The 57,035-nt window shown below is 69.2% G+C and carries 52 protein-coding genes (2 of these 52 cut by a window edge); 24 read left to right on the forward strand and 28 right to left on the reverse strand.

Translation table 11 applies throughout. The annotated features are described in order from the left end of the window. The 4 genes from A3CU_RS0116145 to A3CU_RS55625 form a co-directional block, all read right to left on the reverse strand. On the reverse strand, positions 1-319 hold the 5' portion of the coding sequence (locus A3CU_RS0116145) for an Rv2732c family membrane protein (protein ID WP_027943186.1). The gene continues 164 nt to the left of window position 1, outside the view; 319 of the gene's 483 nt are visible here — the first part of the coding sequence; its start codon is at positions 317-319; its stop codon lies off the left edge, out of view. A 96-nt stretch (positions 320-415) separates the two neighbouring features. Continuing rightward, complete coding sequence (miaB, locus tag A3CU_RS0116150; RefSeq protein ID WP_027943187.1) at positions 416-1,906, reverse strand: tRNA (N6-isopentenyl adenosine(37)-C2)-methylthiotransferase MiaB; 1,491 nt, start codon at positions 1,904-1,906, stop codon at positions 416-418. Positions 1,907-1,973: 67 nt separating this feature from the next. After that, positions 1,974-2,414 (reverse strand): type II toxin-antitoxin system VapC family toxin, encoded by a 441-nt coding sequence (locus A3CU_RS0116155; protein ID WP_027943188.1) that lies wholly within the window; start codon positions 2,412-2,414, stop codon positions 1,974-1,976. After that, positions 2,411-2,656: a FitA-like ribbon-helix-helix domain-containing protein gene (locus A3CU_RS55625; protein ID WP_027943189.1), complete on the reverse strand. Its 246-nt coding sequence runs from the start codon at positions 2,654-2,656 to the stop codon at positions 2,411-2,413. The genes A3CU_RS0116155 and A3CU_RS55625 overlap by 4 nt, the downstream gene beginning before the upstream one ends. A gap of 247 nt (positions 2,657-2,903) precedes the next feature. On the opposite strand from A3CU_RS55625, the gene A3CU_RS0116165 reads away from it, so the two are divergent. The 4 genes from A3CU_RS0116165 (at position 2,904) to A3CU_RS0116180 (ending at position 6,155) form a co-directional block, all read left to right on the forward strand. Further along, the gene (locus tag A3CU_RS0116165) at positions 2,904-3,632 is read left to right on the forward strand and encodes an amino acid ABC transporter ATP-binding protein (protein ID WP_211246437.1); all 729 of its coding nucleotides are present in this window, start codon (positions 2,904-2,906) and stop codon (positions 3,630-3,632) included. A 24-nt stretch (positions 3,633-3,656) separates the two neighbouring features. Beyond that, positions 3,657-4,568, forward strand: coding sequence for a glutamate ABC transporter substrate-binding protein (locus tag A3CU_RS0116170; protein ID WP_027943191.1), 912 nt, complete (start codon positions 3,657-3,659; stop codon positions 4,566-4,568). 79 nt (positions 4,569-4,647) lie between these two features. After that, positions 4,648-5,295: an amino acid ABC transporter permease gene (locus A3CU_RS0116175; protein ID WP_027943192.1), complete on the forward strand. Its 648-nt coding sequence runs from the start codon at positions 4,648-4,650 to the stop codon at positions 5,293-5,295. Next, on the forward strand, positions 5,292-6,155 hold the full coding sequence (locus tag A3CU_RS0116180; RefSeq protein WP_027943193.1) for an amino acid ABC transporter permease: 864 nt from the start codon (positions 5,292-5,294) through the stop codon (positions 6,153-6,155). Before A3CU_RS0116175 ends, A3CU_RS0116180 begins: the two co-directional genes overlap by 4 nt. Before the next feature lie 131 nt (positions 6,156-6,286). Here the strand turns inward: A3CU_RS0116180 and A3CU_RS0116185 are convergent, their stop codons facing one another. From A3CU_RS0116185 to A3CU_RS0116200, 4 genes are all read right to left on the reverse strand, one after another. Continuing rightward, positions 6,287-7,036 carry a succinate dehydrogenase/fumarate reductase iron-sulfur subunit gene (locus A3CU_RS0116185; RefSeq protein WP_027943194.1) on the reverse strand — a complete coding sequence of 250 codons (750 nt, stop codon included), beginning with the start codon at positions 7,034-7,036 and terminating at the stop codon, positions 6,287-6,289. A gap of 109 nt (positions 7,037-7,145) precedes the next feature. Next, on the reverse strand, positions 7,146-9,056 hold the full coding sequence (locus A3CU_RS0116190; protein ID WP_027943195.1) for a fumarate reductase/succinate dehydrogenase flavoprotein subunit: 1,911 nt from the start codon (positions 9,054-9,056) through the stop codon (positions 7,146-7,148). Positions 9,057-9,081: 25 nt separating this feature from the next. Next, positions 9,082-9,918 (reverse strand): hypothetical protein, encoded by an 837-nt coding sequence (locus A3CU_RS0116195; RefSeq protein WP_027943196.1) that lies wholly within the window; start codon positions 9,916-9,918, stop codon positions 9,082-9,084. Beyond that, the gene (locus A3CU_RS0116200; protein ID WP_027943197.1) at positions 9,915-10,202 is read right to left on the reverse strand and encodes a hypothetical protein; all 288 of its coding nucleotides are present in this window, start codon (positions 10,200-10,202) and stop codon (positions 9,915-9,917) included. The genes A3CU_RS0116195 and A3CU_RS0116200 overlap by 4 nt, the downstream gene beginning before the upstream one ends. A gap of 267 nt (positions 10,203-10,469) precedes the next feature. Between A3CU_RS0116200 and A3CU_RS0116210 the strand changes: the two genes are divergently transcribed. Then, positions 10,470-11,087: a bifunctional 4-hydroxy-2-oxoglutarate aldolase/2-dehydro-3-deoxy-phosphogluconate aldolase gene (locus tag A3CU_RS0116210; protein WP_425388252.1), complete on the forward strand. Its 618-nt coding sequence runs from the start codon at positions 10,470-10,472 to the stop codon at positions 11,085-11,087. Between the two features lie 115 nt (positions 11,088-11,202). Beyond that, a complete protein-coding gene (locus A3CU_RS0116215) occupies positions 11,203-12,651 on the forward strand; it encodes a lipase maturation factor family protein (protein WP_027943199.1) in 1,449 nt (482 codons plus the stop codon). 24 nt (positions 12,652-12,675) lie between these two features. Here A3CU_RS0116215 and A3CU_RS0116220 read toward each other — a convergent pair whose 3' ends face one another. The 3 genes from A3CU_RS0116220 to A3CU_RS0116230 form a co-directional block, all read right to left on the reverse strand. Then, a complete protein-coding gene (locus tag A3CU_RS0116220; RefSeq protein ID WP_027943200.1) occupies positions 12,676-13,215 on the reverse strand; it encodes a regulatory protein RecX in 540 nt (179 codons plus the stop codon). 282 nt (positions 13,216-13,497) lie between these two features. Next, entirely contained in the window at positions 13,498-14,538 is a 1,041-nt protein-coding gene (gene recA, locus A3CU_RS0116225; RefSeq protein WP_027943201.1) for a recombinase RecA, read from the reverse strand. Between the two features lie 195 nt (positions 14,539-14,733). Next, complete coding sequence (locus tag A3CU_RS0116230) at positions 14,734-14,928, reverse strand: DUF3046 domain-containing protein (RefSeq protein ID WP_027943202.1); 195 nt, start codon at positions 14,926-14,928, stop codon at positions 14,734-14,736. Between the two features lie 89 nt (positions 14,929-15,017). On the opposite strand from A3CU_RS0116230, the gene A3CU_RS55130 reads away from it, so the two are divergent. The 3 genes from A3CU_RS55130 to def all read left to right on the forward strand — a co-directional run bounded on the left by A3CU_RS55130 (position 15,018) and on the right by def (position 20,539). Then, on the forward strand, positions 15,018-15,140 hold the full coding sequence (locus A3CU_RS55130; RefSeq protein WP_281174120.1) for a hypothetical protein: 123 nt from the start codon (positions 15,018-15,020) through the stop codon (positions 15,138-15,140). 138 nt (positions 15,141-15,278) lie between these two features. Further along, complete coding sequence (locus A3CU_RS0116240) at positions 15,279-19,970, forward strand: ATP-dependent helicase (RefSeq protein WP_245617126.1); 4,692 nt, start codon at positions 15,279-15,281, stop codon at positions 19,968-19,970. 68 nt (positions 19,971-20,038) lie between these two features. Then, a complete protein-coding gene (gene def / locus A3CU_RS0116245; RefSeq protein WP_027943204.1) occupies positions 20,039-20,539 on the forward strand; it encodes a peptide deformylase in 501 nt (166 codons plus the stop codon). Between the two features lie 132 nt (positions 20,540-20,671). Here the strand turns inward: def and A3CU_RS0116250 are convergent, their stop codons facing one another. From A3CU_RS0116250 to A3CU_RS45015, 3 genes are read right to left on the reverse strand one after another with little or no spacing between them, the layout of a single operon-like run. Then, positions 20,672-21,349, reverse strand: coding sequence for a VOC family protein (locus tag A3CU_RS0116250; RefSeq protein ID WP_027943205.1), 678 nt, complete (start codon positions 21,347-21,349; stop codon positions 20,672-20,674). A gap of 60 nt (positions 21,350-21,409) precedes the next feature. After that, positions 21,410-22,174 carry a maleylpyruvate isomerase N-terminal domain-containing protein gene (locus A3CU_RS0116255; protein WP_027943206.1) on the reverse strand — a complete coding sequence of 255 codons (765 nt, stop codon included), beginning with the start codon at positions 22,172-22,174 and terminating at the stop codon, positions 21,410-21,412. 34 nt (positions 22,175-22,208) lie between these two features. Continuing rightward, positions 22,209-22,718, reverse strand: a complete 510-nt coding sequence (locus A3CU_RS45015; RefSeq protein ID WP_169739639.1) for an SAV_6107 family HEPN domain-containing protein — start codon at positions 22,716-22,718, stop codon at positions 22,209-22,211. Positions 22,719-23,155: 437 nt separating this feature from the next. On the opposite strand from A3CU_RS45015, the gene A3CU_RS0116265 reads away from it, so the two are divergent. Then, complete coding sequence (locus tag A3CU_RS0116265; RefSeq protein ID WP_027943207.1) at positions 23,156-23,656, forward strand: YbaK/EbsC family protein; 501 nt, start codon at positions 23,156-23,158, stop codon at positions 23,654-23,656. Beyond that, positions 23,653-24,237 carry a GNAT family N-acetyltransferase gene (locus A3CU_RS0116270; protein WP_027943208.1) on the forward strand — a complete coding sequence of 195 codons (585 nt, stop codon included), beginning with the start codon at positions 23,653-23,655 and terminating at the stop codon, positions 24,235-24,237. The genes A3CU_RS0116265 and A3CU_RS0116270 overlap by 4 nt, the downstream gene beginning before the upstream one ends. Here A3CU_RS0116270 and A3CU_RS0116275 read toward each other — a convergent pair. The 5 genes from A3CU_RS0116275 to A3CU_RS0116295 all read right to left on the reverse strand — a co-directional run bounded on the left by A3CU_RS0116275 (position 24,211) and on the right by A3CU_RS0116295 (position 30,123). Beyond that, entirely contained in the window at positions 24,211-25,140 is a 930-nt protein-coding gene (locus A3CU_RS0116275; protein ID WP_027943209.1) for a DMT family transporter, read from the reverse strand. The genes A3CU_RS0116270 and A3CU_RS0116275 overlap by 27 nt on opposite strands. 331 nt (positions 25,141-25,471) lie before the next feature. Beyond that, on the reverse strand, positions 25,472-27,145 hold the full coding sequence (locus A3CU_RS0116280; RefSeq protein ID WP_043841311.1) for a DUF885 domain-containing protein: 1,674 nt from the start codon (positions 27,143-27,145) through the stop codon (positions 25,472-25,474). Positions 27,146-27,175: 30 nt separating this feature from the next. Beyond that, positions 27,176-28,060 carry a methylenetetrahydrofolate reductase gene (locus tag A3CU_RS0116285; RefSeq protein ID WP_027943211.1) on the reverse strand — a complete coding sequence of 295 codons (885 nt, stop codon included), beginning with the start codon at positions 28,058-28,060 and terminating at the stop codon, positions 27,176-27,178. 193 nt (positions 28,061-28,253) lie between these two features. Then, positions 28,254-28,943 (reverse strand): PAS and ANTAR domain-containing protein, encoded by a 690-nt coding sequence (locus tag A3CU_RS0116290; RefSeq protein ID WP_245617119.1) that lies wholly within the window; start codon positions 28,941-28,943, stop codon positions 28,254-28,256. A 178-nt stretch (positions 28,944-29,121) separates the two neighbouring features. Next, entirely contained in the window at positions 29,122-30,123 is a 1,002-nt protein-coding gene (locus A3CU_RS0116295; RefSeq protein WP_027943213.1) for a bile acid:sodium symporter family protein, read from the reverse strand. Positions 30,124-30,293: 170 nt separating this feature from the next. On the opposite strand from A3CU_RS0116295, the gene A3CU_RS0116300 reads away from it, so the two are divergent. After that, positions 30,294-31,154, forward strand: coding sequence for a LysR family transcriptional regulator (locus A3CU_RS0116300; protein WP_027943214.1), 861 nt, complete (start codon positions 30,294-30,296; stop codon positions 31,152-31,154). On the opposite strand, the gene A3CU_RS0116305 is transcribed toward A3CU_RS0116300, so the two are convergent. Next, entirely contained in the window at positions 31,137-31,841 is a 705-nt protein-coding gene (locus tag A3CU_RS0116305; protein WP_027943215.1) for a helix-turn-helix domain-containing protein, read from the reverse strand. The two genes, A3CU_RS0116300 and A3CU_RS0116305, sit on opposite strands and share 18 nt — an antisense overlap. Positions 31,842-31,931: 90 nt before the next feature. Next, positions 31,932-32,702: a PIG-L family deacetylase gene (locus A3CU_RS0116310; RefSeq protein ID WP_027943216.1), complete on the reverse strand. Its 771-nt coding sequence runs from the start codon at positions 32,700-32,702 to the stop codon at positions 31,932-31,934. A gap of 82 nt (positions 32,703-32,784) precedes the next feature. Between A3CU_RS0116310 and A3CU_RS0116315 the strand changes: the two genes are divergently transcribed. The 3 genes from A3CU_RS0116315 to A3CU_RS0116325 all read left to right on the forward strand — a co-directional run bounded on the left by A3CU_RS0116315 (position 32,785) and on the right by A3CU_RS0116325 (position 36,313). Beyond that, a complete protein-coding gene (locus A3CU_RS0116315; protein ID WP_052371793.1) occupies positions 32,785-33,888 on the forward strand; it encodes a polyprenyl synthetase family protein in 1,104 nt (367 codons plus the stop codon). Positions 33,889-33,892: 4 nt separating this feature from the next. After that, on the forward strand, positions 33,893-35,413 hold the full coding sequence (crtI, locus tag A3CU_RS45020; protein ID WP_052371775.1) for a phytoene desaturase family protein: 1,521 nt from the start codon (positions 33,893-33,895) through the stop codon (positions 35,411-35,413). Between the two features lie 120 nt (positions 35,414-35,533). Next, positions 35,534-36,313, forward strand: a complete 780-nt coding sequence (locus A3CU_RS0116325) for an LLM class F420-dependent oxidoreductase (protein WP_027943218.1) — start codon at positions 35,534-35,536, stop codon at positions 36,311-36,313. A 220-nt stretch (positions 36,314-36,533) separates the two neighbouring features. On the opposite strand, the gene A3CU_RS0116330 is transcribed toward A3CU_RS0116325, so the two are convergent. Further along, the gene (locus A3CU_RS0116330) at positions 36,534-36,902 is read right to left on the reverse strand and encodes an Rv2175c family DNA-binding protein (RefSeq protein ID WP_027943219.1); all 369 of its coding nucleotides are present in this window, start codon (positions 36,900-36,902) and stop codon (positions 36,534-36,536) included. 159 nt (positions 36,903-37,061) lie between these two features. Here A3CU_RS0116330 and pknB point away from each other — a divergent pair, with 159 nt between their 5' ends. From pknB to A3CU_RS45025, 3 genes are all read left to right on the forward strand, one after another. Next, complete coding sequence (pknB, locus tag A3CU_RS0116335) at positions 37,062-39,059, forward strand: Stk1 family PASTA domain-containing Ser/Thr kinase (RefSeq protein WP_027943220.1); 1,998 nt, start codon at positions 37,062-37,064, stop codon at positions 39,057-39,059. A 161-nt stretch (positions 39,060-39,220) separates the two neighbouring features. Continuing rightward, positions 39,221-40,546 carry a wax ester/triacylglycerol synthase family O-acyltransferase gene (locus A3CU_RS0116340; RefSeq protein ID WP_084143303.1) on the forward strand — a complete coding sequence of 442 codons (1,326 nt, stop codon included), beginning with the start codon at positions 39,221-39,223 and terminating at the stop codon, positions 40,544-40,546. A 26-nt stretch (positions 40,547-40,572) separates the two neighbouring features. Then, a complete protein-coding gene (locus A3CU_RS45025; RefSeq protein WP_043841316.1) occupies positions 40,573-41,133 on the forward strand; it encodes a 2'-5' RNA ligase family protein in 561 nt (186 codons plus the stop codon). 87 nt (positions 41,134-41,220) lie between these two features. Here A3CU_RS45025 and A3CU_RS0116350 read toward each other — a convergent pair whose 3' ends face one another. The 6 genes from A3CU_RS0116350 to gltB form a co-directional block, all read right to left on the reverse strand. Next, complete coding sequence (locus A3CU_RS0116350; protein WP_211246433.1) at positions 41,221-41,622, reverse strand: VOC family protein; 402 nt, start codon at positions 41,620-41,622, stop codon at positions 41,221-41,223. After that, positions 41,619-42,419, reverse strand: a complete 801-nt coding sequence (locus tag A3CU_RS0116355) for a helix-turn-helix domain-containing protein (protein WP_027943223.1) — start codon at positions 42,417-42,419, stop codon at positions 41,619-41,621. Before A3CU_RS0116355 ends, A3CU_RS0116350 begins: the two co-directional genes overlap by 4 nt. A gap of 2 nt (positions 42,420-42,421) precedes the next feature. Next, positions 42,422-43,813: a class II 3-deoxy-7-phosphoheptulonate synthase gene (locus A3CU_RS0116360; protein WP_245617120.1), complete on the reverse strand. Its 1,392-nt coding sequence runs from the start codon at positions 43,811-43,813 to the stop codon at positions 42,422-42,424. A 63-nt stretch (positions 43,814-43,876) separates the two neighbouring features. Next, positions 43,877-44,740: a trypsin-like serine peptidase gene (locus A3CU_RS0116365; protein ID WP_245617121.1), complete on the reverse strand. Its 864-nt coding sequence runs from the start codon at positions 44,738-44,740 to the stop codon at positions 43,877-43,879. A 62-nt stretch (positions 44,741-44,802) separates the two neighbouring features. Further along, positions 44,803-46,311, reverse strand: coding sequence for a glutamate synthase subunit beta (locus tag A3CU_RS0116370; RefSeq protein ID WP_027943226.1), 1,509 nt, complete (start codon positions 46,309-46,311; stop codon positions 44,803-44,805). Beyond that, entirely contained in the window at positions 46,304-50,854 is a 4,551-nt protein-coding gene (gene gltB / locus A3CU_RS0116375) for a glutamate synthase large subunit (protein WP_027943227.1), read from the reverse strand. The genes A3CU_RS0116370 and gltB overlap by 8 nt, the downstream gene beginning before the upstream one ends. Before the next feature lie 682 nt (positions 50,855-51,536). Between gltB and A3CU_RS45030 the strand changes: the two genes are divergently transcribed. From A3CU_RS45030 to A3CU_RS0116405, 6 genes are all read left to right on the forward strand, one after another. Further along, a complete protein-coding gene (locus tag A3CU_RS45030) occupies positions 51,537-52,406 on the forward strand; it encodes an ABC transporter substrate-binding protein (protein ID WP_425388256.1) in 870 nt (289 codons plus the stop codon). Between the two features lie 163 nt (positions 52,407-52,569). After that, positions 52,570-53,622, forward strand: a complete 1,053-nt coding sequence (locus tag A3CU_RS0116385) for a FecCD family ABC transporter permease (RefSeq protein ID WP_027943228.1) — start codon at positions 52,570-52,572, stop codon at positions 53,620-53,622. Then, entirely contained in the window at positions 53,619-54,395 is a 777-nt protein-coding gene (locus tag A3CU_RS0116390; protein WP_027943229.1) for an ABC transporter ATP-binding protein, read from the forward strand. Before A3CU_RS0116385 ends, A3CU_RS0116390 begins: the two co-directional genes overlap by 4 nt. Positions 54,396-54,507: 112 nt before the next feature. Next, positions 54,508-54,843, forward strand: a complete 336-nt coding sequence (locus A3CU_RS45035) for a hypothetical protein (protein ID WP_043841322.1) — start codon at positions 54,508-54,510, stop codon at positions 54,841-54,843. 404 nt (positions 54,844-55,247) lie between these two features. Beyond that, a complete protein-coding gene (locus tag A3CU_RS0116400) occupies positions 55,248-56,729 on the forward strand; it encodes a hypothetical protein (RefSeq protein WP_027943230.1) in 1,482 nt (493 codons plus the stop codon). A 20-nt stretch (positions 56,730-56,749) separates the two neighbouring features. Then, on the forward strand, positions 56,750-57,035 hold the 5' end (the start) of the coding sequence (locus tag A3CU_RS0116405) for a hypothetical protein (protein ID WP_027943231.1). It continues 482 nt past the right edge of the window; only the first 286 of its 768 coding nucleotides appear in the window; its start codon is at positions 56,750-56,752; its stop codon lies beyond the right edge, outside the window.

Consider the following 57,035-nt stretch of genomic DNA (forward strand, 5'->3'; position numbering starts at 1 on the left):
CACCCATCGCGCACACCCAGGTCAGCCACCAGCGCCGGGTCGACAGCGCGAGCACCGAGGCCCCCACGCCGAACACGCTGGAGGTGGTGGCGAACAGCTGCGGTACGGCCCCACCCTGACCGAAGAGCACCTGCCAGCCGGTGTGCGGCCCCACCCAGGGCAGCAACTGACCGACCAGCAGCACGAACACCAGCACCGAGATCACGAAGCCCCGGCGGCCGATGTCGACCGTGCGGGCGGCCTTCGACACCACCTCGTCCACATCCGCGGCCAGGCGGGTCAGGTCGGTCCCGTCACCGTTCGTCGAGTGCTCGCTCATCGCTTTCCTCTTCCCACGCGAGTAAGGCACCGTGGTCGCCCTGATTGCCGCGCCTCAACACGCTGCTCGCGCCGCCTGCTGCTGCATTCCGGCCGCTCACGCATCACATCCGTGCGTTGCCGGAAGCGCCGGCGGGGCACCGAAGGCGGGCAGGCCCAGGCTGACCCCGTCGGTCTTCGGTCGCCGCCCGGCTTCCACATTGTCCCCCGCCCCGGTGCGCCGGTGCGACACCAGGTCCCCGTCGGCCACCAGGTGATGCGGGGCGCCGTAGGTGATCACGGCCTCCACGACGTCGCCCGGGCGCACGGACGTCCGTACAGCCGACCCGGTGGGCGTGAAGTGCACCAGCCGGCCGTCGCGGGCGCGCCCGCTCATCCGGTGCGTCTCCGCGTCCTTGCGGCCTTCGCCCGTGGCCACCAGCAGTTCGACCTTGCGGCCGACGAGCTTGCGGTTCTCCTGCCAGGCAATGTCGTTCTGCAGGTCGACCAGCCGGTCGTAACGCTCCTGCACGACCTGCTTGGGCACCTGGCCGTCCATCTCGGCGGCCGGGGTGCCGGGACGTTTGGAGTACTGGAAGGTGAACGCGCTGGAGAACCGGGCCTGGCGCACCACGTCGAGGGTCGCCTCGAAGTCCTCCTCCGTCTCCCCCGGGAAGCCCACGATGATGTCGGTGGTGATGGCCGCCTCCGGCATCGCCGCCCGCACCTTGTCCAGAATGGACAGGAAGCGGGCGGACCGGTAGGAGCGGCGCATCTCGCGAAGCACCCGGTCGGAACCCGACTGCAGCGGCATGTGCAGCTGCGGGCACACGTTGGGAGTCTCGGCCATCGCCTCGATCACGTCGTCGGTGAACGCGGCCGGGTGGGGTGAGGTGAACCGCACCCGCTCCAGGCCGTCGACCGAGCCGCACGCGCGCAGCAGCTTGCCGAAGGCCAGCCGGTCACCGAACTCCACGCCGTAGGAGTTCACGTTCTGGCCCAGCAGGGTCACCTCGAGCACGCCCTCGGCCACCAGCGCCTCGACCTCGGCCAGGATCTCACCGGGCCGGCGGTCACGTTCCTTGCCCCGCAAGGAAGGCACGATGCAGAACGTGCAGGTGTTGTTGCAGCCCACCGAGATCGACACCCAGCCCGAGTAGGCCGAGTCGCGGCGAGCGGGCAGCGTGGACGGGAAGGTTTCCAGCGACTCGAGGATCTCCACCTCGGCCTCGGCGTTGTGCCGGGCGCGTTCCAGCAGCACCGGCAGCGCACCGAGGTTGTGGGTGCCGAACACGACGTCCACCCACGGCGCGCGCTTGACGATGTCGCCACGGTCCTTCTGCGCGAGGCAGCCGCCGACCGCGATCTGCATACCGGGGTTGGCCTCCTTGACCGGGCGCAGGTGGCCGAGGGTGCCGTAGAGCTTGTTGTCCGCGTTCTCCCGCACGGCGCAGGTGTTGAACACGACGACGTCCGGCGTGCTGCCTTCGCCCGCCGGCAGGTAACCCGCCTCCTCCAGCTGTCCCGCGAGCCGTTCGGAGTCGTGCACGTTCATCTGGCAGCCGAAGGTGCGGATCTGGAAGGTTTTGTGAACCCTGTCCTCGCTCATCACGAACAAGGGTAGACCAGCAAAAGCCCCGACCCAGACCTGGACGTCAACCACCGCAGCCCGACGATCACGGCGTTTGGCCGTCTACCGGCGACACCCACGGATCGAGGACGGCAATACCGGTGTCGGCAAAATCCTTCACATTGCGCGTTGCCACGTCCGCGCCGTGGAGACGACAGATCGCGGCGATCTGGGCGTCAGCCACGCTGATCGGCCGGCCTTGGCGTTCACGAGAGACAACGATCTCCGCGTACACCACGGCCGCGTCTGGCGTGAAGGCAAGGACCCGGCCGGCGAAGTCCTCTTCGAGTAGTCCTCGCGCTCTGGACGCCAGGACATTCTTGCGGTCTCCCTCCGGCAGCCGAGCTATGCCATACAGCAACTCCGCCGCGGTGATCGCGGTGAGAAAAACGTGCTCGGCCGGATAACGGTCGACCCAGGCCAGGACATTCCGATCGACCTCCCGACGCATCAGTTCAGACACGACGTTCGTGTCGAGCACGATCATTCAGGAAGCTCCGCGGCTCGTGGGGCCTCGGAGCGAGACGGGATAGGCACGGACACGTCGTCGACATCGCTGAATCGCTGGTGGATACGGCTGCCGATACCCGCGGTGGATGCCGACCCAGTGAGCGCGGCTCTCAGGATCTCCCGAACCTCAGCCTCCATGGACTGACCGTGCCGGGCAGCGCGAACGCGCAGTTCTGCCTTCAACCTGTCGTCGAAGTCGCGAATCGTCAAGGTCGCCATGATCCATCACCTCCACCTCTGCATGCAATGCAGTCAATGCTAGCACGGCAGCATCTATCGAGGCAGCCCGCAGCGGATGGCCGGCGCATCGAGTCGTTAGAGTGACGCGCGACTCGGCGGCGAGGCAGATGACACCTCGATTTCGGTTGGTCCCTTTCGTGGGTATCCAGGCCGGTTTGGGTGTTAGATCGCCGGGTGAACCGCGGGTGATGGAGGCTAGATGACCACAACGACGTCGGCACCGCCCATGATCAGGGCGACGGGCGTGAACAAGTTCTTCGGCGAGCTGCACGTACTAAAGGACATCAACCTCGAGGTGCCACGCGGTCAGGTCGTCGTGGTGCTGGGCCCGTCCGGCTCCGGCAAGTCCACCCTGTGCCGGGCGATCAACCGGCTGGAACCGATCAGCTCCGGCGAGATCGCCGTCGACGGCAAGCCGCTGCCCGCCGAGGGCAAGGCACTGGCCGCCCTGCGCGCCGACGTCGGCATGGTCTTCCAGTCGTTCAACCTGTTCGCCCACAAGACGATCCTGGAGAACGTGACGCTGGCCCCGCAGAAGGTCCGCAAGGTCCCGGCCGAAGAGGCCCGCAAGACCGCAACGGAGCTGCTGGAGCGCGTCGGGATCGCCAACCAGGCAGAGAAATACCCGGCCCAGCTCTCCGGCGGGCAGCAGCAGCGGGCCGCGATCGCCCGCGCGCTGGCCATGCGGCCGAAGGTGATGCTCTTCGACGAGCCGACTTCGGCCCTCGACCCGGAGATGGTCCAGGAGGTGCTGGACACCATGACCGGGCTCGCCGCGGAAGGGATGACCATGCTCGTGGTCACGCACGAGATGGGTTTCGCCCGCCGCGCCGCGGACCGGGTGGTGTTCATGGCCGACGGCGAGATCGTCGAGGATGCCGCCCCGGACGAGTTCTTCACCGCACCGAAATCGGAGCGCGCGAAGGACTTCCTCGGCAAGATCTTGACCCACTAGTTCATCGAGAAATGGGAGTTGTTCATGAGAATCCGCACCCTGGCAGCCGGGCTGCTGGTCGGCGCCCTGGCACTGACAGCCTGCGGAAAGGCGGGCTCGCCCACCGGCGACGCCCAGCAGGGCGGTGATGGCGGGGCGGCCCAGTCGCTCACCTACCCGGTGGCGCAGAACGTCGATGTAGCGGGCTCGGCCACGTTCACCAAGATCAAGAGCAACGGCCTGACCATCGGGGTCAAGGACGACCAGCCAGGCCTCGGCCTGAAGGACCCGACGACCGGCAAGTACACCGGCTTCGACGTGGAGATCGCGAAGATGATCGCCGCGGGTCTCGGCGTCGACGAAAGCAAGATCACCTTCAAGACGGTCGACTCGGGTGCGCGCGAGGCCGCGATCGCCAACGGCGACGTCGACTACTACGTCGGCACCTACACCATCAACGACAAGCGCAAGCAGCAGGTCTCCTTCGCCGGCCCGTACTTCCAGGCCGGTCAGGACCTGCTGGTGCGCAAGGACGACACCTCGATCACCGGGCCGGAGACGCTCAAGGGCAAGAAGGTCTGCTCGGTGACCGGGTCCACGCCCATCCAGCGGGTGCGCGACCAGGGCCTGACGGAGCCGAACAACATCGTCGAGTTCCAGAAGTACTCGCAGTGCGTGGAGAAGCTGGCCACCAAGGAGGTCGACGCGCTCACCACGGACGACGCGATCCTCAAGGGTTACGCCGCCCAGGAGCCGGACACGCTGAAGGTCGTCGGCAAGACGTTCTCGCAGGAGCCCTACGGCATCGGCCTGAACAAGGACGACTCGGCGCTGCGCAACAAGATCGACGACCTGCTCCAGGCCGCCCTTGACGACGGGACCTGGCAGAAGATCTACGACGCCACCCTCGGCAAGTCCGGTTCCGCCGCGACGAAGCCGACCATCCAGCGGTACTGACCCGGTTCGGGGCCGGCGGGCGTGATCACGCCCGCCGGCCCCTGTATTTCCCCTGTATCCCTCTGCGGGGAGAGTGCGAATGAATGTCCTACTCGACAACCTGGACCTCTACGGTCCGTTCTTCCTCACCACGATCGAGCTCTTCCTGCTCGCCGGCGTGGCGAGCCTGATCTTCGGCACCTTCCTGGCCATGCTGCGGGTGAGCCCGGTGCCGGTGTTCCGCGTAGTCGGCACCGTGTACGTGACGATCGTGCGTAACACCCCGCTGACTCTGGTGTTCGCCTTCCTGGTGTTCGCCTACCCGCTGCTCGAGATCCTTCAGCTCAGCTACTTCACCGCCGCCGTGGTTTCGCTGACGCTCTACACGTCGGCGTTCATCTGCGAGGTCGTGCGGTCCGGGATCAACACGGTGCCGGTCGGCCAGGCCGAAGCGGCCCGTGCCCTCGGGTTGAACTTCACCCAGGTGATCGGCCAGATCGTGCTGCCGCAGGCGGTGCGCTCGGTGGTGCCGCCGCTGATGAGCACGCTGATCGCGTTGCTGAAGAACACCACCATCGCAGCCGGTTTCTCCGTGGCCGAGGCCGGCGCGATCCGCCAGTACCTGTCCGAGCGTGGCTACAACCAGCTGGTCGGGCTGCTGTGGGTGGCGCTCGGTTTCATCATCGTGGTCACGATCCTTTCGCTGCTGCAGCGCAGCCTGGAGAAGCGCTGGAAGGTGGCTCGATGAGCAACGTGCTGTTCGACATTCCCGGGCCGCGGGCCCGGGTCCGGTACCGGCTGTTCGCGGTGCTCGGCGTCGTTGTGGTCCTTGCGCTCGTCGCCTACGTCGTCTACCGCTTCTACGACAGCGGCCAGTTCGCCGGGAGGAAGTGGGAGTGGCTGCAGTACGCCCAGGTCCAGACCGACCTGGCGAACGCCCTGCTGGCCACGCTGGAGGCCTTCGCCCTGGGCGCCGTGCTGGCGCTGGTGTTCGGCGCGCTGTTCGCCGCCGGGCGGCTGTCCGACCGCGCCTGGCTGCGCGGCGTTTCGACCGCGGTGGTCGAGTTCTTCCGCGCCATCCCGCTGCTGATCCTGATGTTCCTGTTCTTCTACGGCGGTCCCGCGATCGGCATCTCGATGTCGCCGTTCCTCGCCGTCGTGCTGGGGCTCACCCTGTACAACGGCTCGGTGCTGGCCGAGGTGTTCCGGGCGGGCATCCTCGCGCTGCCCAGGGGCCAGCAGGAAGCGGCGTACGCGCTGGGCATGCGCAAGACGCAGGTGATGTTCCTCGTCCTGATCCCGCAGGCGGTACGGTCGATGCTCCCGACCATCGTCAGCCAGCTGGTGGTGTTGCTGAAGGACACCGCGCTCGGCTTCCTGGTGACCTACCAGGAGCTGCTGTACTACGCGCGTTTCATCGGCTCGCAAGGACTGTTCGGACGGCCGATCGTGTCGTCGACGATCGTGATCGCGGCGATGTACATCACGCTGTGCCTGCTGCTCACCGCCCTCGCGCACTTCCTGGAACGGCGGCAGCGCCGGTCCAAGAAGCGCCTGGACGTCGACCGTAAGGTCGGCGAGGCCGCCCTGGAGGCGGAGGTCGTCTGAGAGATGGGCGTGTCCCCGCCAGTACTGGCGGGGACTCCAAGCCCGGCCGCATCAGCGACGCCGACGGTGGAACCGGGGCCAATGCGCCTTTCGGCGAACGCGCTGCGGAAGACGGTGGTGGAAAACGACCGTCACTTACGGCGGAACAGCTTCGAGCCGAGCCAGACGATCGGGTCATAGCGCTTGTCGACGACCCGTTCCTTCATCGGAATCAGTGCGTTGTCGGTGATGTGGATGCCCTCGGGACACACCTCGGTGCAGCACTTGGTGATGTTGCAGAAACCGAGACCGTGCTCGGATTGTGCGGCATCACGCCGGTCGGCCACGTCGAGTGGATGCATCTCCAGTTCAGCGATCCGCATAAGGTACCGCGGGCCCGCGAAGTTCTGCTTGTTCTCCTCGTGATCACGCACCACGTGGCAGGTGTTCTGGCACAGGAAGCATTCGATGCACTTGCGGAACTCCTGGGAGCGTTCCACGTCCACCTGCTGCATCCGGTACTCGCCGGGCTCGAGACCGGCCGGTGGCGTGAACGACGGGATCTCGCGGGCCTTGGTGTAGTTGAACGACACGTCGGTGACCAGGTCCCGGATCACCGGGAAGGTCCGCATCGGCGTGACCGTGACGACCTCGTCCTCGCCGAAGGTCGACATCCGGGTCATGCACATCAGCCGCGGCCGTCCGTTGATCTCCGCCGAGCACGACCCGCACTTGCCGGCCTTGCAGTTCCAGCGCACGGCCAGGTCCGGCGCCTGCGTCGCCTGCAGCCGGTGGATGATGTCGAGGACGACCTCGCCCTCGTTCACCTCGACCGTGTAGTCGCGCAACTCGCCGGAATCGGCGTCGCCGCGCCACACCCGGAAGTTCGCCTTGTAACTCACGCTTGCCTCCAGTGCTCCGCGAGACACCCTCCCCGGCTGCGGCGGAAAAGCGTGCCGCAGCGGGGGCCCAACGTGGCCGGCGCGCACGAGCAGGCGCCACGATGGTCACTCATGCCTGCCTCCCCGGGTGCCCGGCGAGTTCCTCGCCCGTGTAGTACTTCTCGAGTTCGTTGAGTTCGAACAGTTCGAGCAGATCCTCACGCATCGGCTTCTGGTCCTCCGGCGTCACGGTGACGTCCTCACCGTCCACGGTGCACACCAGAAGCCTGTTACGCCAATGCGAATCCATTTGCGGGTGGTCGTCGCGGGTGTGGCCGCCCCGGCTTTCCGTACGCATCAGTGCCGCCCGTGCCACGCACTCGCTGACCACCAGCATGTTCCGCAGGTCGAGTGCCAGGTGCCAACCGGGGTTGAACTGCCGGTGCCCCTCGACCGTCACGTTGCGCATCCGCTTCTTGAGCTCTGCGAGCTTCTCCAGCGCCCGCTCCATCTCCTCGGCCTTGCGGATGATGCCGACCAGGTCGTTCATCGTTTGCTGCAGTTCGCTGTGCAGGGTGTAGGGATTCTCCTCGACCCCGTCGGAAGGCGGGTCGAACGGAACCAGCGCCGCCCGCGCCGCGGCGTCCACATCGGACTGCGACACCGCCGGCCGCCGGTCGAGCGATTCCAGATAAGATGCCGCGCCCAGACCGGCCCGCCGGCCGAACACCAGCAGGTCCGACAGCGAGTTGCCGCCGAGCCGGTTGGACCCGTGCATCCCGCCCGAGCACTCACCGGCCGCGAACAGGCCGGGCACCGTGGCGGACCCGGTGTCCGGATCGACCTCGATGCCACCCATCACGTAATGGCAGGTCGGCCCGACCTCCATCGGCTCGGCGGTGATGTCCACGTCGGCCAGTTCCTTGAACTGGTGGTACATCGACGGCAGGCGTTTCTTGATCTCCTCGGCGGTGAGCCTGCTCGCGATGTCCAGGAACACCCCGCCGTGCGGCGAGCCACGACCCGCCTTGACCTCCGCGTTGATCGCGCGCGCGACCTCGTCCCGCGGTAGCAGGTCCGGGGTGCGCCGGTTCTTCTCCTGGTCGGTGTACCAGCGGTCGGCTTCGTCCTCGCTTTCGGCGTACTGCCCCTTGAACACGTCTGGGACGTAGGAAAACATGAACCGCTTGCCCTCGGAGTTCTTGAGCACCCCGCCGTCGCCACGCACGCCCTCGGTGACCAGGATGCCCTTCACGCTCGGCGGCCAGACCATCCCGGTCGGGTGGAACTGCACGAACTCCATGTTGATCAGCGTGGCACCGGCCCGCAGCGCCAGCGCGTGCCCGTCACCGGTGTACTCCCACGAGTTGGAGGTCACCTTGAACGACTTGCCGATGCCGCCGGTCGCCATCACCACGGCCGGTGTCTCGAACAGGACGAACCTGCCGCTCTCACGCCAGTACCCGAACGCGCCGGCGATCCGGCGCTGCCCGCCGGAATCCTCCGTCAACAGCTCGGTGATCGTGCATTCGGCGAAGACCTTCAGCTTCGCCTCGTAGTCGCCGTATTTCCGGAAGTCCTCCTGCTGCAGCGAAACGATCTTCTGCTGCATGGTGCGGATCAGCTCCAGGCCGGTCCGGTCGCCGACGTGCGCCAGGCGGGGATAGGTGTGGCCGCCGAAGTTACGCTGGCTGATCCGCCCGTCCGGGGTGCGGTCGAACAGCGCGCCGTAGGTCTCCAGCTCCCAGACCCGCTCCGGGGCCTCCTTGGCGTGCAGTTCGGCCATCCGCCAGTTGTTGAGGAACTTCCCGCCACGCATGGTGTCGCGGAAATGCACCTGCCAGTTGTCGTTGGCGTTGACGTTGCCCATCGACGCGGCGCAGCCGCCCTCGGCCATGACCGTGTGCGCCTTGCCGAACAGCGACTTGCACACCACCGCGACCGACAGGCCCCGCTGCCTGGCTTCGATGACCGCACGGAGTCCGGCGCCCCCGGCACCGATCACCACGACGTCGTAGTTGTGCCGTTCTACCTCGGTCATCCAGCTGTCACCTTCAATTGTCTCGTCAATTCACGAAACGCGGATCGGGGAACACGCCGCTCGATACCAGCATCACATACAGGTCGGTGAGGACCAGTGTGCCGAGGGTGATCCAGGCGAGCAGCATGTGCCGGTTGTTGAGTTTCGTGATCTGTGTCCACATCCAGTACCGCACCGGATGCCGGGAGAAATGCTTGAGCCGACCGCCGGTGATGTGCCGGCAGGAATGGCAGGACAGCGTGTACGCCCAGAGCATGATCACGTTGCCGAGCAGGATGAGGTTGCCCAGGCCGAACCCGAAGCCGCCCGTCCTGCCATGGAAGGCCACGATCGCGTCGTAGGTGTTGATCACCGAGACGATCGCGGCCACATAGAAGAAATAGCGGTGCACGTTCTGCACGATCAGCGGCAGCCGCGTTTCCCCGGTGTATTTCGCATGCGGTTCGGCGACGGCGCAGGCCGGCGGCGAGAACCACACGGAACGGTAATAAGCCTTCCGGTAGTAGTAGCAGGTGATCCGGAAGCCCAGTAGGAACGGCAACGCGATGAACCCCAGCGGGATGAAACCGGGCAGGTCGCCGATCGGCGTGCCGAAATGACTCGACCCGGGCACGCAGGAGGTCGAAATGCAGGGTGAGTAGAACGGCGTCAGGTAGTGGTATTCGGGGACCCAGTACGCGGTCCGGACGAACGCCCGGACCCCCGCGTAGATGACGAAGGCCGACAGGCCCACGACGGTGAGCACCGGCTGCAGCCACCAGCGGTCGGTGCGGAGAGTCCGGGCGTCGATGCGCGCGCGGCCGGCGGCCCCGACACCGTTACCGGTGTCGTCCGCGGCCGGCGAGGTCGCTGGGGCGCTCACCGAAGGTCACGGCGGTAGCCACCGACACCTTCGTCATCTGCTCCACGCCAGAGCAGCGGGTCATACGGCTTGTCGGGGATCTTCACAATGTCCGAGCGATCGACCGGCGTGGGTTGCGTCGGGATCGGCTCGAAGTCGCCTGCGTCGATGTCCAGCCGATCGACGTCGTTGGCGAGCCTGCGCACCGCGGACTGGTCGCCGTAACGGGACCGCAGCGCGCCTACGCAGCGTCGCAGCTGACCGATGGTCCGGCGAAGCTCCGCGAGTTCGGCGTTGGTGGACATCGCGCACCTCCACGTGTTCGTCGGCTAGGGCCCTCACTAGGGACTCTGCCGCTTCTTGGTGTGGTGTGACAAGTAGCACACGCCAGGATGTTGTCGTGATCGAGGTCACCTTTAACGGCATTCTTAATCGATTCTGCCGAGGTCGGCTCCGGCGATTAGTGTGCTCAGCGTCACGACCGGCGCCAGTGCCGTCGTCGTACGCCCTGAGCCGACGCGGTAAACCATGCTGGTTCCGGAGTGCGCCCCCGACTTCGTGAGGAGTTGATCGTGCAGCACGAGTTGCTGGATCTGTCTCCGGTGATTCCGGTCGTCGTGCTCGACGACGCGACCGACGCGGTGCCCGTCGCGCGCGCCCTGCGAGCGGGCGGGATCGGAGTCATCGAGCTGACGCTACGCACGCCGGCCGCCCTCGACGCGATCCGGCGGGTCTCGGCGGAGGTACCGGACATCGTGGTCGGTGCCGGCACGGTCACCACCCCCGGCCAGGCGAAACAAGCCGCCGACGCGGGCGCTTCCTTCCTGGTGACGCCCGGGTCCACCGACCGGGTGCTGGACGCCTGTTTCGACACCGGCCTGCCGTTCCTGCCCGGTGCCGGCACCGTCTCCGAGGCGATGCGGCTCGCCGAGCGTGGACTCACCGCGCTCAAGTTCTTCCCCGCCGAAGCCGCCGGCGGCCTCGCCTACCTCAAGGCGGTCGCCGGACCGCTGCCGCAGCTGCGGTTCTGCCCGACCGGCGGCATCACGCCGGAGAATGCCCCGAGCTACCTCGCCCTGCCCACGGTCGGCTGCGTCGGCGGTTCCTGGCTGACGCCCGGGGACGCGTTGTCCGCCGGGGACTTCGCGCGTGTGGAGTCTCTCGCACGGCAGGCGGCCGCACTCGCCTGACCGTGGCGGCGGCAGCCGACCAGCCGCGAAGGTCGGCAGGCTCCGCCCGGACACACTATGCTCTGGCTCACGGGCGCCCAGCCCCTTCACGGCAGTCGTGGGCAGGGAGACCATCGTGCGATGGGACTGGTTCACCGATCCCGGCTACTGGGCTTCCCGGCTTGCCTTCCAGCGGATGCTCGCCGCGATCTACCTGGTCGCCTTCCTGGTCGCAGCGAACCAGTTCCGCGCGCTGATCGGTGCGGACGGCTTGCTACCGGTGCCCAGGTTCGTTCGCCGCGTGCCGTTTCGCCGGTCGCCGAGCGTGTTCCACCTGCACTACTCGGACCGCTTCTTCGCTGCAGTCACCTACACCGGAGCCGCCGTGTCGGCCGCGCTGATGTTCGGCGCGTTCGACTCGACGCCGGTGTGGGCGGGGATGCTTGCTTGGGCGGTGCCCTGGGTGCTCTATGAGTCGATCGTCAACGTCGGCCAGGCCTGGTACGGGTTCGGCTGGGAAACCCTCCTGCTGGAGGCCGGTTTCCTGGCGATCTTCCTGGGGCCCGCGAACACCGCGCCGCCGACTCTGGTGCTGTGGTTGCTGCTGTGGCTGCTGTTCCGGGTCGAGTTCGGCGCCGGCTTGATCAAGATGCGTGGGGACGCGTGCTGGCGCGACCTCACCTGCCTGTACTACCACCACGAGACCCAGCCGATGCCCGGCCCGTTGAGCTGGTACTTCCATCACCTCCCGAAGCCGCTGCACAAGATCGAGGCAGTGGCGAGCCACTTCACGCAGTTGGTCCTGCCGTTCGTGTTGTTCGCCCCGCAACCGGCCGCGAGCATCGCCGCCGCATGCATGATCGTGACCCAGTGCTGGTTGGTGGCCAGCGGGAACTTCTCCTGGCTCAACTTCCTCACCATCACGCTCGCGGTGTCCGCTTTGGACACTTCGGTGCTGCGGATCCAGCCACCACCGCTCGCCGAGCTCCCGAGTTGGCATCGTGGGCTGGTCATCGCGGTGACCGCGCTGATCGTGATCCTCAGCTACCGGCCCGCACGCAACCTGGTGTCACGACGGCAACTGATGAACTTCAGCTTCGACCGCCTCCATCTGGTGAACACCTACGGCGCTTTCGGTGCGGTCACGAAGATCCGGCACGAAGTGATCATCGAGGGCATCGATGACCCCGAACCGGCTCCGCAGACCGTGTGGCGTGAATACGAGTTCAAGGGCAAGCCCGGTGACCCCACCCGCCGGCCCCCGCAGGTGGCCCCGTACCACCTACGGCTCGATTGGATGATGTGGTTCGTTTCCCTTTCTCCCCGGTATGGGCAGTCGTGGCTCCCGGCCCTGGCCGAGAAGCTGCTGAAGGCCGATCGCAAGACGCTCAAGCTGCTCCGCCGCGATCCCTTCGACGGGGCGCGGCCCACGTTCGTGCGCGCCCGGATCTTCCGCTACCGCTTCACGACCCGGCAGGAACGGCGGGAAACCGGCGCCTGGTGGGTGCGCGAGCCGGTGGGCATGGTGCTCAGAACGGGCAGGCTCGGTGTGGACGGAACCGTGCAGCCTGTCCGCGACAGCTGAACGGCAGTGCGAACGAGATTTCGTTCAGTCCGTAGGAACGTCGTCGTCCAGGAGGGTCGCGTCGGCGCCCGCGTTCTTTAGTTCGTCACGGACGACGGCGTAGGCGAGGCCCTGCGGGTACCCCTTGCGGGCGAGGGTGCCGAGCAGCCGCCGGGTGGCGGCCTGCTCGTCAAGCCCCGTCATGGACCTCAACCGCTTGCGTACGAGTTCCCGGGCACGCTGCTCCTCGGTTTCCCGGTCGATCTCCCCCGCCGCCCGTGCGGCGACCTCACCGTCGACCCCCTTGCGCTTCAGTTCCGCGACCAGGGCAGTCCTGGCCAGCCCCTGATGGGTGTGACGTGAGCGCACCCACTGCTCGGCGAAGGCGCCATCGTCCACCAGCTTCGCGTCATCCAGCTTGCCGAGCAGGGTTTCCCGGAGCTCCTCGTCGAATCCCTTGCGGCGCAACGCCTGCCGAAGTTCTTCCTTGGTGCGCGGGCGGGCGGCCAACAGGTCGAAGCAGATCTCCTTGGCTTTCTTCCAGGCCTCGTCCGGAGAGAGCTCCGCGGGATCAACTTTCGCCACGGTCGTTACCACCGAACAATCTGTTCATGCTCGTTCCTTCGCGAGTTTGCGCGCGACCGCGACCGGGTCGACAGGGCGCTGCCGACGAACTCCGGTCACGTCGTCTTCAACGCCGCCCTGGCTCCCCGCCGGCAAGGGGGTCTGGGGGCTTGCCCCCAGCCGGGGTGTGGGGGCCGAGCCCCCACAAGACACAGCCCTGGCGGCGGCGCGCTCTGCGGTCGCTCTTGCCGGCCGCGACTTGACACAAAGGGGGTCATGCACCCTCCATGCGGCACCGGCCGATCAGAAGTCGACCGGGGCCGGGGTGCCCTCCTCGGCGTCCAGTTGCGCTCCGATGCCGAGCTTTTCCTTGATCCGCTTCTCGATCTCGTTGGCGATGTCGGGGTTTTCGCGCAGGAACCTCCGCGCATTCTCCTTGCCCTGGCCGAGCTGATCGCCCTCGTAGGTGTACCAGGCGCCGGACTTACGCAGGATGCCCTGGTCCACACCCATGTCGATCAGTGAACCCTCGCGGGACACACCCTGGCCGTAGAGAATGTCGAACTCGGCCTGCTTGAACGGTGGCGCGACCTTGTTCTTCACCACCTTGACCCGGGTGCGGTTACCGACCGCATCCCCACTGTCCTTGAGCGTCTCGATCCGCCGGACGTCCAGCCGGACCGAGGCGTAGAACTTCAGCGCCTTGCCACCGGTCGTCGTCTCCGGGCTTCCGAACATCACGCCGACCTTCTCGCGCAACTGGTTGATGAAGATCGCGGTGGTGCCGGAGTTGCTGAGCGCGCCGGTGATCTTGCGCAGCGCCTGGCTCATCAGGCGGGCCTGCAGACCCACGTGCGAGTCACCCATCTCGCCCTCGATCTCGGCCCGGGGCACCAGGGCCGCGACCGAGTCGATCACGAGGATGTCCAGCGCGCCGGAGCGGATCAGCATGTCCGCGATCTCCAGCGCCTGTTCACCGGTGTCCGGCTGGGAGACCAGCAGCGCGTCGGTGTCCACACCGAGCGCCTTGGCGTACTCCGGGTCGAGCGCGTGCTCGGCATCGATGAAGGCCGCGATGCCGCCCGCCTTCTGCGCGCTCGCCACGGCGTGCAGGGCGACGGTGGTCTTACCGGAGGACTCCGGTCCGTAGATCTCGACAATGCGGCCACGCGGGTAGCCGCCGATGCCGAGGGCGATGTCGAGGGCGATGGCTCCGGTCGGGATGACCGCGATCGGCGCGCGGCCCTCGTCGCCGAGCCGCATCACCGAGCCTTTGCCGTGCTGCTTTTCGATCTGGGCCAGGGCAAGCTCGAGGGCCTTGTCCCGGTCGGGTGCTGCGGGCATGAAATCCACCTCGCTGGTCAGAGCCTGTAGGGCTGGTTACCGGTCTTGAGCTGTCGGCCCGACGCTACGGGCGGGGTACGACAATTCCGGACGCCTCCGGCGGCCGGCCCGGGATCGCCGACACCCACACCATAGACGAACACGTGTTCGAGGCAAGTAGTGACACGCCTTTGCGGCAAGATTTTTCCGCCCCGGCTACCGGCGCTCGGCGGGCACGTCGAAGGCCACGCAGACCTCCCGCCAGATCTCCTTCGCCGGGATTCCCGCCGCCAGCGCCTGGTCGACGGTGCGGCCGCCCAGCCCGCTGAGCACGTGGTCCTTGGCCAGTACCTCGGCCCGGCCGGGGCCGAACTCCTCGGCCATCAACCTGCGGAAAACGGTGATACGCATCGAGGACAAGACTAGCCGCCGCACGCTCCGGACCCGGTGGGCCACCCGTTGCGACGGCGGGCCCACCACGACCCACGTACCGTGAAGGCATGTTCGCCCAAGAAGTGCCGGCCTGGGGTTCCACGGCGCTCACCGTGGTCTCCATCGCGGTACTGGTTTCCGCGCTGGTGGTGGCGCTGCGGGCGCTGTGGAACTTCCGCAACCGGAAGTAACCGCCCGCCCGGCCGGCCGGCCGGCCGGATGGCCTGCTCGACGCGGCCGGAAGGCTGGCCTGCGCCCGGTTGCCGCCGACGGCCGGTCGGCCGGGGCGCAGGCGGTCACTCGCGGAAATGTCGGTGGGCGGGTTCATGATGGTGGACGTGAACGATTCGCTGGCGTTGTTCTCCCCCGCCACCCGGAACTGGTTCTCCGGGGCCTTCGCCGCGCCCACCGCCGCCCAGTCGGGCGCCTGGGCGGCGGCGCAGGCGGGCGAGCACGCGCTGGTGGTGGCCCCGACCGGGTCCGGAAAGACCCTCGCGGCCTTCCTCTGGGCGCTCGACCGGCTGGCGGTCGAGCCGCCGCCGGCGGCTCCGGGGCAGCGCTGCCGGGTCCTGTACGTGTCGCCGTTGAAGGCGCTCGCGGTGGACGTCCAGCGCAACCTGCGCGCACCGCTGGCCGGGATCTCGCAGGCCGCGCGCCGGCTCGGCGACGCTCCTCCGGAGATCAGCGTGGGCATGCGCACCGGAGACACGCCGGCGGCGGAGCGGCGTTCGTTCGGTCGCACGCCGCCCGACATCCTGGTCACCACTCCGGAGTCGCTGTTCCTCATCCTCACCTCGTCGGCGCGGGAGTCGCTGCGGGGCGTGGAGACGGTGATCGTCGACGAGGTGCACGCGGTCGCGGGCACCAAGCGCGGGGCGCACCTGGCGCTGTCGCTGGAGCGGCTGGACGCCTTGCTACCCAAGCCCGCGCAACGCATCGGGCTGTCGGCCACCGTCCGGCCGGTCGACGAGGTGAGCGCGTTCCTCGGCGGCGGGCGGCCGGTGCGGGTGGTGCAGCCGGACCCGCTGAAGACGATCGAGGTCCGGGTCGAGGTCCCGGTCGCGGACATGGGAAACCTCGACAGCCCCGGCCAGCCGCCGGAACCGCCTTCGTTCGGCGGGGCCGGTACGCAGGAGGAGGTCCCCGGATCGGAGGTGCCGCGCCCGTCGATCTGGCCGTCGGTGGAACAACGGGTGCTGGAGCTCATCCGTGAGCACCGCTCGACGATCGTGTTCGCGAATTCGCGGCGGCTGACCGAACGGCTGACCGCGCGGCTCAACGAGCTTGCCGCCGAACAGGACGGGGCCGGGCCGGACCCGGACGGGACCGGGCGCCCACAACGGTTCCCGGCCGAAGCGATCGGGGAGTCCGGACTCACCACCGGCATGGTGGCCACGATCGCCAAGGCGCACCACGGGTCGATGTCGCGTGACCAGCGCACGCACGTGGAGGAGGAGCTGAAGTCGGGCCGACTTCCGTGCGTGGTCGCCACCTCCTCGCTGGAACTGGGCATCGACATGGGCGCGGTGGATCTGGTGATCCAGATCGAGGCGCCGCCGACGGTGGCCTCCGGCCTGCAGCGGGTGGGCCGGGCCGGGCACCACGTGGGCGCGGTGTCGACCGGCGTGCTGTTCCCGAAGTTCCGCGGCGATCTCGTCTCCTGCGCCGTGGTGTCGGAGCGCATGACCTCGGGCGCGATCGAGGCCGTGCGCTATCCGCGCAATCCGCTGGACGTGCTGGCGCAGCACATCGTCTCGATGGTCGCGGTCGAGTCGTGGACGGTGACCGACCTGGCCACCACGGTCCGGCGGGCGGCGCCGTTCACCGCGCTGCCGGACGATGCCCTGCTCGCCGTGCTGGACATGCTCGCGGGCCGGTATCCGAGCGAGGAGTTCGGCGAGCTCCGTCCGCGGATCACCTGGGACCGGGTGAGCGGGCAGTTGCACGGGCGTCCCGGGGCACAGCGGCTCGCGGTCACCTCCGGCGGCACCATCCCCGACCGTGGCCTGTTCACCGTGATGACCCCGGGCGAGGGCGGCAGGCCCGGCTCCCGGGTGGGCGAGCTGGACGAGGAGATGGTCTACGAGTCCCGGGTCGGCGACACCATCCTGCTCGGCACCTCCTCCTGGCGGGTTACCGACATCACCCAGGACAGGGTGATCGTGGTACCGGCGCCTGGCGAGCCGGCCAGGATGCCGTTCTGGAAGGGGGATGCGCCCGGCCGGCCACTCGAACTCGGCCGCGCGCTCGGCGCGTTCGTGCGCGAACTGTCCACATCGGACGAAGCCGCGGCCAGGGAGCGCGCGGCGGCGGCCGGGCTCGACGAGCGCGCTTGCGACAACCTGCTCGGATACCTGGCCGAGCAGCGGACGGCGACCCGGCATGTCCCCAACGACCGCACCGTGCTGCTGGAGCGGTTCCGGGACGAGCTCGGGGACTGGCGGATCGTGCTGCACTCGCAGTTCGGCGCGCAGGTGAACGCGCCGTGGGCACTGGCGATCGCGGCACGGCTGCGCGAAAACCGCGGGGTGGACGCGCAGGTCATGCATTCCGACGACGGGATCGTGCTGCGCCTGCCCGACGCGCTCGAGGCCGACGGGACCGAGGTGACCATCGGGGCCGAGGACATGGTGCTCGACCCGGAGGAGGTCGAGCAGCTGATCGTCGCCGAGGTGGGCGGCTCGGCGTTGTTCGCCGCTCGGTTCCGGGAATGCGCGGCGCGTTCGCTGCTCCTGCCGCGGCGAGATCCGCGGCGGCGCACACCGCTGTGGCAGCAACGGCAACGCGCCTCCCAGCTGCTGGCCGTTGCGGCGAAGTACGAACGGTTCCCGGTCGTGCTGGAGGCGATGCGGGAATGTCTGCAGGACGTCTACGACGTGGGCGGCCTGCGTGAGCTGATGAGCGACGTGCGGGCCAGGCGGGTCCGGGTCGTCGAGGTCCAGACGCAGTCGGCGTCACCGTTCGCACGCAGCCTGATGTTCGGCTACATCGGGATGTTCCTCTACGAGACCGACGCGCCGCTGGCCGAGCGGCGGGCGGCGGCGCTGGCCCTGGATTCGACGCTGCTGGCCGAACTGCTGGGCACCGAAGCGATCCGGGAGCTGCTGGACGCCGAGGTGGTGGCGGAGGTCGAGCGTTCGCTGCAGCGGTTGGACCCGGACCGGCATGCCCGCGGAGTCGAGGACGCCGCGGACCTGTTCCGGTTCCTGGGCGATCTTTCCGACGCCGAAGCCTCGGCGCGCGGCATCCGTCCCGAGTGGGTGTCGGAGCTGACCGCCGCACGGCGCGTGATCCGGGTGCGGATCGCGGGCCAGGACCGGACCATCGCGATCGAGGACGCGGGCCGCGTTCGGGACGCGCTCGGGGTCGCCCTGCCGATCGGCGTGCCCGAGGCGTTCACCGAACCGGTCGGCGATCCGCTCGGCGACCTGCTGGCCCGCTACGCACGAACCCGGGGCCCGTTCCCGGCGCGACAGGCCGCCGAGCGGTTCGGCCTCGGCACCGCGGTGGTGGCCGGGGTGCTGGACCGGCTGGCCTCGGACGGGCGTCTGGTGCGCGGCGAGCTGAGCCCGGTGGGCCATCCCGACGTGCACGGGGTGGGCACGGAGTACTGCGACGCGGCGGTGCTGCGTCGCCTTCGCCGTGCGTCGCTGGCCCGGCTCCGGGCGGAGGTGGAGCCCGTGGAGCCGGCCGCGTTGGGCCGGTTCCTGCCGTCCTGGCACGGTGTTGGCAGCGTCTTGTGGGGGTTCAACCCCCACACCCCGACTGGGGGCAAGCCCCCAGACCCCCTTCGGATGCGTACCGCCCCCACGGCGGACGATGTGCTCTCGGTCGTGGAGCAGTTGGCCGGCGCGCCGCTACCGGCCAGCGCGGTGGAGTCGCTGATCCTGCCGAGCAGGTTGCCCGGTTACTACCCGGCGCTGCTCGACGAGCTCACCGTCGCGGGTGAGGTCACCTGGGCCGGTTGCGGTGCCCTGGCCGGTGGAGACGGCTGGTTGGCACTCGCCCCCGCCGACGTCGCGGACCTGTTGCTGCCCGATGTAGACGAGCAGGCGCCGGAGGACCCACTGCACCGGGCGATCCTGTCGACCCTGGATGGCGGCGCGCTGTTCTTCCGCCAGTTGGTCGACCGGGTTTCGCCCCTGGTCGACCAGCCCCTGGTCGATAGCGACGTGGTGGCTGCCCTGTGGGATCTCGTCTGGGCCGGCCAGGTCACCGGCGACACGCTGGGGCCGGTACGCGCGGTGGTTTCCGGGCGCGGCGCGACGCACAAGCCTCGCCAGTCCACGCCGCGTAGCCGCTATGCGCGGATGCGCGCCGGACGCCCGGCCATGCCCTCCCGCACCGGGCCGCCCACGGTGGCGGGCCGGTGGGCGCTGGTCCCACCGCGTGAACCGGACCCGACTCGTCGCACGCACGCCCGTACCGAGGCGTTCCTCGAACGGCACGGCGTGCTCACCCGGGGCGCGCTGGAAACCGAGCGGGTGACGGGTGGATTTTCCGGAATCTACAAGGTTCTTCGCGGCATGGAGGATTCCGGCCAGGTGATCCGGGGCTACGTCGTCGAGGGTCTGGGCGCCGCGCAGTTCGCGGCGCGTGGTGCCGTGGACCGGCTGCGCGCACTGTCCGATCCGGGCGGCTCCCGGCGAACGAACGAGGCGATCGTCCTCGCGGCCACCGATCCCGCGCAGCCCTACGGCGCCGCGCTGCCCTGGCCCGCGCCGGCCGGGGAAACCAGGCACCGCCCGGCGCGCAAGGCCGGGGCGCTGGTGGTGCTCGTGGACGGGGTTCCCGCGATCTACGTCGAGCGCGGCGGGCGATCGCTGCTGTCGTTCACCGACGAGGAACCGACACTGCGTGCGGCGGCGCAGGCGCTGTCCCGCGCGGTCCACGACGGCTGGCTCGGCCAGCTCGCCGTGCAGCGGGCCGACGGCGAACTGGCCCTGACCTCCGCGCTCGCCGACATCCTGCGCGAGGCCGGTTTCCGAGCCACGCCGAAGGGCCTTCGCCTCCGCGCCTGACCGCCCGAGGGGAAAGCTCAGCACCCGCACCACGCCGTAAACTCGTCGCGGCAGAGAGGACAAGATTCATGGCGATGCGGGAACTGCGGTACTTCGGTGATCCGGTGCTGAAAACGGTCTGCGACCCGGTGACCCGGTTCGACAAGGGCACCAAGTCACTGGTGACCGACCTTCTCGACACGGTACGGCCCGATGGCCGCGCCGGGCTGGCGGCACCGCAGATCGGTGTCGGCCTCCGCGTGTTCAGCTACGACGTGGAGGGCCAGTTCGGCTACGTCATCAACCCTGAGATCGTCGAGCTTTCCGCGGCCACGCACGAAATCGGCGAGGGCTGCCTCTCGGTGCCCGAACTATGGTTCCCCACCGTCCGGGCCGAGCACGCGGTGGTGCGCGGCGTCGACCTGCGCAACGAACCCGTTGTGGTGGAAGGAAAAGATGTGCTTGCCCAATGCCTGCAGCACGAGACCGACCATCTTGACGGCCTGCTCTACCTGGACCGGCTGACCAAGGACCGCAAACGGCAGGCCATGGGGCAGATGCGGGAAAAGGCCTGGTTCCGGCGAGCGTAGAGCTTCCGGTACGGCCGCTCTCCCACCACCGCCGTCGTCCATCCGTATCGGCCACATCACCGAAGGCTGCTCGTCCCGCCGAGGCGCCGACAGCGCGGCAATCGTGTCGGAACAACGAACCGGTGATTTCGCCTACGCGAGCAGGAACTCGTTGCCTTCGGGGTCCAGGAGGTGCCCGGCACCGGCGATCCGCGCCCCAAGCTCGCGCAACCGGTCCGGTTCTTCGCCGGCGACCTCCAGCCGCAGCCGGTCCGGACCCGTCCTGGGCTCCGCGGTGCGCAAGAATTCCAGCCACGGGCCGCCTCCGCCGGCCGCCCGTAGGCCGACGATCACGTCTTCCCGCGCGGCGATCCGCCAGCCGGTGACCGCCGCCCAAAAGGTGGCCGCCGCGAACGGGTCCAGCGAGTCCACGACGATCGCCGCGAGGGCGCCGGTGGTGTAGTTCGGCCGCGGTTCGAGCACGCAAAACTCATTGCCCTCCGGGTCGACCATGACCTGCCACGGCACGGCGCCCTGACCGATGTCCCACTTCCGGGCACCCAACTCGACGGCGCGGGCGACTGTGGTCGCCTGGTCGTCTGGCGAAGTGCTCGCCAGATCAAGATGGATGCGGTTTTTGGCCTCCACGGTTTCGTGCTTGCTGGTGGCAACGGGTGCGAACCCCAGGTCGAGTTCGCACCCGTTGGAGGCCGGGGCCCGCGCCGTCACGCCACCGGCCGTCGTGACCTCCCAGCCCAGCAGTGCCGCCCAGAATTCCGCCAGTTCTCCCGGGCGGGTCGCATCGATCACCAGTCTCCGCAGTGCGGCCATGCCGTGAACCCTATCCACGCTGTTCACTGGTTATCCGGTAGCGCTTCCCCACGTACCGTTTCACCGAGTGGCCAGTCTCAGCAGTGCCCACAGTTGAGCGATCGCGTCCGGATCGCCGTCCCAGGTGACCGCATGGTGCCCGACCCTGCCCCACAGCCACAGATACACCGACATGGGTGAGCTGGACACGATGCTGTCCGCTTGCTCGGCTTCCGCGGCGGAGCAGTGCCAAGCGATCGTCTCGTCGGGCCCGGCTCGCGCAATCCAGGTGTGGCCCGCGGTCTGTACCGCGACCGACCTGGTCGTGGTGCCGGAGAGGCCGAGCATGGGCAGCCGCCGGCCGAACCACGCCGACAGCACCTCGTCGATCCCGTCGATCGCGATGTCCTCGGCGATCTCGGTGATGTCGACACCGGCCGCGCCCTGTACATCCGTGCGATGGATCGTCGTTTCGTGTGCCATCCGGCGGGACCAGAACCCGTAGGTCAGATCCGCCGGCCACCAGCCGGCCGCGTACTGGCCCGGATCGTGCGTGGTCAGCTCGCCGAGCAGGGCCGCCAGGCCGGTCCGCAGATACTGCTCGGTCGTCTGGCCGGGCACCGGATCGCTCTGCCAGCGCCGAGGCCGGTGGCCCTCGGTGATCCACAACCTGGCCACCCGGTAGATGCCGCCCACGTGACGGACGATCTCACCGACGGTGAATCCGGCACAGGCAGGCACCGGTGTGTCCGGCGGCGCGGCTCGCGCGGCCCCGGTGAGCAACTCGACCTCGACGCCGAGCGTCTCCAGGAACCGGCCGTGGTCGATCAAGGCCTGCCCGGACATCAGGGCGCCGTCTTTCCCCGGCCCCGCACCGCGGTCACGGCTCACCTCGCCTGCCCCGCCGGGTGGTCGTGCCCTGCTCCCGCTGAGCCGGGATGAATCCGCTCGCCCGCCCACCGTGCACCACCCGGCCGGCGATCTCCAGGAACTGCCCGGTCTGCCGGAGCAGATCGTCCGCGGCCCGGGTGGTCAGCCGGCGGGTGATCCCGGCCTGGGCCGCGGCCTGGGCGGCCGAGTTCGCGGCGAAGAACGCGGCCCATTCGCCCAGCTCCGGCGCGACCGTTTCGAGCAACACCCACACGCTGGCCGGGCGCGCCCGGCCCCGGTGCGGGCGGCCCCGGGCGGCGAGGACCGCGGCGCCGGCGCGCAGGGCGGCCAGGTACGAGGCGATGAACCTCGGCGCGGGGTCCACCGCATGCTCCGCTTCGGCGAGACCACGCCGGGCCTCGGCGAGCAGGTTCAGGGCGCTGGGTGAGGCCGGTGGTGACACCGGGAACGGCAGCGGCGGCTGTGCCGGGCCGGTACGAGATGCGATGGCAACGGACATTGCCCCTCCCTCGTTGCTGATTCGATGGCGGTGCCCCCGGACACCGAAACGCTTCCCCCGTTCCCGCGCCGGGGACACCTGCCGGCGAGCGCTCACCGACCTCGAACTTCTGTTCGAGCAAGCCCCAGCGTAGCTTCGAACACGTGTTCGTTCAAGTCCCGCGATGGGTTGATCTGCGATTTTCTTCGCCGAGCAGGTGTCCCCCCGCACAGCGTCAACCCGGATACGCCGTCGCCACCGGCCGCCGTCCGTGATCTGATATCGGGTATGAGCAGCGCTGTGTCAAGCCGCGGCTGGAAGGCCCACCACAGAGCGCGCCGCCGTCAGGCCCCGCTAGTGGGGCGGCAGGGCGCCCTTGTCGATGAAGTGTCTCTGATTCGTGAGGAGCGCCCTGTCGACACACTCGCGGTCGCGCGCAAACTCGCGGAGGAACTGGTATGAGCAGCCTCGACCACCCCGCGGTCGCCAAGGTGGCCGCCGCGCTCGCCGAGGCGGGCCAGCCCGGCGCCGCCGACGGAATCCGTATTCTGCCCGCCGAGGTGCGCACCGCGGCCCAGGCTGCCGAGGCGCTCGGCGTGCCGGTCGGCGCGATCGCCAACAGCCTGGTGTTTCGCGCCCTCTTCGGTGAAGACAGCGCGCCGCTGCTGGCGATGACCTCCGGAGCGCACCGCGCGGCGGAAGACCGCCTCGCCGAACTCGCCGGCGCCTCCGCCGTGGCGAAGGCCGATCCGAAGTTCGTCAAGGAGCACACCGGGCAGGTCATCGGCGGAGTCGCTCCGATCGGGCATCCACGACCGCTGACGACCCTGGTGGACACCGCGCTGGAAGCCTTCCCCGTCATCTGGGCGGCGGCCGGCCACGCCAAGTCGGTGTTCCCCACCACCTTCGCCGATCTGCTCGCACTGACCGGCGGGCGCGCCGCGGAGCTGGGATCATGACCGCGGTGTCTCCCCGACGCCGGAGAGCGGTCCAGTTCCACCGGCTCTCCCCGGACGAATTCCGGGCCCGCCTGCGGGAGGCGCTCGCCATCTACGTCGCGGCCATGCGCTACCCCGTGGGCACGGCCGAGCAGCGGGCCCCGATGTGGCTGACCCATGTACTCCGGGAGGGCTGGCGCTGCATCGGGGCCCTCGATGCCGACGGCACGTTGGTCGGCATCGCGTACGGCTACCGGGGCCTGCCCGGGCAGTGGTGGCACGAGCAGGTGCGGCGCGGACTGGTGCGCAGCAGCGGCGAAGAGATCGCCGCCGCCTGGCTAACCGACTACTTCGAACTCACCGAGATCCACGTCCGGCCGCAGAACCAGGGCGAGGGCATCGGCGAGGACCTGTTGCGCAGGCTGCTCGACGGGGTGCCCAACCGGCATGTGCTGCTGTCCACACCGGAGGGTCCGACCCGAGCGTGGACGCTGTACCGCCGGGTCGGCTTCGAGGACGTCCTGCGGAACTACCACTTCGCGGGCGATCCGAGACCGTTCGCGATCCTCGGCCGGTCACTGCCGTTGCCGCCCCGGCCGTGACCCCGGTGCCCGCCAGTAGCTGAGGGCGAGCGCGGCGAGCAGCAGCACGGTGCCGCTCCACCCCGCCGGCCCGAGGTTTTCACCCAGCACGAAGGCGGACAACACCGCGGCCGTCAACGGTTCGAGCAAGGTCGAAAGCGCGGTGACGACCGGGTGCGCGTGCCGGAGCCCGCGGAAGTAGGCCGCATACGCAACTCCGGTCGGCACGACGCCGAGATACAGCGCGGCCGCGAGCACGTCCGGCCGCAACGGCAGGGCCATCCCCGACCACAACGCCGCGGGCAACAGCAGCAGCCCGCCGATGAGCAGGCCGAACGCGGTGGTGGACAAGGGATCCAGGCCTTCGGCCGGCTGGCGCGACACCAGGGTCAGCGTGCCGAAGCCGACCGCGCACAGCAGTGCCAGCGCGACGCCCGCGGCGAGCCGCCAGCCGCTCGCGAGCCCCTCGGGCGACCAGGTGAGCAGGACCAGCCCCAGCACGGCGGTGACGATCGAGACGACCGTCACGGTGTCCGGCAGGTGACGTTCGCGTACCGAAGTCACCAAGGCGACAAAGACCGGAACGCTGCCGATCGTGATCATCGTCGACAGGCTCACCGAAGTGAGCGAGACCGACGCGAAATAGCTCGCCTGGTACAGGCCGAGCAGCAGCCCGGCGACCAGCAACCGCCGCACCACCGTGCTGGTCCAGACCAGTCGGCGCAGCCCGCCGGCGCAGGCGAGGAACAGGACCGTGCAGCCGCCACCGAGCAGCAACCGGTAGGCGGCGACGGGCAACGGGCTCAGTCCCGCCTTGGCGGCAAGGAGAGAACCCGACAGGCCACCGGTGCCCCACAGGAGCCCGGCAAGGACGAGCGTGATCGCTGACCGGCCGCGCGCGGGCGCGGCAAAGCGTTGGGACATAAGGAAATCGCTCCATCGTCGCATGAATGAGGTCATTCGAAACGCGAGATGAGCACGATTGGTGACCCGCCACAACACTGCACGTGGGCGGGGAGGCAGGCCGCCATCGTGGTCAACCGGCAGCCGACGAACACAGTCGCGGTCTGGCTACCCGAACACGTTCCAAACAACGCTGAATGAACGAACGACGACGCGGGGCGAAAACCGCGTCGGCCATCAGGCCGCGCAGCACTCGGGCATGCCCAAACGCATGCCGACGATGTTCGCCCCGCTCAGGAGCGAGGCGGTGGGGTGACGAACAGGATCCCGTGCATGTCTATGTCCAAAGAGGTCAGTCGAGTTGGGCGAGTTGTTCGCGCAGGGTGTCCAGGCCCATGCCGCCCATGCGCAGGGCGCGGGTGTGGAAGTCCTTGAGGTCGAAGGAATCGCCCATGCGCTGCCGCGCCTCGTCGCGCGCCTGGCGCCAGAGCCGTTCCCCGAGCTTGTACGCGGGCGCCTGGCCCGGCCAGCCCAGGTAACGGTCGATCTCGTCGCGGACGTGCGCTTCGTCGGCGACCGTGCGGGTCAGCATGAACTCCAGACCGAGCTCGGGGGTCCACCGCTCGCCCTCATGGAACCCGGTGCCGCGCGGGATTTCCAGCTCCAGGTGCATGCCGAGGTCCACGACCACGCGGCCGGCCCGGAACAGCTGGTCGGAGAGCATGCCGAGCAGGTCTCCGTCGTCTGAGAGATAGCCGAGTTCCTGCATCAGTCGCTCGGCGTACAGCGCCCAGCCTTCGGCGTGCCCGGAGGTGCCCGCCAACAGACGCTGGAAGCGGTTCAACGACTCACGCTGGTGCACCTGGGTCGCGATCTGAAGGTGATGCCCGGGCACGCCCTCGTGGTAGACAACGGTGAGCTCGCGCCAGGTGATGAACTCGTCCTTGTCCGGCGGAATCGCCCACCACATGCGGCCCGGCCGGGAGAAGTCCTCGTTGGGACCGGTGTAGTACGCGCCCACGCTGCCGCCGGGCGGGGCGATCCGGCATTCCAGCGCCATCAGCTCGTCCGGGATGTCGAAGTGGACGCCGCGCAACTCCGACAGCGCCGTGTCGGACAGCCGCTGCATCCAGCCCTCGAACTCGGCGTGGCCGCGTACCCGGTAGCGCGGATCCTCGTCCAGCACCGCCGCGGCCTCCGCGACCGAGGCGCCGGACTTGATCCGCCCGGCGACGCGGCGCATCTCGGCCTCGATGCGCGAGAACTCGGCCCAGCCCCACTCGTATGCCTCGCGGAAGTCCAGCTCGGCGCCGATGAAGTATCGCGACCACAGCCGGTAGGACTCCTCGCCCACCGCGTCCTTGACGCGGGCGAGCGGCGCGAGCTCCGCACGCAGGAACCCGGCCAGTTCGGCGTATGCCTCCTGCGCCGCGTGCGCACCCCGCTCAAGCTCGGCACGCAGCGTCTCGGGCACGGTCCGGGCGCCCGCGACCAGGGTCTGGAAGAAACCTTCACCGCCGCCAAGGCCCGCCCAGGTCTCGGCCTGCTCGGCCACCTTCTTGACCTGGCGCAACGCGGGAGCGTTGCCCGCGTTCGCGGCGGCGAGCAGCGAGGCGCGCACACCGTCGAGCGAAGCGGGCACCTTGGCCAGCCTGGTCGCGATCGTCGCCCACTGCTGTTCGGTCTCGGTGGGCATGAGGTCGAAGACCATCCGCATCTCCGCGGCCGGGCTCGCGATCGCGTTGAGCTGGGCCAGGTCCTGGCCGGCCTCGTGCAGCTCCACGGTCAGGCCGAGGCGCTCGGTGAACACCGCCTTGGCCACCCGCTCCGCGGCATCGGCCGGCTCGACCGGCCGGATGGCGTCGAGGGAACGCTGGGCCAGTGCCGCCCGTGCGGCATGGCCGTCGGGAGTGTAGTCGGTCAGCTCCTCTTCGTGACCTGCGATGCCGAATTCGGACGCGGCAACGGGATCCGCCGCGGCGAAATCGTCGACGAACTGGTCAGAGATCTGGTGCACGGAGGCCATGCGGATAATCTAACCGGCCTGGCAACGCGTTTAAGCGCGTGCCGGGACCAGGCCGAGCCGGTTGACCAGCTCGCGCGTGGCCTTGGCCCGGTTGAACGTGTAGAAATGCAGGTCCGGCACGCCCTCGGCGATCAGCCGCTCGCACAGCTCGGTGACCACGTCCAGCCCCTCGGCCCGGAACGCGCGCGGGTCGTCGGCCAGCGGTTCGAGCCGGTCGAGCAGGCGGTGCGGAGCCGGGGCGCCCGAGAGCCGGATCGTGGTACGCAACGTACGGGGCGTGGTCAACGGCATCACCCCGGGAATCAGCAGGGTGTCGCAGCCCGCGGCGGCCACCCGGTCACGCAGCCGCAGGAAATCGTCGGCCTCGAAGAACAGCTGGGCGATGGCGAAATCCGCACCCGCCTTGACCTTGCGGACCAGGTACTTGGTGTCGGTGTCCAGATCGGGCGAGCGCGGGTGCCCGTACGGGAACGCCGACACGCCGACGCAGAAGTCGCCGAGCGAGCGCACCAGGGTGACGAGTTCCTCGGCGTAGTTCAGGCCCTGTGGGTGCGGCACCCACTCGCCGTAGGGATCGCCCGGCGGGTCGCCGCGCAGCGCGAGGATGTTGCGCACCCCGACGGCGGCGTACCAACCGATGACGTTGCGCAGTTCGGCCACGGAGTGGTCGACCGCGGTCAGATGCGCCACCGGCGTCAGGGTGGTCTCGGTGGCCGCGCGCGCGATGCTGCGAATCGTGCCGTCACGGCTCGACCCGCCGGCTCCGTAGGTGATCGACATGTACGCCGGGTCGAGCGGCTCGAGCTCCCGGATGGACCGCCACAGGACCGCCTCGTCGGCCTCGTCCCGGGGCGGGAAGAACTCCACCGAGAACGCGGTGCCCGCACTGTGGAGCCGCTCTACGACAAATGTCATACGCCGCATGCTATCTACGTACGACGCCGGCCGTTCAAAACGTGAGACGGGCACCGTGGTGACGCAGTGGGCAACTACCTGGTCCAGCGAGACGCCGACGCGCGCTACAGCCGCCAACCCGAAGAAAGCAAGGGCCACGCGGGAGTCACGGTCTGGCTACCCAAATCCGATCGCGCGCACTTGGAAACACTGCCTAGGTGGCAGGCACGTCGGGGTGCTCGTGGATGGTGAGCAGCAGGTGGTCGAACTGCGTGCGCTGCTGGAGCGGACCGCCGCCGAGGTCGGTCAGGGCGGTGGTGAGCTTGTCGGCCAGGTCGCGGAGCTTGGTGTTGGTCTCCTGGGAGCGCCATTGCAGCACGGCGAACGCCTGCTCGGCGTTGATGCCGTAGACCAGCATCAGCGCGCCCTTGGCCTGCTCGATCCGGGCGCGGGCGTCGACGAGGCCGGGCAGGGTCTCGTCCAGGATCTGCCGGCGGTCGGCGGCCAGGCCGGGGCAGAGGTCGACGTAGTAGCCGACGGTGCCTATGGTCGCACCGGTGGCGTCGTGGAGACGGTCGCCGACGACCAGCACGTCGTGTTCGGTGCCGACGGTGTCGATGATGCGGTGGCGGCTGCAGAACGGGACGCCGTCGCGGACGGCGGCGGCCAGTTTGTCGGCGACGGTGTCGCGGTCGGCGGGGTGCTTGTGCGACAGCAACAGCTCGGTGGTCGGCTGCACCGTGCCCGGCTGGTAGCCGTGCAGTTCGGCGACCTCGTCGGACCACTCCCAGCGCTGGTCGGCGAAGAAGAACCGGAACCCGCCGACGGTGTGCGGGCGCCCGGCCACGACTCGGTCCAACGCCTCGGAAGGGACGTCCGTCGGGTGCTGTGCGGTATCTGCCACCAGCCTATTCTTCCCCACGACGGCAGGAGCGTCACAGTGCGTCCGGCTCTTTGCCGTGGTCGAGCAGGAATACGTCCTCCGTGCGCCGCAGAGGCGCACCCTCGATGCCCTTGACGTGGAGGTGCCGGTGTCCCGCACGAAGGCGTGTTCCCGCAAGCGTTTCGGCCGTACCGGCGCCTCAGGCGGCCACCGGCGTGAGCTCACGGGCCTCGGCCCTGGCGCCCCAGCGGCGGGCCAGCACCGCGCAGATCATCAGCTGCGCCTGGTGGAAGAGCATGAGCGGCAACACGATCAGGCCGACACTGCCCGCCGGGAACAGCACGGTCGCCATCGGCAGGCCGCTGGCCAGGCTCTTCTTCGAGCCGCAGAAGACGATCGCGATCTGGTCCTCGCGGGAGAAGCCCAGCCGGGCCGAGGCGACCTTCATCACGGCCAGCACGACCAGGAACAGCAGCACGTTCACCAGCAGCAACCCACCCAGCGAGAGCCAGCTGAGCTGGTGCCAGATCCCGGCCGTCACGCCCTCGCTGAAGGCCGTGTAGACCACGATGAGGATGGTGGTCCGGTCGGCCCGGCCGAGGACCTTCCGGTGCGCGGCGATCCACCCGCCGATCCAGCGCCGCGCGACCTGCCCGGCGAGGAACGGGACCAGCAGCTGCAGTGTGATCGAGGTGAGCGAATGCAGGGAGAACCCGGCGCCGGTGGTGTTCAGCAGCAACCCGACCAGCAGCGGGGTGAGCACGATCCCGATCAGGCTGGAGAACGACGCGCTGCAGATGGCGGCGGCGACGTTACCGCGGGCGATCGAGGTGAACGCGATCGAGGACTGCACGGTCGAGGGCAGGGTGCACAGGAAGATCACGCCGGCGGCGAGGGTCGGCGTCAGCACCGTGGGCACCAGCAGTTTGGTGGCCAGGCCGAGCAGCGGGAACACCACGAAGGTGGCGACCAGGATGGTGAGGTGCAGCCGCCAGTGCCGCAGCCCGGCCATCGCCTCCGAAGTGGACAGTCGCGCTCCATAGAGGAAGAACAGCGCACCGACACCGATCTGGCTCACGATCGACGCGACCTGGGCACCCTGGCCGCGCGCGGGCAGCAGGCAGGCGATCCCGACCACGGCGAGCAGACCGAAGATGAACGGGTCGATCTTGAGTCTGGCGAGCAGGTTTCCCCCGCGCATCAATAGGGTCCTTTCCGTGGTTCGCGGCGTCACGTCGGCGTCGCCGCGCTCTCCGGGCGAGAGACTTTCCTCTCCCGAACTGTTCACTATCGATCCTCCGCGTCACCGCGCAGATTGTGAAGTGCGATGGCCGCCATAACTGTGATCACGTTTCGTGATAGCTTGACTCAATGCTCGACCCGGTATGGCTCAAAACGTTCCTGGCAGTCGCCGAAACACGAAGCTTCACCCGCGCCGCCGATCGGCTCGGACTGCGCCAGTCCACCGTCAGCCAGCACATACGCAAGCTGGAACAGGCGACGACCCAGCAGTTGTTCGAGCGCGACACGCATTCGGTACAGCTGACCCCGGACGGTGAGGCCATGGTCGGTTTCGCCAATAATGTGATCGAAACCATAGACCGCGCTATGAGTTATTTCACAGGTGGCGAGTTACGCGGCCGGGTTCGTTTCGGCGCATCCGAGGACTTTGTCGTCGGCCCGCTGCCGGAAATCCTGCGCGGGTTTCGCGGCACCCATCCACGGGTCGATCTGGAACTGACCGTCGCGCTGTCCGGCACGCTGCACGAAAAGCTGCGCGCGGGCGAACTCGACCTCGTGCTCGGCAAGCGGAACCCCGGCGAGCATCCTGACTCTCCACTGTGGACCGACCGGCTGGTGTGGGCGGGTCGCGCCGGCGCCGGTTTGACGTGGGACGGGCCGGTCCCGCTGATCGCCTACCCGCCGCCGAGCATCACCCGGGCGCGAGCGCTGGATGTGTTGCGGCGCAACGGAAAGCAGTGGCAGATCGTGTGCACGAGCGGGAGCCTCAACGGGCTGCGCGCGGCGGCGCTCGCCGGGCTCGGGGTGACCGTGTTCGCGCGCAGCCTGATCCCGGACGGGCTGGCCGAGCTGCCGCCCGGGCACGGCCTGCCGGACCCGGGCGACGTCGAGTTCATCCTCACCGCACGGCGTCCGGCGATGCAGGGGCCGGTGCTGGCGTTGTCCGACGCCATCCGCGCCGAGGCCGGCCGGCTACAGGACGTCCACTGACCGCTCGTCGAGCAGCGCCAGCGGGGTGAGCCCGGTCAACTCGCGCACCTCCCGGCTCAGGTGCGCCTGGTCCGCGTAGCCCGCGTCGGCGGCCAGCACCCCCAGGCTCGACGGCCGGGTTTCGGCCTCGCGCAGGAACCGCTGGAAGCGGGCCACCCGGCCGACGGCCTTGGGCCCGATGCCGGTGTGCGTCAGCAGGAGCCGCCGCAGGTGCCGTTCGGTGACCTCGATCTCCCCCGCCGCGGCGGCCACCCGGGCCCCGGAGGAGAGCCGTCGCACCGCCCGGCGGACGCGGGCGTCGACCGGCCGTGGCCGCAGCGCTTCCGGGAACCGGCCCGTCCACACGGCTTCGGTCACGCGGCGGGCGTCGCGGTCGGGCAGCACGGCCGCCAGCGGCAGTGTGAGGTCCCGGATCTCTTCCCCGGGCAGGCCGAGCGCGGCGAAGAGCGCCTCGGTCCGGAAGCGCAGGCCGCGCGCGTGGGCACCGGCGGGCAACGGGTACAGCGTGACCGTCATGCTCGGGCCGACGAGGATCGTGTCGCCCCCGTCGAAGACGACGATGTCCGAACACCCGTCCGGCACCACGCGCTGCACCCGGTCCCCGCCGACGCGCTGCTCCCACCAGCACCGGACCACGTCGGTCTCGCCGGGCCATTCCCGGTAGCTGTCCGGTTGGTGCTCGTTCACCACGGTCAGGTGTTTCAAAGCGGCGGAGCACGCAGCTTGCACCGCTTCAGGTTCCGCTACCCGCACCGCCACGCAAGCCACCACAAAGAACTAGAGGCCGGCGAACAGGTCGGTCTCGGTGATGCCGGGCCCCTGGCCGGCCCGGATGAACCACTCGGTGCCGAAGCTGTACCGGAAGGCCTCGTCGGGTATGGCGAGGAAGAAGGACTGGTCGCTGATCTGGCTCGCGTGCGCCCGCATCGCCTGGCGCTTGTACGACACCCACTCGGTGACGTCCACCGCGGCGGTGATCTCCGACTCGGGTTTGCCGGTGGTCGTGACGTCGGGCAGGTCGGCACCCTCGGCGAACCGGGCGAGCCCTCGCGCCACATGGTCCCGGTTGATCGTGCTCTGGTAGACGCGGGGCGTGCCGGCCAGCTCGGCTGCGCGCATACCGACGCGGTGCACCTGGATGTGGTCGGGGTGGCCGTAGCCGCCGTTGTCGTCGTAAACGGTCAGCACGTCGGCACGTTCCTCGCGCAGGATCGCGGCGAGCTTTCCAGCCGCCTCCTCGACCGGTGCGGTCCAGAACGAACCGGGCGCATCGTTGGTCTCGGTGCCCATCATCCCCGAGTCGGTATAACCGAGGAACTCCAGCCGCTTGACGCCCAGGATGTCCGCGGCGGCCTGGGTTTCCGCCACGCGGCGCCGCCACAGCGGCTCGTCCTCGGCGAGGAAACCGTCGGGCACCTCGCCGTGCTCACCGCGAGTCGCGACGACGAGCACCACGCGGTGACCGTCTTCGAATGCCTTGCGCATCACGCCACCGCACCCGATGGACTCGTCGTCGGGGTGGGCGTGGAAAGTCACCATCGTGGCCACGGCCCGAGACTACGGGGAATCGTCACAACCCGGCCACCACCCCCCGATCGCGCCGGAAGAGCCGAGATCGGACCATATGTCCATGAGCGAGCAGGAAACGTCATCGCCGGTGAACGCGGCCGAGCGGTTCGACGCCGATCTTCCCGGTTCCGTGGAGCGAGAGCTGGTCCGGTTCCTGCACGAGGCCGCCGGACAGATCCGCATGGCCGAGCCCGGCTTCGTCTCCGGCGTCGACGCGCTCACGGACTTCGTGCTGGGCGGCGGAAAACGGCTGCGCCCGACGTTCGCGTGGTGGGCCTGGCGGGGCACCGGAGGAGATCCGGCCGAAGCCGAAGGCGTGCTGCGGGCGGTGGCCAGCCTGGAGCTGGTCCAGGCGTGTGCGCTGATCCACGACGACCTGATCGACTCCTCCGATTCGCGGCGCGGGCGCCCGACCGTGCACCGCGCCTTCGCCCGGCAGCACGACGAAAACGGCTGGCTCGGCACGCCGGAGATGTTCGGCCTGGCCGCCGCCGTGCTCATCGGCGATCTCGCGCTCGCCTGGGCCGACGACATGTTCAACACCGCCGCGTTGCCACCGGAACGCCTTGCCGCGGCGAGGCCCGCTTGGCGGGCGATGCGCACCGAGGTGCTGGCCGGTCAGTTCCTCGACGTCCGTACCCAGGCGACCGGCGACAGTTCGCCGGAGGCCGCGCTGCGGGTCAGCCGGCTCAAGACCGCCGCCTACACGGTGCAGCGCCCGCTGCATCTGGGTGCCGCGCTCGCCGGCGCGGACTCCGGCCAGACCGGCGCGCTCCGGGAGTTCGGCGACGACATCGGGGTCGCCTTCCAGCTCCGGGACGATCTCCTCGGGGTGTTCGGGGACCCGTCGGTCACCGGCAAGCCGGCCGGCGACGATCTCCGGGAAGGCAAGCGGACGCTGCTCGTCGCGTTGGGCCTGGCGCAGGCCGGTCCCCACCAGGCCGAAATCATCGCGAACGCGATCGGCAACCCCGGACTGTCCGAAGCCGAGGTCGACAAGGTGCGCACGACGCTGACCGAAGTCGGCGCGGTTGCCGCGGTGGAGCGGCGTATCGACGAACTGACCACGACGGCGCTCGCCGCGTTGCGGGCGGCGCACCTGGCGGAGCCGGCCGCCACCAGGCTCGCGGAACTGGCCGTTCGCGCGACGCAAAGGACGTCCTGAACCGATGGGACGGCGAAACGGTGTTGTGGTGGTAGGCGCGGGACTGGCCGGGCTGTCCGCGACGCTGCACCTGCTGGGCGCGGGCTTCGACGTCACGCTGTTGGAGCGCGAGGCGGGCCCCGGTGGCCGGGTGAGCCACCAGGACGGCTTCGACACCGGCGCGACCGTACTCACCATGCCCGAACTCGTCGACGAGGCGTTCGCCGCGGTGGGCGTGGCGAACCCGCTGCGGCTGCGCCGGCTGGACCCGGCCTACCGGGCGCACTTCGCCGACGGCAGCACGATCGACGTGCGGACCGGAGCCGAGGCGATGGAGGCGGAGATCCGCGCGTTCGCCGGTCCCCGTGAGGCCGCCGGCTACCGGAACCTGCGGAAGTGGCTGACCGAGCTTTACGCGGTGGAGAAGGACCATTTCATCGGCGCGAACTTCGACTCGCCGCTCGGCCTGCTCCGCCCCGAACTGCTCCGGCTCGCCGCGCTCGGCGGGTTCGACCGGCTGGACCGGCGGATCGGCCGGTTCCTCACCGACGCACGCCTGCGCCGGCTGTTCTCCTTCCAGGCGCTCTACGCCGGTCTCGATCCCCGCCGCGCCCTCGGTGCCTACGGCGTCATCCCGTACATGGACACCATCGCAGGCGTGTACTACCCCGACGGCGGGATGGGCCGGCTCCCCCAGGCGCTCGCCGACGCCGCGGAGCAGGCCGGTGCCCAGCTGAAGTTCGGCACCGAAGCCGCTTGGCTGGAGCGGGTTTCCTCCCGCGTAATGGCGGTGCGGACGCGCGCGGGCGAACGCCTCGCATGCGACGCGGTCGTGCTCGCCACCGAACTGGCCACCGCGTACCGGCTGCTCGGCAAGCGCCCCCGCCGTCCGTTTCCGCTGCGCTACTCGCCCTCGGCCGTGGTACTGCACGGCAAGGCGGCACGCGCGTGGCCGGCACTCGCACACCACACAATCTTCTTCGGCCACGCCTGGGAGGAGACCTTCACCGAGATCATCCGGAAGGGTTCGCTGATGAGCGATCCCTCGCTGCTGGTGACCCGGCCGCCGGGCGGATCCGCGGTGTCGGTGCTCGCGCCGGCGCCGAACCTGCACGCGGGCGCCATCGACTGGGCACGCATCGGCCCCGCCTACACCGGCGAACTGCTCCGCACCCTGGCCGCTCGCGGGCTCACCGGGTTCGACCGGGAGTTCGCCGTCACGGAGTTGGTCACACCGCAAGACTGGGCCGCGCGCGGGCTGGCCGCGGGCACGCCGTTCTCGCTGGCGCACACCTTCGGCCAGACCGGGCCGTTCCGCCCGCGAAACGTGGTGCGGGGCATCGAAAACGTGGCACTGGCCGGCTGCGGGACGATTCCCGGCGTCGGGATCCCGCCGGTGCTCATCTCCGGGCGTCTGGCGGCCGCCCGGATCGCCGGATCCGCCACTACACCCTTATGTCAACCCGCGGCAACCACGGTGACCACCACGCGCGCCGCCGCCAGGCCCCGCTATCGGGGCGGCGGGGCGCCATCACCGAGGACGTGACTTACTCCCCCATGGAGCGCCCCGTCGACGCGATCGCGGTCGCGCGCAGACTCGCGAAGGAACTGCCATGACGCCGGTGACGACGGGCCAGGGCGGCAGCACCCGTCTACGCTTGACGCCATGACGATCAGGCCCATCCGCATCGGAGTCCAGATACAGCCGCAGCACGCCGAGTACAAGGCGATCCGCGAAGCCGCGGCGCGGGCCGAGCAGCTCGGCGTGGACATCATCTTCAACTGGGACCATTTCTACCCGCTCTCGGGAGATCCCGACGGCCTGCACTTCGAGTGCTGGACCATGCTCGGCGCCTGGGCCGAGTCGACCTCCCGGGCCGAAATCGGCGCCCTGGTGACCTGCAACAGCTACCGCAATCCCGAACTGCTCGCCGACATGGCCCGCACCGTGGACCACATCAGTGACGGCCGGCTGGTCCTCGGCATCGGCGCCGGCTGGTTCGAAAAGGACTACGACGAGTACGGGTACGAGTTCGGCACCGCGGGCGGCCGGCTGAACGACCTGGCCGAGTCCCTGCCCCGGATCGAGACGCGGCTGGGCAAGCTGAACCCCCCGCCCACCCGGAAGATCCCGGTGCTGATCGGTGGCGGCGGCGAGAAGAAGACGCTACGGCTCGTGGCCAGGCATGCCGACATCTGGCACGGCTTCGGCGACGTGGAAACCTTCGAGCGCAAGGTGAAGATCCTCAAGGGACACTGCGCGGAGGTCGGCCGCGACTTCGCGGACATCGAGCTGTCCACCGGCGTCAACGGCGAGCCCGAGGAGCTCGGTCCCCAGCTACGCGAACGCGGCGCATCCTTGTTCACCGTCGGTGTCGGCGGCCCGGACTACGACTTCAGCGTGCTCCGCAAGTGGATCGCCTGGCGGGACGCCCAGAACTCCTGACAAGTAGCGGCAACGTAGTTCAGAACGCGAGATCAACATCCTGGGTAACGCCGAGCGACGCTGCACGGGGGCGGGGAGGCAGGCCGCCCCCGTGATCGACCGACAGGCGACAACGGAGGTCACGGCCTGGCTACCCGCACACGTTCTGAAATACAAGCAGCCAAGCCACCTTGCCGGCGCCGGCGGCAAGGTGGCTTTCTTGTCGGTGACGCCGGAGGAGCTAGAACGCCATGGCCTGGGCCCGGCGCTTGACCTCCGTGCCGTGGTTGGTACGCAACGCGTTGATGGGCGTGGCACCGGGTAACGAGTCGTCGGCCGTGTAGAGCCAGCGCAACATCTCGGTACGCGTGAAACCCGCGTCGGACAACACGGTCAACAGCCCCGCGAGGCCCTTGACCGGGGTGCCACCGGCGAGGAAGTCGGCCGGCACGAGCAGTTCGCCCGCCCTGCGGACGGCGAGCAAATGCCCGTCCCGCAACAGTTGCCGAACCTTGTTCAACGACAAGCCGAGCTCCACGCACACTTCTTTCAGGCCGAGCACGGCGACATCGGGACCGAGCACGTCATCAGCGACTGGAATCGCACTCACAGCTGACACTGTGCCACATTCCACGTCACAGATGGCAATATCGCGCTGGTGGCTTGACAAAACCTCAATCCGCGCAGGCCCGGCGCTCCGAGGCGCAGCCGGGTGGAAGGTGCCGAGTCGTTCACCACGTGCGGCGCGGTGTCCGTACCATCTGCAACCGTGACAACCACCGACACCGGTCTGGCCGGAACGCTACTGGAACGGCGTTACCGGGTCGATTCCCTGCTCGCCCGCGGCGGGATGTCCTCGGTGTACCGCGGCGCGGACACCCGGCTCGACCGTCCGGTCGCCATCAAGGTCATGGATCCGCGGTTCGCCGACGACCGGTCGTTCGTCGAGCGGTTCGAGCGGGAGGCCCGCTCGGCGGCCAAGTTCCACCACCCGCACGTCGTCACCGTGCACGACCAGGGCGTCGACGGCGACCACGTGTTCCTGGTGATGGAACTGGTCGACGGCGGCACCCTGCGCGACCTGCTCGAGCAGCAGGGCCGGCTCGATGTCGCGCTGGCACTGACGGTGACCGAGCAGATGCTCGAAGCGCTTTCCGCCGCGCACCACGCGGGCCTGGTGCACCGCGACGTCAAGCCGGAGAACGTGCTGATCGGGCGCGCCGGCACACCGCCGGTGGGGGTGGTCAAGGTCGCCGATTTCGGCCTGGTGCGCGCGGTGGCCAGCACCGGCGCCACCAGTTCGAGCGTCATCCTCGGCACCGTCGCCTATCTGTCGCCGGAACAGGTCACCTCGGGCGCTGCCGGGGAACGCGGGGACGTGTACTCGGCCGGTGTCGTCTTGTACGAGATGCTGACCGGCGAACCGCCCTACTCCGGGGACACCGCGATTTCGGTGGCCTACCGGCACGTCAACGACGACGTCCCGGCGCCCAGCACGGTCACGCCCGGCCTGCCCGCCGCGCTGGACGAGTTGGTGTTGCGCGCGACCCGGCGCGACCCCGAGGCCCGGCCCGCCGACGCGAGCGAGTTCCTGCAAGAGCTGCGCGCCCTCCGCGCCACCCTCGGCCTGCCACCGGTGGCCATCCCCGTACTGCCGGGCAAGGACCAGCAGGAGACGGCCGCCGAGCGCACGGTGTCGTTCTCCGCGGTGGGTGGCCCGCCACCGGCCGTCGGCCCGCGCGGGACCCGGGCGATGCCGCGGCACGCCCAGGCCGGGCCGCCCACGGCCGCGGCCGCACCACCGCCGGTGCCGCCGCACCCGTATTCGGCCGCGACCGGACGGCCGGGTTGGCGACCGGACCGGCCGATGGTGCTGCGCGCGCTCCTGGTGCTGGTGATCGCCGGGGTGATCGGCACGATCGTGTGGTGGTTCGCCGGCGGCGGCAAGAACATCGCCTCGGCGGTGGACGTGCCGCCGGTGGCCGGCATGGACCGGCCGACCGCTGAGAAGACCCTGCACGACAGGGGTTTTTCGGTCAAGGTCACGCAGCAGCCCAGCAACACGGTGACCGCGGGGCTGGCCATCGGCACCGATCCGACGGCGGGATCGTCGGCGCAGCCCGGCAGTCAGGTCGTGCTGCTGGTGTCCTCGGGCCGGCCGAAGGTGCCCGAGGTCATCGGCTCGGCCAAGGAGGCGGCCGAGTCGCTGATCGTGTCGCAACAGCTCAAGGCGGTGCACGACCCGGCCGCGGACCAGTACAGCACCACCGTGCCCAAGGACCGGGTGCTCAGCTTGAGCCCGCAGCCGGGCACGCCGGTGGACATCGGCACGACGGTCAGCTACGGCCTGTCCAAGGGCGTGCCGCCCACCCCGGTGCCGAACGTGGTCGGCAAGAGCCGGGAAGAGGCGTTCCAAGTCCTGCAGGCGCAAGGATTCCAGCCATTCGACGCCGGTGCCGAGTTCTCCCAGACGGTGCCCGCGGGCGCGGTCACCCGGACGAGCCCGGCCGCGGGCAGCCAGCTCGGCGACGGTGACGGGAAGCGGGTCGGCGTCGTCGTCTCCAACGCGGTCACCGTGCCCCAGCTGTTCGGCATGACCGTCCAGCAGGCGGTGCAGACCCTGACCAGCCTCGGGCTGGAGGCCAAGGGCGACGGGGGCGGCAACGGCAACGGACGGCGCGGATTCGGCCTCGTGGTCGGCCAGGACCCGCCGGCCGGAACACTGGTTCAGCAAGGTTCAAAAGTAAAGCTCCAAACATTTCCCTGAGGTCCCCTGAATGAGGTGTGAATTGTCGTTTTCAGACAATTGTCATCCTTTCGGGTGAATGGTGGTCAGCGTTAGCGTCGGTGAAACCTCCGCACTACGCTCGTGTCACGTCCATTTGGTCGAGTAGAGGACTACTGAACACCGACCACAGAAGGGTCACCATGGCTGGCCGCCAACTCAGCGGGCTCGACGTCGCTTTTTTGTGCTTAGAAGGCAAGACCACACCCATGCACATGGGTGCAGTGGTGATCTTTGACGCGCCTTCGGCGGTGTGCCCGGAACGACTTGCGAGGCTGCTCGCCGAGCGTGCCGCACGCATTCCCCGGTTACGTCGCCGCGTCGTTACCACCGTGTTTCCACCGGGTGGCGCCACCTGGACGGACGACACCGAATTCGATGCCCGGCAACATATCCACCAGCATCAGCTGGGTGAATTCTGCGAAGAAGATCCACTTACCGCCTATGCCGCCGAATGGATCGAACGACCGCTGGACCTGCGCCGCCCGCCGTGGAGCCTGCACGTGGTCACCGGCCTGCGTGACAACCGGTTCGCACTCCTGCTGAAACTGCACCACGCCTTCACCGACGGCGCCGGGGCCTTCGCGGTGGCGGCCGGCCTGCTGGACGAGCTTCCGTTCACCCGCACCGTGCTGGCGGCCACGGAACCGGCCGAGGACGAGCGGTCGCCGCTGGAGATGGTCAAGGACGGCATCGCCTCCGCGATCAGCGACGCGAGCACCGGTGCCGGCATCGCCTCCGCGGTGCTGCGCGCCGCCCGGCCCTACCAGCTCCCGCCGCTGGCGGCGCCCAACACCCCGAGCCGGCGCCTCGGGTTCGTCCGCCTGGATCTGGCTGACGTGCGCCAGATCCGGGCGGCGCACGGCGGCACCGTCAACGACGTCATCCTGGCCGTGCTGACCGGCGGCCTGCGCGAATGGATGATCAACCGGGGGCAGCGGGTCGAAGGCCGGACGTTGCGTGCGCTGATCCCGGTCAGCACCCGCGCCCGGGAAGCCGGCCCGGCGGCCAACCGGCTCTCCGGCTACCTGTGTGATCTGCCGGTGTACCTGGACGATCCGGTGCGCCGGCTGGCCGGGATCCACCGCGCGATGAACCGCAACAAGGCGGCCGGCCCGCTCTCCGGTCCCGGCGCGGTGCCCATCCTCGCCGAACGGATACCCGCGCCGGTACACCGCCTGGCCACCCACGTGGTCGGACATGCGGCCGGGCTGCTGTTCGACACGGTGATCACCAACGTGCCGCTGCCCAAGTGCGAGCTCAGTCTCGACGGCGCACCGCTGGGAGAGGTCTACCCGTTGGTACCGCTGGCCCCGCGCAGCGCGCTGGGCATCGCGGCCGCCGTCTACCGGGACAGCGTCCACATTGGACTACAGGCGAACGGGGACGCCGTCGCTGACACAGGGTCACTCGGGGACGCGGTGCTCAAGTCCGCGGCTGCTCTATACGAGCGATCGGTCTCAACATAGCGCTAGCGTTCAGTCATGATTGGTCCATGCCGGTTCCCCAACCAGAGTGGCTTCCCCTTGCCACGAAAAGCGCGCTCATCGTGCCCGTGCCCGAGACCGACCAGTTGGTCGCCTCGCACCGGCAGGCGCTGAGCCGGAAGCCGACTGCGAGCGTTCCCGCGCATGTCACCGTGCTCTACCCGTTCGTGCCGCCGCGCCGGATCTGCGACGGCACGATCGCCGGCATCGAGGCCGCACTGGCCGGTTTCGGTGCGTTCGACTGCGTTTTCTCACAGGTCAAGTGGTTCGACGACGAGGTCGTGTGGCTCGAACCCAAGCCGGACGCACACTTCCGCGCACTCACCAAGGCGATGTGCGAGCGCTTTCCCGCGCACCCGCCCTACGCCGGAGAACATCCCAACACCGTCCCGCACCTGACGGTGGTGGACAGCCGCACCGGCGACCCGGAAAGCAAACGCAAGGCCGCCGCCGACATCTCCGCCGTGCTCCCCATCCACGCCCGGATCGACCGGGTACGGCTGGTCGCCGGAGACGACCAGCACGGCCCCTGGCGCACCATCACCGAGTTCACCTTGCGGGACCGCTAGGTAGTTTTCAAAGCGGCGGAGCCGCTTGCGGTGGGCCGTCCACTTGCTACCCGAACCGCCACGCAAACCACGTCAAACAGTCTCTGATCACCGGAGAGGACCGCTGATCACCCACAGGTGCCCGAAAGGATCCTTCACCCTGCCTTGCCGCTTGCCATACGGGCGGTTGTCGACCGGGATCACGAGCTCTGCCCCCAGCTGCACCATACGATCCGCTGTCGCATCCGGGTCGGACACGTTGGCGGTGAGGAGGACGGGTGAGCCGCCCACCGATTCGGGATCGTTCCATCCCCACTGTGCGACGCTCTGCGCCAACGCGAGGATCGCCGATCCCACCCTGAGTTCGGCGTGGTTCACGATGCCCTGATCGTCCGCTACGCGGGAGGTCAACGTGGCGCCCAGGGCCTTGGTGTAGAAGTCGATCGCCGCATCGGCATCCGACACGAGCAACTTGGGGTGGAGTTCACTTGTCATGGCTGGAATGATCACGCGGAAGGACGTTGCCAGCCTTGTAGATTTCGGCCTTCCTCCGCGAGCCACGCGGTCGGCGTGGTCTGCATGAGGTCGTTGAAGTCGCGCACGAGGTGACTCTGGTCGTGGTAGGCGCTCTCGGCGGCGACCTGGGCCCAGGAGTCCGCCCCGTCGCCGGCCCGGCTGACGGCGGCCGCCAACCGCGCGACACGGGACGCGAACTTCGGGCCGATCCCGAGTGTGCGCCGCATCACGTGCCGCAAGCGACGTGGGCTCAGGTGTGCATGTCGAGCCAGATTCTCCACGGATATCCGCCCGCGACTCGCTCCGATGATCTTCAGTGCGCCGAGGGCGTCTTCGGACACGTCGAGCCGGCCGGCTCCGGCAAGGCGATCGAGGAGACGCACTCGCATGAGCGACGCGCGTCGGTCGGCTGGGTGGTCTGCCAACTCCTCGCTCAGCCAAGTCGCCCACGGCAGGAGAGCGTCAGCGCTGACACCACCCGCGTCGACTTCGCTGAGTGGCATTCCGGTGAGACGTTGGATTGCCGAGGGAGACAGGTCGACGTACACCATCGGCTGGTGCGCCTGCAGGATGAGGGATGGCGTGGCCACCCCGGGCCGCATCAGGCCGGCAACGACCGCCTGCAGGTGTCGGGCATGCCCGTCGTACCGAACTTCGATGGGAGTGCCCAGGCTCAGCACCAGTCGGGCGGACAGAGCCGGGATGGCCCTGTGCAGGCGGGGCCGCCCGACGTGCTCGCTGGCCGCGACCACACCGATGCCCGCCGCACGACAGGTCTGGAGCAGATCCACCTCTAGCCGCGGAGCATTTCCGCGACGAGGAAGGCGAGTTCGAGTGACTGCTGGGTGTTGAGGCGCGGGTCGCAGGCGGTCTCGTAGCGGCCCGCGAGGTCGAGATCCGAGATTTCCTGGGCCCCGCCGAGACATTCGGTGACGTCCTCGCCGGTCAGCTCGACGTGGATGCCACCGGGATAGGTGCCCAGCTTGTGGTGCACCTCGAAGAAGCCCTGCACCTCGTCGATGATCCGGTCGAAGTGGCGGGTCTTGTAGCCGGTCGAGGACTCGTGCGTGTTGCCGTGCATGGGGTCGCACTGCCAGATCACCTTGTGCCCGGTGGCCTCTACCTTTTCCACGATGGCCGGAAGCACCTCGCGCACCTTTCCGTTGCCCATGCGCGAGATCAGCGTCAGCCGGCCCGGCTGGTTGTGCGGGTCGAGCCGGTGCACGTACTCCACCGCCTGATCCGGTGTGGTGGTGGGGCCGATCTTCACCCCGATCGGGTTGGCCAGCAGCTCGGCGAAGGCGATGTGCGCGCCGTCGAGCTGGCGGGTCCGCTCGCCGATCCACAGGTAGTGGGAAGAAAGGTTGTACAGCTTCGGGTTCGCCGAATCGGCGTTGTCCATCCGCAGCAGCGCGCGCTCGTAGTCCAGCAGCAGCGCCTCGTGGCTGGCGAAGATCTCCGTTGAGTGCAACGAGGTGTCGGTGACCCCGCAGGCGCTCATGAACCGCAGGCCGCGGTCGATCTCGGCGGCCAGCGTCTCGTACCGCTCACCCGCCGGTGAGGTACGCACGAAGTCCTTGTTCCAGTCGTGCACCTTGGCCAGATCCGCCATGCCCGACCCGGTGAGCGCGCGGAGCAGGTTCATCGCCGCACCCGAGTTGGCGTACGCGCGGATCATGCGGCTGGGGTCGGGTACCCGCAGTTCCGGCTTGGCCACCAACGAGTTGACGATATCGCCGCGGTAGACCGGCAGGCCCAGGGCGTCGGTGGCCGCCGAGCGTGGCTTGGCGTACTGGCCGCCGATCCGGCTGATCTTGACCACCGGCAGGCTCGCCCCGTAGGTGAGCACGACGGCCATCTGCAGGAGCGTGCGCAGGTTCGCGCGGATGTGCGGCTCGGTGTTCGACTCGAAGGTCTCCGCACAGTCGCCGCCCTGCAACATGAACGCCTCCCCGCGGGCGACCATGGCCAGCCGCTCGCGGAGCCGGTCGATCTCCACCGGCACGGTGATCGGCGGCACACTCTCCAGCACCGCGCGCACCCGGCGGGTGATCTCGGGGTCCGGCCACTCCGGCTGCTGCGCCGCGGGGCGGGCCAGCGCGTCGTCGAGACGCGCACGCAGGTCCGGTGGCAGCGGCGGCAACTCGGGGAGGGTGTCGACGGGGACGTCCACGGTCCAGTTCACGCTGACCAGGATATGGGGTCCTTCGCGCACCCGGCCATCGGGACAACCCGGCCGGGGCGTCCGTCACGACGCGGCGGCCCGCTGGTACAGGGCCTGCGCGTCCGAACCGAAGTACGGGCCGAGCAGGTACCCCGGCAGGAAGCCGTAGCCGAAGCTGTTCACCGAGTTCTGCACGCCGGTGCCGCTCTCGGGATCGAAGTTCACCAACCACGGCCCACCGCTCGATCCGCCGGTCATGTCGCATCGCAGGACGTTGTCCTTGCTGATCACGGGGTCGACCAACGCGGTGCCGGAGCAGTAGATCAGCTTGGTACCGTCGAACGGGCTTTCCGCGGGGTAACCGAAACTGTACGTCCGCTGGAGGCGCGCCTGGTTGAACGCGATTCCCTGAGCACCCACGACATCGGTGAGGCGCCGGCCCCCGAGCGGGTTCACCACCGCGGCGCCGACGTCGTAGGTGAGGTCCTCACTGGCTTCCCATTGCGGGGTGGTCAACGTCTCCTTCGCGGTCCATTTCCCGTACGGGGCGTTGCCGTTGCGGTAGCCCGGCACGAAAACCCAGTCGGTATGCCAACTTCCCTGATATTTCACGCAGTGCCCGGCGGTCATCACGACACTTCTGTTATCGCTTGTCACCGCGTTCGCGCTGCAGGACGCCCTGGCGCCGTGGAACAGGAAGAACACCCGCCCGCTGGTCCTGCTGACCTTGCCGCCACCGGTCCAGGAGCTGCCGGGGTTCGACGGCCCCACCGGCGGGACCAGCGACGGCGAACCCGCCGTCGGCTGGTCCAGCGCCCCGCCGGCCGTCTGAAGTGGACCATCGAGCGGGGTGGCCGCCCGCATGTTCTCCGGTGTCCAGAAGTCCGCGTCGGCAACGGTGCCGGACAGCTCATGGACCGCCCCGCGCTGCGCCGCCTGCGCCGGCATGGCCACGGTCATACCGAGCGCGGCCAACGCGACCGCCGCCCATGTCTTCCACCGGCGAGTCGTCAGACCACCGCCAGCGGTAGCGCGGCCGGATGCACCGGGGCCGGCAGATCCGAACCGCCGGTGAGGTAGGTGTCCACCGCGTTCGCGACCGAACGGCCTTCCGCGATCGCCCACACCACGAGGGAAGCGCCGCGGTGGGCGTCCCCGCAGACGAACACGCCGGGCGCGTCGGTCTGCCAGTCGGAACCGCAGGAGACCGTCCCCCGCTGGGTCAGCTTCAGGCCGAGGTCGTCGAGCAGCCGCATCTCCTCGACACCGTCGAACCCGATCGCCAACAGCACCAGGTCCGCCGGGATCAGCTCGGTCTCGTCCCCGACCGGCACCACCTCGCGCCGGCCCGTCTCCCGATCCCGCGACACCCGTACCGGCTGCAGTTCGATGGCACGCACGTGCCCGCTCTCGTCACCGATGAACCGCTTCACCGCGACCCCGAACTTCCGTTCCCCGCCCTCCTCGTGCGCGGGGTAGGTGCGCAGCACGTACGGCCAGGTCGGCCACGGCGAGCGGTCGTCGTCGCGGCTGGTCGGCGGCATCGGGTACTGGTCGAGCTGAGTCACCGAGAGCGCGCCCTGGCGGGTCGACGTGCCGTAGCAGTCGGCACCGGTGTCCCCGCCGCCGATGACCACCACGTGCTTGCCCTCCGCGGTGATCTCCGGCGGGCCGTCCCCCTCGCACTGCCGGTTCGCCTGGACCAGGTGCTCCATCGCCAGGTGGATGCCCGCGAGCTCACGCCCAGGGGTCGTGGTGTCGTCCCGGCCGCGCAACGCGCCGACCGCCAGCACCACCGCGTCGTAGGAGGCGCGCAGCTCCTCGACGGTGACGTGCACCCCGACCTCGCAGGAGGTCACGAACTTCGTGCCCTCCTTCTTCAGTTGTGCCAGCCGCTTGTCGAGATGCCTCTTCTCCATCTTGAACGCGGGGATGCCATACCGGAGCAGCCCGCCGAGCCGGTCGTCCCGCTCGAAAACGGTGACCTCGTGGCCCGCCCGGGTCAGCTGCTGCGCGGCCGCCAGGCCGGCCGGCCCGGACCCGACCACCGCCACCCGCTGCCCGGAGGACACCTCGGCGATCTGCGGCTCGCAGAGACCCAGCTCCCACGACTTCGCCGCGATCGTTTCCTCGATCCGTTTGATGGCCACCGGTCCGCCGGAGGCCGGCGAGATCGACAGCACGCACCCCGCCTCACACGGTGCCGGGCACAGCTTCCCGGTGAACTCCGGGAAGTTGTTGGTCGCGTGCAACCGCTCGCTCGCGGCCACCCAGTGGCCCTGGCGCACCAGGTCGTTCCACTCCGGAATCAGGTTGCCCAGCGGGCAGCCCGCGCTGCCCGAGTGACAGAACGGGATGCCGCAGTCCATGCACCGGGTCGTCTGGACGCGCACCTGCTTGTCGCGCTCCGCCGGATCGAGGTCGGCGTACACCTCACGCCAGTCCGTCACCCGCTCGTCACGTGGGCGCTTCTTGGCATCCGTACGCTCGAACTTCAAGAAGCCCTTGGGATCAGCCACGGGCTACCTCCATGATCGCCTCGTCCAGGTCACGGCCGCTGGCCTTGGCCACCTTCATCGCCTCCAGGACGCGGGCGTAGTCGCGCGGCATCACCTTGGTGAACGCCGCCGACCGGCGCGGCCAGTCGCCGAGCAGCGAGGCGGCCACGGTCGAGGAGGTCAGCTCGTGGTGCCGGGTGACGATTTCCTTGAGCCAGTCGAAGTCCTCGGCCTCCAGCGGCAGCAACTCGACCATTTCCCGGTTCACGTCGGCGAAGTCGAGATCGAGGACGTAGGAGATGCCGCCGGACATGCCCGCGGCCAGGTTGCGCCCGGTCGGCCCGAGCACGACGGCCCGCCCGCCGGTCATGTACTCGAAGGCGTGGTCCCCCACCCCTTCGGCGACCACGACGGCGCCCGAGTTCCGCACGCAGAACCGCTCGCCGACCTGGCCGCGCAGGAACATCTCGCCGCCGGTCGCGCCGTAGGCGAGGGTGTTGCCCGCGATCACCTGCCGTTCGGCGGCGAAGGTCGCGTCCGGGTGCGGGCGCACGACGATCCGTCCGCCCGAAAGGCCCTTGCCCACGTAGTCGTTGGCGTCGCCGATCAGCTCCAGCGTGATGCCACGCGGCAGGAACGCGCCCAGCGACTGGCCCGCGGATCCGGTCAACCGCACGTGGATGGTGCCGTCGGGCAGGCCCTCCCCGCCGTAGCGCCGGGTGATCTCCGAGCCCAGCAGCGTGCCCACGGTGCGGTTCACGTTGCGCACCGGCAGTTCCAGCCGGACCGGGTAGGCGTCCTCCAGTGCCGCCTCGGCCAGCTGGATCAGCGTGCGGTCGAGTGCACGGTCCAGGCCGTGATCCTGCTCGCGGGTCTTGTGCCGCGCGCCGCCGTAGGGGCTCTCGGTGGGCATCTGGAAGATCGGCCGGAGATCCATGCCCTCGGTCTTCCAGTGCTCGACCGCCTCGTCGGTGTCCAGCACGTCGGCCCGCCCGATCGCCTCGTCCAGCGAACGGAAGCCCAGCGAGGCAAGCAGTTCCCGCACCTCCTGCGCGACGAACCGGAAATAGTTCACCACGTGCTCGGCCTGCCCGGTGTAGCGCTTACGCAACTCCGGGCTCTGCGTGGCGACGCCGACCGGGCAGGTGTCCAGGTGGCAGACGCGCATCATGATGCAGCCTTCGACCACGAGTGGCGCGGTGGCGAAGCCGTACTCCTCCGCGCCGAGCAGCGCGGCGATCACCACGTCCCTGCCGGTCTTCATCGAGCCGTCCACCTGCACGGTGATCCGGTCCCGCAAACCGTTGAGCAGCAACGTCTGCTGGGTCTCGGCGAGCCCGATCTCCCACGGCGTTCCGGCGTGCTTGAGCGAGTTCAGCGGCGAGGCGCCGGTGCCGCCGTCGTGCCCGGAAATGAGCACCACATCGGCATGCGCCTTCGACACCCCGGCCGCCACTGTGCCGACACCTAGCGTGCTGACCAGCTTGACGTGGATGCGCGCGCGTTCGTTGGCGTTCTTCAGGTCGTGGATCAGCTGCGCCAGATCCTCGATGGAGTAGATGTCGTGGTGCGGCGGCGGCGAAATCAGGCCGACCCCGGGGGTGGAGTGCCGCGTCCGCGCGATCCACGGGTACACCTTGTTCGGCGGCAGCTGGCCGCCCTCGCCGGGCTTGGCGCCCTGCGCCATCTTGATCTGGATGTCGTCGGCGTTCACCAGGTACTCACTGGTCACGCCGAACCGTCCACTCGCGACCTGTTTGATAGCGCTGCGGCGTTCCGGGTCGTACAGCCGCTCCGCGTCCTCGCCGCCCTCACCGGTGTTGGAGCGCCCGCCGATCCGGTTCATCGCGATCGCCAGCGTCTGGTGTGCCTCCGCGGAGATCGAACCGTAGGACATCGCGCCGGTGTTGAACCGCTTGCAGATCGACTCGATCGACTCCACCTCGTCGATGGGGACCGGCTTGCGCTCCTGGAAGGAGAACATCCCGCGCAGCAGGCCGCCTTCCCGGGCCAGCCGGTGCACTTCATCGGCGTAGGCCCGGTAGACCTCCTCGCGGCGGGTCTTGGTCGCATGCTGGAGCAGGAACACCGTCTCCGGCGTGAACAGGTGCAGTTCGCCTTCGCGGCGGTAGGCGTATTCGCCACCGCTTTCGAGCCGGCGATGCACCCGGTCGGTCGGGTTTTCCGGATAGGCCCGGCGGTGCCGGATCGCGACCTCCTCGGCCAGCACGTCCAGGCCGACGCCGCCGAGCTTCGACACGGTGCCGGTGAAGTACTCGTCGAGCACGTCCTGGGACAGGCCGAAGGACTCGAAGACCTGCGCCGCGGTGTAGGCACCCACGGTCGAGATGCCCATCTTCGACATGATCTTCAGTACGCCCTTGACGAGCGCCTTGACGTAGTTGCGAATCGCCTGGCGCGGCTCGATTCCGGTGAGCACGCCCTGGGCGATCATGTCCTCGATGGACTCGAAGGCCAGGTACGGGTTGACCGCCGCGGCGCCGTAGCCGAGCAGCAGCGCGACGTGGTGCACCTCGCGGGCGTCGCCGGTTTCCACCACGAGCGCCACCCGCAGGCGCTCCCGGGTCCGCACCAGGTGGTGATGCACGGCGGAAACCAGCAGCAGCGACGGGATCGGCGCCATCCGGTGGTCGGAGTCGCGGTCGGACAGCACCAGCGTGCGGGCGCCCGCGGCGATCGCCTCGGAGGCCTCGCGGCGCACCCGCTCGACCGCCGCCGCCAGCGCCTTCCCACCACCGTCCACTTCGAACAGTCCGGACAGGACGGTGCAGGCGTACCCGGGCAGGTCGCCGTCGTCGTTGATGTGGATCAGCTTGGCGAGCTCGTCGTTGTCGATCACCGGCGTGGGCAGCTGGATGTGCCGGCAGCTGGCCGGACCCGGGCCGAGCAGGTTGCCTTCGGGCCCCATGATCCGGCTCATCGAGGTGACCAGTTCCTCGCGGATCGCGTCCAGCGGCGGGTTGGTCACCTGTGCGAAGCCCTGCTTGAAGTACTCGTAGAGCTGCCGGGACCGCTTGGACAGCACGGCCGGCGGGGTGTCCGTGCCCATCGACCCGATCGGCTCGGCGCCCTTGCAGGTCATGGGCGCGAGCAGGATCTTCAGCTCCTCCTCGGTGTAGCCGAACGACTGCTGGCGCCGGAGCACCGAGTCGTGGCTCTGCGTGACGTGGTCACGGCCGGGCAGGTCGGCCAGCTGGAGCAGCCCCGCGTGCAACCATTCGCCGTACGGCTGCTTGCGCGCGAGCTCGCTCTTTATCTCGTCGTCGTTGACGATCTTGCCGGCCTCGGTGTCCACCAGGAACATCCGGCCCGGCTTGAGCCGGCCCTTCGCCACCACCTCGTCCGGCGGTACGTCGAGCACGCCCGCCTCGCTGGCCAGCACGACACGGTCGTCGGCGGTGCGCCACCAGCGGGCGGGGCGCAGGCCGTTGCGGTCCAGCACCGCGCCGACGAGCGCGCCGTCGGTGAACGTCACGCACGCCGGCCCGTCCCACGGTTCCATCAGGCTGGCGTGGAACTGGTAGAACGCGCGGCGGTGCGAATCCATCGTGTCGTGGTTCTCCCACGCCTCCGGGATCATCATCAGCACCGCGTGTGGCAGGCTGCGGCCGCCCAGGTGCAGCAGTTCGAGGACCTCGTCGAAGGACGCCGAGTCCGACGCCTCGGGCGAACAGATCGGGTACAGCCGGGAAAGGTCGGCCGGGATCAGGTCCGACTCCAGCAGCGCCTCGCGGGCGCGCATCCGGTTCCGGTTGCCGCGGATGGTGTTGATCTCGCCGTTGTGCGCGACGAACCGAAAGGGATGAGCCAGCGGCCACGACGGGAAGGTGTTCGTGGAAAACCGGCTGTGCACCAAGGCGATCGCGCTCACCAGACGCTCGTCGCGCAGGTCGGAGAACAGCGCCGGGAGCTGGTCGGGGGTGACCATTCCCTTGTAGACCAACGTGCGCGCCGACAGCGACGGGAAGTAGGTGCCGCAGCCCGCGGGCAGGCTCTCGTTTTCGGCGCGCTTGCGCAGGCAGAAGGCCAGCCGGTCGAGCTCGATGCCGGCCGGGCGCACCCCGTCCCCGTCCGGTTTGCCGGCCAGGAAAAGCATGGCGAAGTGCGGCATGACCGAGCGGGCGCTCGGCCCGATGCCGGCGGCGTCGGGGTCGGCCGGCACCTCGCGCCAGCCGAGCACGTCGAGGTTCTCCTCCTCGGCGAGGCGCTCGATCAGGCCGATGGCCTTGTTCCGCTGCTCGGGGTCGACCGGCAGGAACGCGATGCCGGCCGCGTAGGAGCCGGGCGCGGGCAGGTCGAAGCCCGCCTGGCTGCGCAGGAACTCGTCGGGCAGCTGGATGAGGATGCCGGCACCGTCGCCGGAGGTGGGCTCGGCCCCCGCCGCGCCGCGGTGGTTGAGGTTGGTCAACGCCGTCAGCCCGTCGGTGATCGTCCGATGGCTACGCCGGCCACGGATGTCGGCCACCATGGCGACACCACAGGAATCCTGTTCGGTCGCCGGGTCATACAGACCCTGCCTGTCCGGGATGGCGGAGAAGATCATGCGGGGACCTCCTTCGTCGTCTTCGTGCTCAGTTGGGAAAATCCCCCGGTTGGAGCGGTGCTCGGGACGACGATGGCCCGCCAATTAGCGCGACCTTAACACCCAGGAAACACGACGGCACCCGTCCGCGGTGTGGATTTTCTCATCACTCGGTAACGATCTGGCTGCGACGAACGACGTCGTTCTTGATGGGCGAGTCCGGGATGGACCCCGTCAAGTGTAGCGCCACCCAAGCTCGCCAAGGTTACGTCAGCACGCCCACACGCAGCCAGGTCTTCCGCTCGTCCGGTCGATGTCAGCGACTGCGCGTCGCGGATCGTTGACGGTGGTAGCGTTCCTCCCGCTGGTCGACGCCTTGTTGACCAGGGACGCGAACGTCAGCGAAATCCGGTGCGAATCCGGTGCTGTGCCGCAACTGTGATGACTCGGGCACCTTCCGTGTCCGGTCGAGCCAGGTCGCCTGACGTCCGCGCCGACGCCCATTTACCTCCGGTCCAGGGGTGCGGCGTCCGTGACCTCTCACGGCGCACATCGCGGCCGGGTTGAGAGGTTTGAAGTGCCAAGACTGTTACCGGTTCGACCGGAAGCACTCCGGTATCCGACGCCGGCGACCGATGCGAGCACGCGGTCGGCCTCGGGTAGGTTTCCCCGATATTTTCTTTGCGCCCTCACCGCTTTGCTGGTGCTGGCCGGTTGCGCGACCCGTCCATCCGAAGCGGACTCCACGGCGAAACCGGATGCCGAGGGCACCTTCCCGGTCACGATCGGCTCGGTCACCATCGACCGGCAGCCGGCGCGAATCGTGTCGCTTTCCGCGTCGGCCACGGAAACCCTTTACGCGCTCGGCGCCGGACCACAGGTGGTGGCGGTCGATTCCACCTCGGACTACCCGCCACAGGCGCCACACAGCGACCTGAGCGCGTTCTCGCCCGACCCGGAGGCCATCAGCGCCTACAACCCGGATCTCGTGCTGGTGTCGGAAGACCCGAGCGGCCTGTCGGCCGCGCTCGCCAAGACCGGCGTGAAAACCCTTGTGCTGCCGGCCCCGGTGACCCTCGACGACGCCTACCGCCAGTTCGCCGACCTCGGCCGGGCGACCGGGCACCAGGCCGAAGGCGAGAGCCTGGCCCGCCAGGCCCGCGACGACATCGACAAGATCGTCGCCGGCACGCCCGAACCGGCGCGGCCGCTGAGCTACTACTACGAGCTCGACCAGACGTACTACAGCCTCACTTCGACGAGCTTCGTCGGGCAGATCATCGCGCGATTCGGGCTGGCGAACATCGCCGACGGCGCGGGGACGGGCGACTACCCGCAGCTGTCGGCCGAGCACATCCTGCGGGTGAATCCCGGCCTGATCTTCCTGGCGGACACCAAGTGCTGCGGCCAGAACCCGGACACCGTGGCCGCCCGCCCGGGCTGGGACACGCTCGACGCGGTCCGGCAGAGGCACGTCGTCGGCCTCGACGATGACATCGCCTCCCGATGGGGTCCCCGCATCGTCGACCTCGCGCGTGCGATCTCGGACGCCGTGAAGTCCGCCGAGCAGTGAGTAGCCCCTTGTCAAGTCGCGGCAATCAAGGCGACCAGCACGCGCGCGCCCCGAAGGCCGCGATATCGAGGCGGCGGGGCGCCCTTGGCGAGAACCTGGCTCGACCTCGGATGAAGCGCCCCGTCGACACGATCGCGGTCGCGCGCAAACCTGCGGAGGAACAGTGATCGCAGCGCTCCGTGCGCGGCGCCCCGGCGGCGGGGCACGAACGCGGTTACGGCCCCGCGCCGTCGTGATCGCGGTGCTGCTGCTGGTGGCCGTCCTGTTGTCCGCGGTGCTGGTCGGCGCCGGAAACCTGGGCTGGCAGCGCGTCCTCGGCGAGATCTTCGCGCAGGTGACCGGCGGACGGTCGCCGCTTTCGGAGCGGGAGGCGGCGATCGTCTGGCAGCTGCGGGTGCCCAGGGTGCTGCTGGCCGGTCTGGTCGGCGCGGCGCTGGCGGGCGCCGGCGCGACCTTCCAGGGCGTGTTCCGCAACCCGCTCGCCGACCCGTACCTGCTCGGGTCGGCGGCCGGGGCGGGGATGGCGGCCACGCTCGTCGTCGTGCTGACCCCCAGCGGGTCCGCCTGGCTGCCCGTGGCCGCGTTCGCCGGGGCGCTCGGCGGGGTCGGCCTGAGCTGGCTGCTCGGCCGGTCCGCCGGCGGGCCCGGCACGGCCACGCTGCTGCTGGCCGGGGTCGCGGTCACCGCGTTCCTGACCGCCGTGCAGACCTTCGCCCAGCAGCTGAACACCACGACCCTCAAGCAGGTCTACACCTGGATCCTGGGCGGGCTGACCGTCAGCGGCTGGCACGAGGTCATGGTGGCCCTGCCCTACATCGGACTGGCCGCGATCGTGCTGTGCCTGTCCGCACGGCTGCTCGACGTGCTCACGCTCGGCGACGCGGAGGCGGCGTCACTGGGTCTGCGGCCCGGCCGGGTGCGGCTCCTGCTCGTCGCCGCCGCGTCGCTCGCGACCGCCGCGGCGGTGTCGGTGAGCGGATTGATCTCGTTCGTGGGCCTCGTGGTGCCACACCTGGTCCGGCTGCTGGCCGGGGCCAGCTACCGCGTGGTCGTCCCGCTTTCGCTGCTCGGCGGTGCGGCGTTTTTGATCGTCGCCGACCAGATCGCGCGCACGGCGCTTCCCGGGGAAATCCCCCTTGGTGTGGTGACCGCGTTCACCGGAGCGCCCTTCTTCGTGATGGTGCTGCGCCGCTCGTCGCGAGGAGCGAGCCGGTGACCGCGCTGCGCCTGCGAAACGTGTCCGCGGGGTACGGCGACCGCACGGTGGTGCACGGGGTCTCGGCCCAAGCGCCCAGTGGCGGCTGGCTGGCCGTGGTGGGGCCGAACGGCGCGGGAAAGTCGACTCTGCTCAAGGCGGTGGCCGGCCTGCTGCCCTTCACCGGCGAGATCTCCTTCGCCGGCCGAGGTGCGCAACGGTTGTCGCGTAAGGAAAAAGCGCGCCTGGTCGGCTACGCGCCGCAAAGCCCGGTCCTGCCCGACGGGCTCACCGTGACCGACTACGTGCTCCTCGGCCGCACGCCGCATCTGGGCCCGCTGGCCCGCGAGAGCGCCGCTGATCTCTCCATTGTGGACGACGTCTTGGCCAGGCTCGACCTCGGTGCGCTGGCCGCGCGCAGGCTGCACACGCTCTCCGGCGGTGAGCGCCAGCGGGCGGTGCTGGCCAGGGTGCTCGCTCAGCGCACCGGCCTGCTGCTGCTGGACGAGCCGACCACGGGTTTGGACATCGGGCACGCGCAGGCACTGCTGGAGCTCGTCGACCGGCTGCGACACGAGGACGGCATCACCGTGGTGTCCACATTGCACGATTTGACGTTCGCCGCGCAGTACGCCGACCGGCTGGTGCTTATCGACGGTGGCACGGTCGCCGCGGAAGGCGCACCCGGCGAGGTGTTGACCGCGAACCGGCTGAACCACCACTACAACGCGGCGGCGGCCGTACTGAACGCGCCGGAGGGCGACCTCGTGGTGGCGCCGATTCGCCCGAAGTAGCCATTTCCGGACAGCTTCCGGTGTTTCTCGCGAAACCAGCCCACAACCGCCAGACGGTGCAATATTGTCCATCAGCAACGAGCACGATCTAGGACTCCCTGGGGGGACCCCGATGGATTTTCACGTGAACCCGGACGCCGTCAAGCAGTACGCCGAGGTGCTGGACGGGCTCAACTCGGCGATCGATTCGATCAGCGAGTACATGCACACGTACGGGTGCGACAAATCCGGGTTCACCGGCCTGTTCATCGTGCTGCAGCCCGTGGTCGACCTGGTCGGGTCGCTCTACGGGGACACGCTGAAGTTCGGCAAGCAGCGCCTCGCCTCGCTTGTGGACGGGGTCAACCACACCGCCGAGACCTACGAGCAGACCGAGGGCAAGGTCGGCGACGTGTTGAAGAACCTGCTCAGCGAGATCGACAGCGCCGCCACTTCGGCCCTCGCCTGACCCAGCCGTAGAGAACGGACCGACCCATGACGACACGACGCCCGCCGCACAACCCCCCGCCGCACCACAACCACCCCCAGCATCCCCAGCAGCACCCTCAGTACCCCCAGCATCCCCAACATCCCCAACAGGGGCCGTACCAGCCGCACCCTACGCAGGGATCGCCGTACGGCGGCCACCCCCAGCAAGGGCCCTACCCACCACACCCACCGCAGGCGCCGCCGTACCACCCGGGTCCGCCGCAGCCGGGGCCGTACCCGCCGCGCCCACCGCAGGGATCGCCCTTCCCGGGCCAGCCCGGCCACCCGCAGCAGGGGCCGTACCCACCGAACCCGCCCCAGGGACCACCCATTCCGGGCCAGCCGGGCCACCCGCAGCAAGGCCCGTACCCGCCGCAGCCTCCGATGCAGCCCGGCGGTCCTGGCTCGACCGGCAACGGCAGCACCTCGCCGTCGAGCGCCGGTCAAGGCGGGAATTCCGGCAGCGAAACCGGCGAATCAGGCTCCGGTAGCGGCTCCAGCGCATCCGGCAGCGGTTCAGGCGCATCCGGCAGCGGTTCAGGCGAGTCCGGTAACGGCTCCAGCGGCTCCGGTGAATCGGGTTCCGGTGAATCGGGCGGCGGGGACGGCGGCGGCGATTCGGGCGGTGAGCCGGGGTTCGAGCCGACCGCGCCGAGCGGCAGCTACCAGACCGGCTCCGAGATCACCGACGTGCTGCAGCCACCGGAGCCCGGTGACGGCTCGGACGTCAAGGAACTCGTGCAGAGCGCCGGCCTGGAAGTGATGGCGGTGGACTGGGTGTTCCAGCACATCGCCGGCAAGAGCCTGGTCGACATGGTGATCAAGCCGCTGACCGGCGACTTCAGCAAGATGCGGCAGAACGCCGAGGCGTGGGAGAACATCGGCAACGCGATGAAGCAGTTCTCCACCACCATGTCGGGGAACGCGGGAATCGCCACCGGCGAAAACTGGAGCGGACCGTCGGCGCTCGCGCACAAGGCCTACGTGGACCTCGGCTGGAAAGCCGGGTTGGCCGTCGAGGGCGAGATCGCGAAGCTGATCGCCAAGGGCTTCAACCTTGTCGCCGACCAGTCGGAGAAGCTGGCCGGCAAGGCACTGGAACTGCTCAAGAAGCTGATCGACAAGCTCATCGAGATCGCCGCGAAGGCGTGCATCCCGGTGGTGGGCTGGGCGGCCGAGGCCACCACGATCATCGACGCGATCGACATCGCCAACGAGATCTTCTCGATCATCGAGATGATCAAGGACATCATCGAGAACGTGAAGTCGATGTGGAACTCGATCCAGGACGTCGGCTCACAGCTGGCGAAGATCAAGGACATCAACAGCCTCGGCGACGCGATCGACATCGCGAAGAACATCAAGGGCGATGTCAGCGACATCGCCGACAGTGGGAAGAACATCGCCTCGGACGCGAAGGACATCGGCACGAGCGCCAAGGGCATCGCGGGCGGCGGGGAAGAGGAAGGCGGCAGCGGCACCCACTCCTCGTCGGGCAACGAGGGCGGCCAGCATTCCTCGAGCGGCAACGACCAAGGCAGCACTACCCATTCCTCGAGCGGCAACGATGGCGGCACCACCCACTCGTCGGGCGGTGACAACCAAAGCGGCGGCACCCACTCCTCGGGGAACACGCCGAACGGCGGCAACACCAGCACCACCCACCCGACCGCGCCGAACGGGACCACCGGCGGACAACCACACACGCCGCCGCCCTCGACCGCGCCGAGCGGGCAACCGCACACGCCGCCCAACTCGACCGGAACCGGCCACAATGGACAGACACCCGCGGGTTCCACGACCCACCACAGTCCCAGCCACACCACCACCTCGACCCCGCACCACACCGGCCCTCGCCGCCACTGATCACGACGGAGTAGTTCGTTATGTCTGACCCGGTTTCCGTCGACCTCGGTGACTCGTGGAAGCCCGCCTCGTTGCGTGAAGCCGAGGCCCGCCTCAACGAGTCGCTGATCAAGTCGGCCGAGCTCATCAAGCAGGTGGACGAGAAGCTCAAGCAACTACCCGATGTCGACCACACCGCCAAGCCCGAGGACGTCTCGGCGATCAAGGCCGCGGCGGAGAAGCCCGACGCCCCGGCGGCCCTGCGCGCGCTGAAGAAGAAGGTCGACGCGGGCGAGTTGACCTGGCAAGACGTCCTGGAGGGCAAGG

The organism is Amycolatopsis taiwanensis DSM 45107 (assembly GCF_000519205.1).
Lineage (GTDB): Bacteria > Actinomycetota > Actinomycetes > Mycobacteriales > Pseudonocardiaceae > Amycolatopsis_E > Amycolatopsis_E taiwanensis.

Coding starts and splice junctions, on each gene's coding strand:
- A3CU_RS0116250 (WP_027943205.1), bottom strand. CDS start 21,349: ATGGCCGCACTGCGGAGACTGGTGATCGATGCGACCCGCCCGGGAGAA.
- A3CU_RS45025 (WP_043841316.1), top strand. CDS start 40,573: ATGCCGGTTCCCCAACCAGAGTGGCTTCCCCTTGCCACGAAAAGCGCG.
- A3CU_RS0116365 (WP_245617121.1), bottom strand. CDS start 44,740: ATGCCGGCGCAGGCGGCGCAGCGCGGGGCGGTCCATGAGCTGTCCGGC.
- A3CU_RS0116265 (WP_027943207.1), top strand. CDS start 23,156: ATGAGCAGCCTCGACCACCCCGCGGTCGCCAAGGTGGCCGCCGCGCTC.
- A3CU_RS0116155 (WP_027943188.1), bottom strand. CDS start 2,414: ATGATCGTGCTCGACACGAACGTCGTGTCTGAACTGATGCGTCGGGAG.
- A3CU_RS0116295 (WP_027943213.1), bottom strand. CDS start 30,123: ATGCGCGGGGGAAACCTGCTCGCCAGACTCAAGATCGACCCGTTCATC.
- A3CU_RS0116285 (WP_027943211.1), bottom strand. CDS start 28,060: ATGACATTTGTCGTAGAGCGGCTCCACAGTGCGGGCACCGCGTTCTCG.
- A3CU_RS0116325 (WP_027943218.1), top strand. CDS start 35,534: ATGACGATCAGGCCCATCCGCATCGGAGTCCAGATACAGCCGCAGCAC.
- A3CU_RS0116255 (WP_027943206.1), bottom strand. CDS start 22,174: ATGTCCGGGCAGGCCTTGATCGACCACGGCCGGTTCCTGGAGACGCTC.
- A3CU_RS0116400 (WP_027943230.1), top strand. CDS start 55,248: ATGCAGCCCGGCGGTCCTGGCTCGACCGGCAACGGCAGCACCTCGCCG.
- crtI (WP_052371775.1), top strand. CDS start 33,893: ATGGGACGGCGAAACGGTGTTGTGGTGGTAGGCGCGGGACTGGCCGGG.
- A3CU_RS0116165 (WP_211246437.1), top strand. CDS start 2,904: ATGATCAGGGCGACGGGCGTGAACAAGTTCTTCGGCGAGCTGCACGTA.
- A3CU_RS0116280 (WP_043841311.1), bottom strand. CDS start 27,145: ATGGCCTCCGTGCACCAGATCTCTGACCAGTTCGTCGACGATTTCGCC.
- A3CU_RS0116175 (WP_027943192.1), top strand. CDS start 4,648: ATGAATGTCCTACTCGACAACCTGGACCTCTACGGTCCGTTCTTCCTC.
- gltB (WP_027943227.1), bottom strand. CDS start 50,854: ATGATCTTCTCCGCCATCCCGGACAGGCAGGGTCTGTATGACCCGGCG.
- A3CU_RS45035 (WP_043841322.1), top strand. CDS start 54,508: ATGGATTTTCACGTGAACCCGGACGCCGTCAAGCAGTACGCCGAGGTG.
- A3CU_RS0116190 (WP_027943195.1), bottom strand. CDS start 9,056: ATGACCGAGGTAGAACGGCACAACTACGACGTCGTGGTGATCGGTGCC.
- A3CU_RS55625 (WP_027943189.1), bottom strand. CDS start 2,656: ATGGCGACCTTGACGATTCGCGACTTCGACGACAGGTTGAAGGCAGAA.
- def (WP_027943204.1), top strand. CDS start 20,039: ATGGCGATGCGGGAACTGCGGTACTTCGGTGATCCGGTGCTGAAAACG.
- A3CU_RS45015 (WP_169739639.1), bottom strand. CDS start 22,718: ATGTCCGTTGCCATCGCATCTCGTACCGGCCCGGCACAGCCGCCGCTG.
- A3CU_RS0116270 (WP_027943208.1), top strand. CDS start 23,653: ATGACCGCGGTGTCTCCCCGACGCCGGAGAGCGGTCCAGTTCCACCGG.
- A3CU_RS0116240 (WP_245617126.1), top strand. CDS start 15,279: ATGGTGGACGTGAACGATTCGCTGGCGTTGTTCTCCCCCGCCACCCGG.
- A3CU_RS0116300 (WP_027943214.1), top strand. CDS start 30,294: ATGCTCGACCCGGTATGGCTCAAAACGTTCCTGGCAGTCGCCGAAACA.
- miaB (WP_027943187.1), bottom strand. CDS start 1,906: ATGAGCGAGGACAGGGTTCACAAAACCTTCCAGATCCGCACCTTCGGC.
- A3CU_RS0116170 (WP_027943191.1), top strand. CDS start 3,657: ATGAGAATCCGCACCCTGGCAGCCGGGCTGCTGGTCGGCGCCCTGGCA.
- A3CU_RS0116275 (WP_027943209.1), bottom strand. CDS start 25,140: ATGTCCCAACGCTTTGCCGCGCCCGCGCGCGGCCGGTCAGCGATCACG.
- recA (WP_027943201.1), bottom strand. CDS start 14,538: ATGCCCGCAGCACCCGACCGGGACAAGGCCCTCGAGCTTGCCCTGGCC.
- A3CU_RS0116200 (WP_027943197.1), bottom strand. CDS start 10,202: ATGTCCACCAACGCCGAACTCGCGGAGCTTCGCCGGACCATCGGTCAG.
- A3CU_RS0116340 (WP_084143303.1), top strand. CDS start 39,221: ATGGCTGGCCGCCAACTCAGCGGGCTCGACGTCGCTTTTTTGTGCTTA.
- A3CU_RS0116180 (WP_027943193.1), top strand. CDS start 5,292: ATGAGCAACGTGCTGTTCGACATTCCCGGGCCGCGGGCCCGGGTCCGG.
- A3CU_RS0116230 (WP_027943202.1), bottom strand. CDS start 14,928: ATGCGTATCACCGTTTTCCGCAGGTTGATGGCCGAGGAGTTCGGCCCC.
- A3CU_RS55130 (WP_281174120.1), top strand. CDS start 15,018: ATGTTCGCCCAAGAAGTGCCGGCCTGGGGTTCCACGGCGCTCACCGTG.
- A3CU_RS0116315 (WP_052371793.1), top strand. CDS start 32,785: ATGAGCGAGCAGGAAACGTCATCGCCGGTGAACGCGGCCGAGCGGTTC.